Origin of the sequence: Paraburkholderia caffeinitolerans (assembly GCF_902859945.1) — a bacterium.
Taxonomy (GTDB): Bacteria; Pseudomonadota; Gammaproteobacteria; order Burkholderiales; family Burkholderiaceae; genus Paraburkholderia; species Paraburkholderia caffeinitolerans.
This window is the reverse complement of the sequence record NZ_CADIKL010000009.1, coordinates 170,673-228,343: the sequence shown is the minus strand read 5'-3', so window position 1 is coordinate 228,343 and position 57,671 is coordinate 170,673. Positions and strand designations below refer to the sequence as shown.

Annotated in this window: 46 protein-coding genes, 1 tRNA gene, 1 other RNA gene and 1 riboswitch (1 of these 49 only partly in view); of the genes, 24 read left to right on the top strand and 24 right to left on the bottom strand. The window is 65.2% G+C overall.

Features of this window, described 5'->3' with window-relative positions; all coding sequences use genetic code 11:
- The 13 genes from HV773_RS12005 to gyrA all read right to left on the bottom strand — a co-directional run.
- Positions 1-126, bottom strand: the 5' portion of a protein-coding gene (locus HV773_RS12005; protein WP_129562522.1) for a UDP-glucose dehydrogenase family protein. 1,284 nt of this gene lie to the left of the window's left edge; the window shows 126 of its 1,410 coding nt (coding positions 1-126); its start codon is at positions 124-126; the stop codon falls past the left edge of the window.
- Between the two features lie 55 nt (positions 127-181).
- Positions 182-1,357 carry a lipopolysaccharide assembly protein LapB gene (gene lapB, locus HV773_RS12000; RefSeq protein ID WP_129562523.1) on the bottom strand — a complete coding sequence of 392 codons (1,176 nt, stop codon included), beginning with the start codon at positions 1,355-1,357 and terminating at the stop codon, positions 182-184.
- Positions 1,358-1,463: 106 nt separating this feature from the next.
- A complete protein-coding gene (locus HV773_RS11995; protein ID WP_129562524.1) occupies positions 1,464-1,757 on the bottom strand; it encodes a lipopolysaccharide assembly protein LapA domain-containing protein in 294 nt (97 codons plus the stop codon).
- 261 nt (positions 1,758-2,018) lie between these two features.
- Complete coding sequence (locus HV773_RS11990; RefSeq protein WP_035522478.1) at positions 2,019-2,342, bottom strand: integration host factor subunit beta; 324 nt, start codon at positions 2,340-2,342, stop codon at positions 2,019-2,021.
- A 25-nt stretch (positions 2,343-2,367) separates the two neighbouring features.
- Positions 2,368-4,098, bottom strand: coding sequence for a 30S ribosomal protein S1 (rpsA, locus tag HV773_RS11985; protein ID WP_129562525.1), 1,731 nt, complete (start codon positions 4,096-4,098; stop codon positions 2,368-2,370).
- Between the two features lie 172 nt (positions 4,099-4,270).
- Positions 4,271-4,990: a (d)CMP kinase gene (cmk, locus tag HV773_RS11980; protein ID WP_129562526.1), complete on the bottom strand. Its 720-nt coding sequence runs from the start codon at positions 4,988-4,990 to the stop codon at positions 4,271-4,273.
- A gap of 28 nt (positions 4,991-5,018) precedes the next feature.
- Entirely contained in the window at positions 5,019-6,329 is a 1,311-nt protein-coding gene (gene aroA / locus HV773_RS11975) for a 3-phosphoshikimate 1-carboxyvinyltransferase (RefSeq protein ID WP_175195272.1), read from the bottom strand.
- 66 nt (positions 6,330-6,395) lie between these two features.
- Positions 6,396-7,373 (bottom strand): prephenate dehydrogenase, encoded by a 978-nt coding sequence (locus HV773_RS11970; RefSeq protein WP_175195270.1) that lies wholly within the window; start codon positions 7,371-7,373, stop codon positions 6,396-6,398.
- 37 nt (positions 7,374-7,410) lie between these two features.
- Positions 7,411-8,517 carry a histidinol-phosphate transaminase gene (gene hisC, locus HV773_RS11965; RefSeq protein WP_129562527.1) on the bottom strand — a complete coding sequence of 369 codons (1,107 nt, stop codon included), beginning with the start codon at positions 8,515-8,517 and terminating at the stop codon, positions 7,411-7,413.
- Positions 8,518-8,650: 133 nt separating this feature from the next.
- Positions 8,651-9,733, bottom strand: a complete 1,083-nt coding sequence (gene pheA, locus HV773_RS11960; protein WP_129562528.1) for a prephenate dehydratase — start codon at positions 9,731-9,733, stop codon at positions 8,651-8,653.
- A gap of 72 nt (positions 9,734-9,805) precedes the next feature.
- A complete protein-coding gene (gene serC / locus HV773_RS11955) occupies positions 9,806-10,888 on the bottom strand; it encodes a 3-phosphoserine/phosphohydroxythreonine transaminase (RefSeq protein WP_129562529.1) in 1,083 nt (360 codons plus the stop codon).
- 152 nt (positions 10,889-11,040) lie between these two features.
- Positions 11,041-11,649 (bottom strand): DUF2059 domain-containing protein, encoded by a 609-nt coding sequence (locus HV773_RS11950; RefSeq protein WP_129563375.1) that lies wholly within the window; start codon positions 11,647-11,649, stop codon positions 11,041-11,043.
- Positions 11,650-11,854: 205 nt separating this feature from the next.
- Positions 11,855-14,458: a DNA gyrase subunit A gene (gyrA, locus tag HV773_RS11945; protein ID WP_129562530.1), complete on the bottom strand. Its 2,604-nt coding sequence runs from the start codon at positions 14,456-14,458 to the stop codon at positions 11,855-11,857.
- Positions 14,459-15,046: 588 nt separating this feature from the next.
- Here gyrA and ompA point away from each other — a divergent pair.
- The 4 genes from ompA to ssrA all read left to right on the top strand — a co-directional run bounded on the left by ompA (position 15,047) and on the right by ssrA (position 17,772).
- Positions 15,047-15,697 (top strand): outer membrane protein OmpA, encoded by a 651-nt coding sequence (gene ompA, locus HV773_RS11940; RefSeq protein ID WP_129562531.1) that lies wholly within the window; start codon positions 15,047-15,049, stop codon positions 15,695-15,697.
- Positions 15,698-15,882: 185 nt separating this feature from the next.
- Positions 15,883-16,581, top strand: coding sequence for a bifunctional 2-polyprenyl-6-hydroxyphenol methylase/3-demethylubiquinol 3-O-methyltransferase UbiG (ubiG, locus tag HV773_RS11935; RefSeq protein ID WP_129562532.1), 699 nt, complete (start codon positions 15,883-15,885; stop codon positions 16,579-16,581).
- A gap of 22 nt (positions 16,582-16,603) precedes the next feature.
- Positions 16,604-17,335, top strand: a complete 732-nt coding sequence (locus tag HV773_RS11930; protein ID WP_129562533.1) for an HAD-IA family hydrolase — start codon at positions 16,604-16,606, stop codon at positions 17,333-17,335.
- Positions 17,336-17,402: 67 nt separating this feature from the next.
- Positions 17,403-17,772, top strand: a transfer-messenger RNA (tmRNA) gene (ssrA, locus tag HV773_RS11925).
- 133 nt (positions 17,773-17,905) lie between these two features.
- On the opposite strand, the gene HV773_RS11920 is transcribed toward ssrA, so the two are convergent.
- Positions 17,906-18,172 (bottom strand): hypothetical protein, encoded by a 267-nt coding sequence (locus HV773_RS11920; protein WP_129562534.1) that lies wholly within the window; start codon positions 18,170-18,172, stop codon positions 17,906-17,908.
- Positions 18,173-18,297: 125 nt separating this feature from the next.
- Positions 18,298-19,377, bottom strand: a complete 1,080-nt coding sequence (locus HV773_RS11915; RefSeq protein WP_129562535.1) for a substrate-binding domain-containing protein — start codon at positions 19,375-19,377, stop codon at positions 18,298-18,300.
- A gap of 131 nt (positions 19,378-19,508) precedes the next feature.
- On the opposite strand from HV773_RS11915, the gene HV773_RS11910 reads away from it, so the two are divergent.
- Genes HV773_RS11910 through HV773_RS11895 form a run of 4 tightly spaced genes read left to right on the top strand, consistent with a single transcriptional unit; the run spans position 19,509 to position 24,801 of the window.
- On the top strand, positions 19,509-20,024 hold the full coding sequence (locus HV773_RS11910; RefSeq protein ID WP_129562536.1) for an NAD(P)H-dependent oxidoreductase subunit E: 516 nt from the start codon (positions 19,509-19,511) through the stop codon (positions 20,022-20,024).
- The gene (locus HV773_RS11905) at positions 20,021-21,586 is read left to right on the top strand and encodes a formate dehydrogenase beta subunit (protein ID WP_129562537.1); all 1,566 of its coding nucleotides are present in this window, start codon (positions 20,021-20,023) and stop codon (positions 21,584-21,586) included. The genes HV773_RS11910 and HV773_RS11905 overlap by 4 nt, the downstream gene beginning before the upstream one ends.
- Before the next feature lie 16 nt (positions 21,587-21,602).
- Positions 21,603-24,539 (top strand): formate dehydrogenase subunit alpha, encoded by a 2,937-nt coding sequence (fdhF, locus tag HV773_RS11900; RefSeq protein WP_129562538.1) that lies wholly within the window; start codon positions 21,603-21,605, stop codon positions 24,537-24,539.
- Between the two features lie 4 nt (positions 24,540-24,543).
- The gene (locus HV773_RS11895; protein WP_129562539.1) at positions 24,544-24,801 is read left to right on the top strand and encodes a formate dehydrogenase subunit delta; all 258 of its coding nucleotides are present in this window, start codon (positions 24,544-24,546) and stop codon (positions 24,799-24,801) included.
- Positions 24,802-24,900: 99 nt separating this feature from the next.
- On the opposite strand, the gene HV773_RS11890 is transcribed toward HV773_RS11895, so the two are convergent.
- From HV773_RS11890 to HV773_RS11880, 3 genes are all read right to left on the bottom strand, one after another.
- On the bottom strand, positions 24,901-26,643 hold the full coding sequence (locus HV773_RS11890; protein ID WP_129562540.1) for an FAD-dependent monooxygenase: 1,743 nt from the start codon (positions 26,641-26,643) through the stop codon (positions 24,901-24,903).
- A 145-nt stretch (positions 26,644-26,788) separates the two neighbouring features.
- Positions 26,789-27,877, bottom strand: a complete 1,089-nt coding sequence (locus HV773_RS11885) for a cation diffusion facilitator family transporter (RefSeq protein WP_129562541.1) — start codon at positions 27,875-27,877, stop codon at positions 26,789-26,791.
- A complete protein-coding gene (locus tag HV773_RS11880) occupies positions 27,859-28,179 on the bottom strand; it encodes an ArsR/SmtB family transcription factor (RefSeq protein ID WP_129562542.1) in 321 nt (106 codons plus the stop codon). The genes HV773_RS11885 and HV773_RS11880 overlap by 19 nt, the downstream gene beginning before the upstream one ends.
- A gap of 160 nt (positions 28,180-28,339) precedes the next feature.
- Between HV773_RS11880 and HV773_RS11875 the strand changes: the two genes are divergently transcribed.
- From HV773_RS11875 to HV773_RS11865, 3 genes are all read left to right on the top strand, one after another.
- On the top strand, positions 28,340-30,292 hold the full coding sequence (locus tag HV773_RS11875; protein ID WP_129562543.1) for a tetratricopeptide repeat protein: 1,953 nt from the start codon (positions 28,340-28,342) through the stop codon (positions 30,290-30,292).
- A gap of 29 nt (positions 30,293-30,321) precedes the next feature.
- A complete protein-coding gene (locus tag HV773_RS11870) occupies positions 30,322-30,864 on the top strand; it encodes a GNAT family N-acetyltransferase (RefSeq protein WP_129562544.1) in 543 nt (180 codons plus the stop codon).
- 227 nt (positions 30,865-31,091) lie between these two features.
- The gene (locus HV773_RS11865) at positions 31,092-32,297 is read left to right on the top strand and encodes a hypothetical protein (protein WP_129562545.1); all 1,206 of its coding nucleotides are present in this window, start codon (positions 31,092-31,094) and stop codon (positions 32,295-32,297) included.
- A gap of 147 nt (positions 32,298-32,444) precedes the next feature.
- On the opposite strand, the gene HV773_RS11860 is transcribed toward HV773_RS11865, so the two are convergent.
- The 3 genes from HV773_RS11860 to HV773_RS11850 all read right to left on the bottom strand — a co-directional run bounded on the left by HV773_RS11860 (position 32,445) and on the right by HV773_RS11850 (position 36,563).
- Positions 32,445-33,167, bottom strand: coding sequence for a DUF2968 domain-containing protein (locus tag HV773_RS11860; RefSeq protein WP_129562546.1), 723 nt, complete (start codon positions 33,165-33,167; stop codon positions 32,445-32,447).
- A 222-nt stretch (positions 33,168-33,389) separates the two neighbouring features.
- Positions 33,390-34,658, bottom strand: coding sequence for a gamma-glutamyl-gamma-aminobutyrate hydrolase family protein (locus HV773_RS11855; protein WP_129562547.1), 1,269 nt, complete (start codon positions 34,656-34,658; stop codon positions 33,390-33,392).
- Positions 34,659-34,796: 138 nt separating this feature from the next.
- A complete protein-coding gene (locus HV773_RS11850; protein ID WP_129562548.1) occupies positions 34,797-36,563 on the bottom strand; it encodes a cation:proton antiporter in 1,767 nt (588 codons plus the stop codon).
- A gap of 178 nt (positions 36,564-36,741) precedes the next feature.
- Here HV773_RS11850 and HV773_RS11845 point away from each other — a divergent pair, with 178 nt between their 5' ends.
- The 8 genes from HV773_RS11845 to HV773_RS11810 all read left to right on the top strand — a co-directional run bounded on the left by HV773_RS11845 (position 36,742) and on the right by HV773_RS11810 (position 47,680).
- Positions 36,742-38,145, top strand: coding sequence for an amidase (locus tag HV773_RS11845; protein ID WP_377729051.1), 1,404 nt, complete (start codon positions 36,742-36,744; stop codon positions 38,143-38,145).
- 199 nt (positions 38,146-38,344) lie between these two features.
- A complete protein-coding gene (locus tag HV773_RS11840; RefSeq protein WP_129562550.1) occupies positions 38,345-38,875 on the top strand; it encodes a disulfide bond formation protein B in 531 nt (176 codons plus the stop codon).
- A gap of 301 nt (positions 38,876-39,176) precedes the next feature.
- The gene (xdhA, locus tag HV773_RS11835) at positions 39,177-40,751 is read left to right on the top strand and encodes a xanthine dehydrogenase small subunit (protein WP_129562551.1); all 1,575 of its coding nucleotides are present in this window, start codon (positions 39,177-39,179) and stop codon (positions 40,749-40,751) included.
- Positions 40,748-43,144, top strand: coding sequence for a xanthine dehydrogenase molybdopterin binding subunit (gene xdhB, locus HV773_RS11830; protein ID WP_129562552.1), 2,397 nt, complete (start codon positions 40,748-40,750; stop codon positions 43,142-43,144). The genes xdhA and xdhB overlap by 4 nt, the downstream gene beginning before the upstream one ends.
- A 12-nt stretch (positions 43,145-43,156) precedes the next feature.
- A complete protein-coding gene (xdhC, locus tag HV773_RS11825) occupies positions 43,157-44,266 on the top strand; it encodes a xanthine dehydrogenase accessory protein XdhC (protein WP_129562553.1) in 1,110 nt (369 codons plus the stop codon).
- Positions 44,267-44,300: 34 nt separating this feature from the next.
- Positions 44,301-45,344, top strand: coding sequence for an adenosine deaminase (locus HV773_RS11820; RefSeq protein ID WP_129562554.1), 1,044 nt, complete (start codon positions 44,301-44,303; stop codon positions 45,342-45,344).
- A gap of 150 nt (positions 45,345-45,494) precedes the next feature.
- The gene (guaD, locus tag HV773_RS11815; RefSeq protein WP_129562555.1) at positions 45,495-46,802 is read left to right on the top strand and encodes a guanine deaminase; all 1,308 of its coding nucleotides are present in this window, start codon (positions 45,495-45,497) and stop codon (positions 46,800-46,802) included.
- A 65-nt stretch (positions 46,803-46,867) separates the two neighbouring features.
- Positions 46,868-47,016: riboswitch (yybP-ykoY riboswitch) on the top strand.
- Positions 47,017-47,107: 91 nt separating this feature from the next.
- Positions 47,108-47,680, top strand: coding sequence for a TMEM165/GDT1 family protein (locus HV773_RS11810; RefSeq protein ID WP_179950551.1), 573 nt, complete (start codon positions 47,108-47,110; stop codon positions 47,678-47,680).
- A 40-nt stretch (positions 47,681-47,720) separates the two neighbouring features.
- Here HV773_RS11810 and HV773_RS11805 read toward each other — a convergent pair whose 3' ends face one another.
- Positions 47,721-48,416 carry a DUF4136 domain-containing protein gene (locus HV773_RS11805; protein WP_129562557.1) on the bottom strand — a complete coding sequence of 232 codons (696 nt, stop codon included), beginning with the start codon at positions 48,414-48,416 and terminating at the stop codon, positions 47,721-47,723.
- A gap of 260 nt (positions 48,417-48,676) precedes the next feature.
- Here HV773_RS11805 and pepN point away from each other — a divergent pair, with 260 nt between their 5' ends.
- The 3 genes from pepN (at position 48,677) to HV773_RS11790 (ending at position 52,785) form a co-directional block, all read left to right on the top strand.
- Positions 48,677-51,367: an aminopeptidase N gene (gene pepN, locus HV773_RS11800; protein ID WP_129562558.1), complete on the top strand. Its 2,691-nt coding sequence runs from the start codon at positions 48,677-48,679 to the stop codon at positions 51,365-51,367.
- A gap of 258 nt (positions 51,368-51,625) precedes the next feature.
- Entirely contained in the window at positions 51,626-52,642 is a 1,017-nt protein-coding gene (locus HV773_RS11795) for a class 1 fructose-bisphosphatase (RefSeq protein WP_129562559.1), read from the top strand.
- 67 nt (positions 52,643-52,709) lie between these two features.
- Positions 52,710-52,785 (top strand) — tRNA-Thr (locus tag HV773_RS11790).
- Positions 52,786-52,858: 73 nt separating this feature from the next.
- Here the strand turns inward: HV773_RS11790 and HV773_RS11785 are convergent.
- Positions 52,859-54,676, bottom strand: coding sequence for a tetratricopeptide repeat protein (locus tag HV773_RS11785; RefSeq protein ID WP_175195268.1), 1,818 nt, complete (start codon positions 54,674-54,676; stop codon positions 52,859-52,861).
- A 65-nt stretch (positions 54,677-54,741) separates the two neighbouring features.
- Positions 54,742-55,686 carry a LysR family transcriptional regulator gene (locus tag HV773_RS11780; protein ID WP_227875312.1) on the bottom strand — a complete coding sequence of 315 codons (945 nt, stop codon included), beginning with the start codon at positions 55,684-55,686 and terminating at the stop codon, positions 54,742-54,744.
- 140 nt (positions 55,687-55,826) lie between these two features.
- Between HV773_RS11780 and HV773_RS11775 the strand changes: the two genes are divergently transcribed.
- Positions 55,827-56,960 carry an aldo/keto reductase gene (locus HV773_RS11775; RefSeq protein ID WP_129562562.1) on the top strand — a complete coding sequence of 378 codons (1,134 nt, stop codon included), beginning with the start codon at positions 55,827-55,829 and terminating at the stop codon, positions 56,958-56,960.
- Positions 56,961-57,468: 508 nt separating this feature from the next.
- Complete coding sequence (locus tag HV773_RS11770) at positions 57,469-57,618, top strand: hypothetical protein (RefSeq protein ID WP_027795377.1); 150 nt, start codon at positions 57,469-57,471, stop codon at positions 57,616-57,618.
- The last annotated feature ends 53 nt before the right edge of the window (positions 57,619-57,671 follow it).

Genomic DNA, 57,671 nt, shown 5'->3' with positions numbered 1-57,671 from the left:
GCCGCCGTTCAGGATATCGATCTTGCGCGGATCGACGTCGAGGCAGAACACGTCGTGACCGATTTCGGCAAGGCACGCCCCGGTGACGAGGCCGACATAGCCGGTACCGATAATGGTGATTTTCATACGCGCTCCGGTGACAAATTCGGAAATGGATGTTGCTTATGCGTCGATGCGCGCATCAACCTGATGCAGGGATGGGCTCGACGCGGCGCGGCGCATAGGTTTCCCAGCCGCTGCAGCCGGGGCACTGCCAGTAGAAAAGGCGCGCCCGGAAGCCACAATTCTGGCACGTGTAACGCGGCAGATTCTTGGTGCGCTGCTGGATCAGCTTGCTCATGAGTTCGAGTTCGCTGCGCCGCGGCTCTTCGGCGTTAGCCTGCTGCGCTTCGAGCAGACGCGTCATGCCGGCGAGATTCGGCGACTTCTGCATCTGCGTGCGGGCGAGCGTATGAGCCGCGCCGGGGCCGCTCAGCTCGGCCACGTATTTATAGGCGACATCGAGCAGATCGTTCGAGGAATAGCGGTCAACCCATTCGGTAAGCAGTTGCGCCCCTTCCTGCGCGCGGCCCAGCGCCTCGTAGCCCTTCATGATTTTCTCGGCCACCAGCGGCAGATAGGCGGGATTCTGGGCCTCGACACGCTTCCACTGCGCGAGCGCGGCCTGCCAGTCGCCGCTCGCGGCGTCCACGTCGCCGCCGAGAATCGTCGCGCGCACGCTCTGCTCGTTGGCTTTGAGCGCAAGCACAAGCTGACGCCGCGCTTCGTCCGGGTTCTTGCGCTGGAGCGCCTCCTGCGAAAGCTCGCAGTGGAACTGGGCGATTTCGAGGCCGAGCGGCGCCGCCCCCATGGTTTCGAGCAAACGCGCTGTCTCGATCGAGCGATTCCAGTCCTTCTCGATCTCGTAGATCGTGAGCAGCGCACGCTGCGCGCCCTGTGCGTAGTCGCCCGACTTGAGCATGCTGAAGGTCTCTTCGGCGCGATCGAGCATGCCGGCTTTCAGGAAGTCCTGGCCAAGCTCATAGAGCGCGTGATCACGCTCGTTCACGGGCAGGTCCGAGCGCGACAGCAGATTCTGGTGCACGCGAATCGCTCGATCGGTTTCACCGCGTCGGCGAAACAGGTTGCCGAGCGCGAAGTGCAGTTCGACGGTTTCCGGATCGAGCTTGGCAACTTCGATGAACGCGTCGATGGCCTTGTCGGGCTGCTCGTTGAGCAGGAAATTCAGGCCCTTGAAATACGAACGCGGCAGATTGGCGCTTTCGGAGAGCAGCGCCTTCAGGTCATAGCGCGACGCCATCCAGCCGAGCGCAAACGCGACGGGAATGACGAGCAGCCACCAAAAATCGAGATCCATGCGAGCGATGGTAAAAGCGGTAATCAGGCCGCGCGCTGCGGACGCCCCTCAGGCGCCTGTAAAGCGCTTAGGTGGCATCGACGGCGCACGGCACGGTAATTCAAAATCAGATAAGCGGCGGCAGCGGCGGTTCCGCGGGCGTTGCGGGCGCTTCCTTCGCGGTACGCAGGTCGCGCTTCAGGCGCCCGTTCTCCATGCGCAGCCGGAACATCGCGGGCAACGCCGAAAGCAGGCCGGCCAGCAGCCCCACAACGAAGAACGCCAGCCCGATCAGAATCAGCGGAGCCTGCCACGAATAGCCGGCCAGGACGTGCAGCGTCGCAGGATCCGTGTTCTCCAGTGCGAGCACGAGCAATAACACGAACACCAGTACACGGATCACCCAGGCGATAAATCTCATGAAGGATTCTCTTGGCAGTTGCGGGAATGCGCCGGCGCCGCCCCGCTGCTGCGCCGCAGCACCGGCCGCGCCGAAGTGTCCCGTATTGTAATGGAACGGCCCGCGAGCCGGCACGTGCGCAAAGCCGCAAGCCGCACCCAAAAAACGCGGACGAAAAAAAAGCGCCGGGTTTCGAAAAACCCTGCGCTTTTTTCGGTCCATGCACTGGCCATCTGGCATTGACCGCCAACGGCTGCAACCGCTGCGAATACCCTGCGGCGCTTACAGATCGTCGTCCGGCTCGTCTGCCTTCAGCGGCTCGCCCGAATGACGGTCGACGCGCTCGCGCAACTCCTTGCCAGGCTTGAAATGCGGCACGAACTTCTCAGGCACCAGCACCTTTTCACCCGACTTGGGATTGCGTCCGACGCGCGACGGCCGGCGATTCAAGCCGAAACTGCCAAAGCCACGAATTTCGATGCGATGGCCCTTGGCAAGCGCCTCGGACATCGCATCGAGCATCGTCTTGACCGCGAAATCCGCATCCTTGAGAACAAGTTGCGGAAATCGCGTAGCCAGCTGCGCGACCAATTCAGATTTGGTCATACTTCAGCTTGCCCCCGTTTGAGGCTTACTGGTTCTGGCCGTCGAGCTTGGCCTTGAGCAGCGCGCCGAGGTTGGTCGTGCCGGTGGCAGCCGAACCCGTGTCCGACGACATGCTGCGCAGGGCTTCCTGCGTCTCGGCCGAATCCTTCGCCTTGATCGACAGGTTGATGCCACGCGACTTGCGATCGATGTTGATGATCATCGCGTTGACCTTGTCGCCTTCCTTCAGCACGTTGCGAGCATCTTCCACGCGATCTTGCGCGATTTCCGAAGCACGCAGGTAGCCTTCGACGTCCGCCGTCAGCGTGATGACCGCACCCTTCGCGTCCACCGACTTCACGACGCCGTCGACCGTTGCGCCCTTGTCGTTGATCGCGACGAAGTTGCTGAACGGGTCGCCTTCGAGCTGCTTGATGCCGAGGGAGATACGCTCCTTCTCGACGTCGATGCCCAGAACCACGGCCTCGACTTCGTCGCCCTTCTTGTACTTGCGGACAGCTTCTTCGCCGGTTTCCGACCACGACAGGTCCGAAAGGTGAACCAGACCGTCGATGCCGCCAGGCAGGCCGATGAACACGCCGAAGTCGGTGATCGACTTGATCGCGCCTTGCAGCTTGTCGCCCTTCTTGAAGTTGCGGCTAAAGTCATCCCACGGGTTGGCCTTGCACTGCTTCATGCCGAGGCTGATACGGCGGCGGTCTTCGTCGATCTCGAGGACCATGACTTCGACTTCGTCGCCCAGCTGGACAACCTTCGACGGAGCAACGTTCTTGTTGGTCCAGTCCATTTCCGACACGTGAACCAGGCCTTCGATGCCCGATTCGACTTCGACGAACGCGCCGTAGTCGGTGATGTTCGTGACCTTGCCGAACAGGCGCGTGCCCGACGGGTAACGGCGCGAGATGCCTTCCCACGGATCGTCGCCCAGTTGCTTGATACCGAGCGAAACGCGGTTCTTTTCCTGGTCGAACTTGAGGATCTTGGCCGTGACTTCCTGGCCAACCGACAGCACTTCCGACGGATGACGCACGCGACGCCATGCGATGTCGGTGATGTGCAGCAGGCCGTCGATGCCGCCGAGGTCCACGAACGCGCCGTAGTCGGTGATGTTCTTGACCACGCCGTTGACAATCGCGCCTTCCTTCAGCGTCTCGAGCAGCTTTGCGCGCTCTTCGCCTTGGGTAGCTTCGATCACTGCACGGCGCGACAGCACGACGTTGTTACGCTTGCGGTCGAGCTTGATGACGCGGAATTCGAGCGTCTTGCCTTCGTACGGCGTCGTGTCCTTGACCGGACGCGTGTCGACGAGCGAACCCGGCAGGAACGCGCGGATGCCGTTGACCATGACGGTCATGCCGCCCTTGACCTTGCCCGTGATCGTGCCGGTCACGAGTTCGTTGTTGTCGAGGGCCTTTTCCAGCGACAGCCACGAAGCGAGACGCTTCGCCTTGTCGCGCGACAGGATGGTGTCGCCGTAGCCGTTTTCCAGCGCGTCGATCGCGACGGAAACGAAATCGCCCGCCTGCACTTCCACTTCACCCGCGTCGTTCAGGAACTCTTCGAGCGGAATATAGGCTTCGGATTTGAGACCAGCGTTCACGACCACGAAGTTGTGGTCAACACGCACGACTTCGGCGGAGATCACTTCGCCGGCGCGCATGTCTTGACGGGTCAGCGACTCTTCGAACAGAGCCGCGAAAGATTCGGTATTCGGGGTGGAGGTTTGCAGGTCGGACATAAAAATCTGGATTTGCATGGTTTTCGCTGCACGCCAGCCAGTTTTGGCCGGTCGGGCGTTGAGGCCGGAACGCTCACGATCGCGGCACGGACGCAAAAGCCATACGGGGTTAAAGGGTTTAACAAACGCCCCGCTTCACAGCAGGGCACCACTACGCACTACAACTGCTCTTTACTGACTGCGCTCGCTTCTACGACTTGCCGTGGCCATCGGGATGGCGCACGGAGCGCAGCTGGCTCGACTCCTGGTACCACTGCACGACCTGTTCGACCGCCTGGTCGATGGACAGCGCCGAGGTATCCAGCAGCTTCGCATCCGCTGCGGGCTTGAGCGGTGCGGCCGCGCGATTGCTGTCGCGCGCGTCGCGTTCACGCAAATCCCGGAGCAAGTCATCCATATTAGCAGAAAAACCTTTTTGGATCAATTGCTTATACCGGCGAGCCGCGCGGGCCTCCACGCTGGCCGTCAAGAACACCTTCAGGTCGGCGTCCGGGAAGATCACCGTGCCCATGTCGCGGCCATCGGCGACGAGGCCCGGGAGCTTGCGGAACGCCCGCTGACGGGCCACCAGCGCGGTGCGCACGGACGGATGCGCGGCGATCACGGAGGCCCGGTTGCCGACTTCCTCGGCGCGGATTTCGTTCGAAACGTCAACGCCGTCGAGTTGCGCGAGGCCTTCGCGGAACGTGATGTGGAGATCGTCGATCAGCTTTGCAAGGCCGTCGGCATCATCGGCCGCAATCGCGTAACGCATGCTCGCGAGCGCGGCGAGCCGGTACAGCGCGCCGCTGTCGAGCAGGTGGAAGCCCATATGCGCGGCAACCAGCGTGGCCACCGTGCCCTTGCCGGAGGCAGTCGGGCCGTCGATCGCGATCAGGGGCGTCGGATAAAAGGGACGAGTCGGTTTCATGCGGCGAAAGGATTCGGCTGCGGTGGAATCAAGGTTGCGCGAGCGCCAGGAAGCGCTCGAAATAATCGGGGAACGTCTTGCCGACGCACTTCGGGTCGTTGATGCGCACCGGCACGCCGCCGAGGCTCACGAGCGAGAAGCACATGGCCATGCGGTGATCGTCGTAGGTGTCGATCGCGGCGTTCGGCGTAAGCTTTTCGGGCGGGCGCACGATCAGGTAGTCGGGCCCCTCTTCCACGTCGGCGCCCACCTTGCGCAACTCTGTGGCCATCGCCGCGATGCGGTCGGTTTCCTTCACGCGCCAGCTCGCGATGTTGCGCAGCGTGGTCGCGCCATCGGCAAAGAGCGCCGCCACGGCGATGGTCATTGCCGCATCGGGAATCAGATTGAAATCCATGTCGATGGGATCGAGCTTGCCGTGATCGTTGCCGATGCCGCGCACCTCGATCCAGTCGTCGGCCACCGTCACGTTCGCGCCCATGCGCATGAGCGCGGCGGCAAAGTCGACGTCGCCCTGAATGCTCGCGCGGCCCACGCCCTCCACGCGCAGCGGACCGCCGCCGATGGCGCCCGCCGCGAGAAAGTACGACGCCGACGAGGCATCGCCCTCGACCATGATCTTGCCCGGCGACCGGTAACGCACGCCAGTTCCGGCGGGCACCTCGAAACGCTGCCAGCCGTGGCGCTCGACCTTCACGCCGAAGCGCTCCATCAGCTTGATGGTGATGTCGATGTAGGGCTTCGAGATCAGCTCGCCGTCCACTTCCACAACGGTCACGCCGCCCTCGGCGCGCACGAGCGGCAGCGTCATGAGCAGCGCGGTGAGGAACTGGCTCGACACGCCGCCGCGCACACGGATGGGCGCATCGACGCTAATTTGCGCCGGGCGGATGCGCAGCGGCGGGTAACCGTCGTTCTCTTCGTAATCGATCTTCGCGCCGATCTGGCGCAGGCCGTCGACGAGGTCACCGATGGGCCGCTCGTGCATGCGCGGCACGCCGTGGATGCGATAGTCGCCGCCATTCACGGCGAGCGCCGCCGTGAGCGGACGCACCGCCGTGCCCGCGTTGCCGAGGAACAGGTCCGCCTGTTTCGCCGTGAACGCGCCGCGCGTGCCCTGCACCACGCAGGTGTCGCCTTCGCGCGTGAGCTTCACGCCGAGCTTCGCGAGCGCGTCGAGCATCACACGGGTGTCGTCGGAGTCGAGCAGGTTCGTGATCGTCGTTTCGCCTTCGGCGAGCGCCGCGAGCAGCAGCACGCGGTTCGAGATGCTCTTCGAGCCAGGCAGGCGAACCGTGCCGGATGCACGGGTGAACGGTCCGAGATCGAGGTGTTCCATGAGCGTGTCCTGATAGTGCGATAACGGCGGGCTTCAGAATGATGCCCCGCGCCGCATGACTGTTGCCTACTTGCCGGGGGCCGCGTCGGTAGCACCGGGCGCGATCTGGGAGTCCCCCGCCGCTGCGCCGCCTGCGCCATTCGCGCGCTTGCCGCCGCGTTCCTGCCATGCCTCGCGCGCCGCGCGCGAGCGCGCGAACACCGTTTCGAGCGCCGCGCCGTCGCCGGCATCGATGGCCATGCGTAGCTTCGCCAGCACATCAGTGTAGGCGTCGAGCTCGGCGAGCAGCGCCGCGCGGTTCGCGAGGCAGACGTCGCGCCACATTTCGGGGCTCGACGCGGCAATACGCGTGAAGTCGCGGAACCCGCCCGCGGCGAACGAGAATTTCAATTCGGCGTCGGGCGTGGCCAGAATCTGGTCGACGAGCGCGAACGAAAGCACGTGCGGCAGATGGCTCACCGAGGCGAAAACGCGATCGTGCTGCACAGCCGGCATCTGACCGATGACTGCACCCGTGGCGCGCCACATCGCGGCGATGCGCTCGACCGCCTCGGGCGCGTTTTCCTCGAGCGGACACAGCACGACGTTGCGGCCCACGTACAGGTCCGGCAACGCTGCTTCGACGCCGCTCGATTCGCGGCCCGCGATCGGATGCCCCGGCACGAACTGGCCGATGCGTCCACCCAGCGCCGCGCGCGCGGCGGCAATCACGTCGCCCTTGGTGCTGCCAGCGTCGGTAACGATGGTGTGCGGCTGCAAATGCGGCGCGATGCGTTCGAGCAGCGCCTGCGTCTGTGCGACGGGCGCCGCGATCAGCACGAGGTCCGCGCCGTCGAGCGTGGAGGCCAGCGCCGCTTCGTCGTCAAGCGTCACGGCCGCGTCGATCACGCCCAGTTCCAGCGCCCGCGCGACCGAATGAGCGCGTCGGCCCACGCCAATCACCTGGCCAGTAGCGCCACCGCGCTCGCGCAAAGCGCGCGCGAGCGATCCACCGATCAGGCCGACGCCGAAAATCACCAGTTTGTTGAAGGAAAACGCGCTCACGCCATCACCGGAATAAAGAAAAATTGCGCGCCCATGCTCATGCGAGCGCACGTTCGAGCGCCGCGAGGAATGCCGCGTTCTCCTCGGGCAGGCCGATGGTCACGCGCAACCACTGCGGCAGGCCATAGCCGCCTACCGGGCGTACGATCACGCCCTGCTTGAGCAGCGCGAGATTGACGCGATCTCCGGCCTGGTCGTCCGTGCCCATACGCACGAGCACAAAGTTGCCGTCCGAGGGCACGTACTCGAGACACATGCGCTCGAACGCGGCAGTCAGCGTGCGATAGCCCTCGGCGTTCAACGCAGCGCTCTTCTCGAGGAAAGCGGTATCGCCGAGCGCCGCAACCGCTGCGGCCTGCGCAAGCGTGTTCACATTGAACGGCTGACGCAGCCGGTTGAGCAGATCGGTCAGTTCGGGCTGCGCGATCGCGAAGCCGATGCGCAGGCCCGCGAGCCCGTATGCCTTCGAGAACGTGCGCGAGACCAGCAGGTTCGGATAGCGGCGCACCCACGCGATCGAGTCGTAGCGCTTGTCCGCCGCGAGATACTCGGTATAGGCCTCGTCGAGCACCACGGCAATGTGGCGCGGCACCCTGGCAATGAACGCTTCAAGCGCGGCGCCGTCGATGAAGGTGCCCGTTGGATTGTTCGGGTTCGCCACGAAAATCAGACGCGTATCGTCGGCAATGGCCGCGAGCATCGCATCCAGATCGTGGCCGTACCGCACGGCCGGCGTCACGAGATGGCGCGCGCCGAGCCCCTGAGTCGCGAGCGCATAGACCGCGAACGAATACTGCGAATAGACGATCGACTGGCCACGCTCGACAAACGCGTGCGCCGCCATTTCGAGGATGTCGTTGCTGCCGTTGCCCAGCGTGATCCACTCGGGCGGCACGTCGTAGCGCGCGGCAAGCGCGGCCTTCAGTTCGAACGCGTTCGAATCCGGGTATCGGCCCAGCTCGCTTGCAGCCTGCGCAATCGCTCGCTGCGCCGACTCGGGCATGCCGAGCGGATTCTCGTTCGACGCGAGCTTCACAATGCGCGCCTCGTCGAGACCGAACTCGCGGGCAACTTCGGAAATCGGCTTGCCGGCGACATACGGCGCGATCGCGCGCACATACGAAGGGCCGAATTGCGTGGTCATGCGTATTTCTCCAGTATCGGCGAAGGTTCGTGCGAAGCAATGGCTCCGCCCCGTGCACGATCAAGCGGGACGCTGCCGGCTTCGGCCGCCGCGCCGCTGAGGTGCGTGGCCGGAACCGGGCGCAAAGCCGAACTTAGCGCGAACGCGGATACGAGCCGAGAATCTTCAGGAATGCAGCTTTCTTGCCCAGCTCTTCGAGCGCGGCAGCCACAGCCGGCTCGTCGCGATGGCCTTCGAAGTCGATGTAGAAGTAGTACTCCCACGTGCCGACGCGCGCCGGGCGCGACTCGAAGCGCGTCATCGACACACCGTGGCGCGCGAGCGGCTCGAGCAGCTTGTAGACGGCGCCCGGCTCGTTCTTCACCGAGACGATCATCGAAGTCTGATCGTGGCCCGACACGCCCGCCGGCTGCTTGCCGATCATCACGAAGCGCGTGCGGTTATGCGGATCGTCCTGAATCAGCGCATTGGCGATCGAAAGGCCGTAGTGCGTGGCCGCGCGCTCGCCGGCGATGGCCGCGATGGTCGGATCTTGCGCTGCAAGGCGCGCGGCCTCGGCGTTGCTCGACACAGCCTGGCGCTCCAGTTGCGGCGCGTTGACGGTGAGCCAGCGCTGGCACTGCGCAAGCGCCTGCGGGTGCGCACACACGCGCGTCACGCCGTCGAGCTTGCCGCTTTGCGTCATCAGGTTGTGCTGGATCGGCAGCGCGATTTCACCGCCGATCACGAGCTGCGTCTGCAGGAGCAGATCGAGCGTGCGCGACACCGCGCCTTCGGTCGAATTCTCGACCGGCGCGACGCCGAATTCCGCAGCGCCCGACTCGACCGAGCGAAACACCTCGTCGATGGACGGACACGGCATGCCGTCGATCGACTGACCGAAGTATGCGAACGTCGCCTGCTCGGAATAGGTGCCGACCGGGCCGAGATACGCAACCGAGATGGTCTTTTCGAGCGAGCGGCTCGCGGCCATGATCTCGCGCCAGATCGCGCTGATGTGATCGTTGCCGAGCGGACCGTCGCTCAGGTTCTGCAGGCGCTCGATCACCTGGAGCTCGCGCTCCGGGCGGAATACGGGTGCGTTGAAGTGCTTCTTGACCTCGCCCACTTCGAGCGCCACCGCCGCGCGCTGGTTCAGGAGCGCTATGAGCTGGGCATCGATCGCGTCGATACGCTCGCGCAGCGGCTTGAGTTGTGTGTTGAGTTCGTCGTCCATGCGTGAAACCGGCAATCTGAAAGAAGATGCGAGGAGATACGCGCAGCGCGTTGCTGCGGGGCGTTGGCCCCGTCAGGCGTGCTTTGCCTCGAAGTCCTTCATGTACTCGACCAGTGCCTTCACTGCTTCGAGCGGCACCGCGTTGTAAATCGACGCCCGCATGCCGCCGACGGACTTGTGGCCCTTCAGCTGCAGAAGCCCGCGCGCCTTCGCGCCGGCCAGGAAATCATCGTTACGTGTTTCATCGGCGAGGAAGAACGGGACGTTCATCCGCGAGCGCGCGCGACGCTCCACCTTGTTGATGTAGAAGCTGCTCGCGTCGATCGTGTCGTAGAGCAACTGCGCTTTTTCGATATTGCGCGCCTCGATGGCCGTGAGGCCGCCCTGACGCTTGAGCCACTTGAACACGAGGCCCGCGATGTAAATCGCGTAAGTGGGAGGCGTGTTGAACATGGAGTTGTTCGCGGCAACGGTCTTCCACTCGAACGCCGACGGGCAAATAGGCATCGCGCGGTCGAGCAGGTCTTCGCGCACGATCACGACCGTCACACCGGCCATGCCGATGTTCTTCTGCGCGCCGCCATAGAGCACGCCGTATTTGGCGAGGTCCATCGGGCGCGAGAGGATGTGCGACGAGGCGTCGGCCACGAGCGGGATGTCGCCCAGATCGGGAATCTCGAACGTCTCCACGCCGTCGATTGTCTCGTTCGTGCACAGATGCACGTAGGCGGGATCGTCGGAGAGCTTCCACTCGCCCTTCGCCGGCGCGTGCGTGAAGCCCGCTTCGGTGCGGCCCGTCGCGGCGATGTGCGCCGCGCCATACTTGAGCGCTTCCTTCTGCGACTTCTGCGACCACGAGCCCGTGATCACGAAGTCGGCGCGCGGCTTCACGCCGAACAGGTTCAGTGGAACGATCGCGTTCTCGCCAATGCCGCCGCCCTGCAAAAACAGGATCTGGTGGCTCGCCGGCACCTGCATCAGTTCGCGCAGATCAAGCAGCGCCTCGCTGTGGATCTGCATGAATTCCGGGCCGCGATGGCTCATTTCCATCACGCTCATGCCGCTGCCGTGCCAATCGAGCATTTCGTCGGCAGCCTGCCGGAGCACCTCTTCGGGCAATGCAGCCGGACCGGCGGAGAAGTTGAAGACGCGCATCGTAAGGGGATCCCCGAGGCAGGCGCCACGGCCCCAAGCCGGTGCGCCGAAAAAATAATGGCCGCTTGTGCTTATCGCACAAACGGCCATTATCGCATTGTCGCCGGGAACCCGCCAACGCGGGCCTCCCGGGCAAGTGCGACAGGCGATGCTTACTTGGCCGGCTTGACCGAAGCGACTTCCTTGTCGGCCTGGTCGCGCGTAGCCTTGATCGACTGCGGCATGTACTTCTGCATCAGACCGTTGACGACGTCGCGGCCCACCTGGTCTTGAACCTGGATGAACTTGCGGCCGGTCGGGCTGCGGTAGAACGTGGTCAGGTCCTTGATTTCCTGCGTGCTGTAGTACTTGGCATAAGCGTCGTACTGAGCCTGCATTGCGTCCTGCTTGAACGAGTCCGTAGCGAAAACCTGGCCTGCCGAGTCAACCAGCTTCGGCACTGCGTTCTTCTGCAGCGAGGGGACGGAAGCTTGCTTCTGCTTGTCCGTCATCGTCTTGTTTTCCGACAGCGCGTCCGACAGGATCGCCGGGACGAGCTGCTTAGCCTGCATTTGCGCGCTGTTGCCGATTGCGCCGACGAGCTTCTGCGCATCGATCGCGTCCAGCAGGTCCTTGATCGCGGCTTGCTTGGCCGAATCGATCGGTGCTGCGGCAGCAGCCGGCGCCGCCGGGGCGGGCGCCTGGTTCTGAAGCGCCTGCGCCATGGCGAACGTCGGCACGAGAGCGGCCAGCAACATCACCTGCTTGAATCGTTTTTGCATCATTACTCCCTCTGAGAAAATAATCGAACTGCCTGCCGCGCGAACCGCGGGGCGCTCCGGGGCGCGCGTTGCGCGCCCTCCGCCCGATCCAGCGATCCAGCCGGCACCATTCAGCACCGTTGGCCACTCAAAACACCTACGGCATCCTGATACGAAGCGGCCCGCTCACGCGGGCCGCCTGGCCACATCAACCTGCACGCAAAACTTACTCTTCGCTTTCGTCCTCGCCTTCAGCGATATCGCCTTCGGCATCGGCCTCCGCGACTTGCTGCAGGCCGGAAAGCTTCGTGCCTTCGTCAAGGCTGATGAGTGTAACACCTTGCGTCGCACGGCCCATTTCACGGATCTCCGAGACACGCGTGCGGATCAACACACCCGTGGTCGTGATCAGCATGATCTGGGCTTCGGAGTCCACGAGCGTTGCCGCCACGACCTTGCCATTGCGCTCCGACGTCTGGATCGCGATCATGCCCTTCGTGCCGCGGCCGTGGCGCGTGTATTCGGCGATCGGCGTGCGCTTGCCATAGCCGTTCTCGGTGGCGGTGAGCACCGACTGCTGCTCGTCTTCGGCCACGAGGAGCGCGATGACCTGCTGGGTATCCTCGAGCTGCATGCCGCGCACGCCGCGCGCTTCGCGGCCCATCGGGCGCACGTCGTTTTCGTCGAAGCGCACTGCCTTGCCGGCGTCCGAGAACAGCATCACGTCGTGCGCGCCGTCGGTAATGGCCGCGCCGATCAGGTAGTCGCCCTCGTCCAGACCGACCGCAATAATACCCTTGCGCAGCGGGCGGCTGAATGCCTCGAGCGGCGTCTTCTTGACCGTACCAAGTGCGGTCGCCATAAAGACAAACTTGTCCGCCGAGAACTCCTTCACCGGCAGCACAACCGTAATCTTCTCGCCGTCCTGGAGCGGGAACATGTTGACGATCGGACGGCCGCGCGAGTTGCGCGAGCCCTGCGGCACTTCATACACCTTGACCCAGTACACGCGGCCGCGATTCGAGAAGCACAGGATGTGGTCGTGCGTATTGGCGATGAAGAGCGTGTCGATCCAGTCGTCTTCCTTCATCGAGGTGGCCTGCTTGCCGCGACCTCCGCGCTTTTGGGCGCGATATTCGGACAACGGCTGCGATTTCACGTAACCCGCGTGCGACATGGTCACCACCATGTCCTGCGGCGTGATCAGATCCTCGGTGTTCAGCTCGGTCGCATTCATCTCGATCTTCGAGCGACGGGCATCGCCGAATTCGCTCTTGATCGCGGTGAGTTCGTCGGAGATCATCGTCGTTACGCGCTCGGGGCGCGCAAGGATGTCGAGCAGGTCGGCGATTTGCGCCATCACTTCGCGGTACTCGCCAATGATCTTGTCCTGCTCCAGACCCGTCAGGCGCTGCAGACGCATTTGCAGGATTTCCTGCGCCTGCGTATCGGACAGACGATAGAGGCCATCGGTCTGCATGCCGTACTGAGGGTTCAGCCCCTCCGGACGATATGCGTCGCGGCCGCCCGCCGAGGCGTTCTCCTGCTCCGCACGCGTGAGCATCTCGCGCACGAGCGACGAGTCCCACGGACGGTTCATCAACTCCTGCTTCGCGATCGGCGGCGTGGGCGCGGCCTTGATGATGGCGATGAAGTCGTCGATATTCGCGAGCGCGACCGCGAGGCCTTCGAGCACATGGCCGCGTTCGCGCGCCTTGCGCAGTTCGTATACCGTGCGCCGCGTGAGCACTTCGCGGCGGTGCGACAGGAAATGCTCAAGCATTTCCTTCAGGTTCAGCAGCTTCGGCTGGTTGTCCACCAGCGCGACCATGTTCATGCCGAACGTGTCTTGAAGCTGCGTAGCCTTATACAGATTGTTGAGGATGACCTCGGGCACTTCGCCGCGCTTGAGCTCGATCACCACGCGCATGCCGCTCTTGTCCGACTCGTCGCGGATGTCGGAAATGCCTTCGAGCTTCTTCTCGTTGACGAGTTCGGCAATGCGCTCGAGCAGCGAACGCTTGTTCACCTGATACGGCAGCTCGTCGACGATGATCGCCATGCGCTGGCCGCGGTCGATCTCTTCAAAGTGGGTAGCCGCGCGCATCACGACGCGCCCGCGCCCGGTGCGATAGCCGTCGCGCACGCCGGCGACGCCGTAGATGATGCCGGCGGTCGGGAAATCGGGCGCCGGAATGATTTCGATCAACTCATCAATCGTGGTCTGCGGATTCCTCAGCAGATGCTGGCAAGCATCGACCACTTCGTTGAGATTGTGCGGCGGAATATTCGTGGCCATGCCGACCGCGATGCCCGACGAACCGTTGATGAGCAGGTTCGGAATGCGCGCGGGCAGAATCTGCGGTTCGCTTTCGCTGCCGTCGTAGTTCGGCCCGAAGTCGACGGTTTCCTTGTCGATGTCGGCGAGCAGCTCGTGGCCGATCTTCGCCATGCGGATTTCGGTGTAACGCATGGCCGCGGCGTTGTCGCCGTCGATCGAGCCGAAATTCCCCTGGCCGTCGACCAGCATGTAGCGCAGCGAGAAGTTCTGCGCCATCCGGACGATGGTGTCGTAAACAGCCGTGTCGCCGTGCGGGTGGTATTTACCGATCACGTCGCCGACGATACGCGCCGATTTCTTGTAAGCGCGGTTCCAGTCGTTGTTCAACTCGTGCATCGCGTACAGCACGCGCCGGTGCACGGGCTTCAGGCCATCGCGCACATCCGGCAGTGCCCGCCCGACGATCACGCTCATCGCGTAGTCGAGATACGAGCGGCGCATTTCCTCCTCAAGGGAGATAGGCAGAGTCTCTTTGGCGAATTGATCCATTATCGATGTCGTTATCGGGCGCACGGGGCTGCCGGCAAGCCTGCCTGCCGAACCAACCGCGCAACGCGCCCTGCTGTCGCATGGACGCCGCAGATGCAGCGCAATCTTATGATTCTATCATGCGCGAGCCCCCCGCCCGCCGCCCAGGGGGGCTATCTACGTATACCTATTAGTGGGGCGAGCCCGAGCGGCTCAGAACGGCGCACAGCGGCTCAAACGCGCCGCCTCGCGCTGGCAAATATCGTGCGCGGGCGATATTCGCGCCATATTCGTGTGACAAAGCGCAGCACCCGGAACCGGACACCTTGCGCTCCGCCACCAACCAGGCACACTACCAGGAGATCGAACGGGAACTTTTTGTTGCGGGTGTACCACATTCGACCAGCCCTTATGAAAGGGGCAGATTTTTTTTATCGTCGGACGGGAACGATATGGCAAAATGCCAACGCACAAAGTTAGACACCGCTCGAAGTCTACACAAGACGTGTCTCACAACTCGCCAATGTTATACTTCGAGCAATGTATGACTAGTCTTCGTCATATGGCTCGCAGTAAACCTGCGGTAATCTCAATTTCGAGAGGAGAAATATGAATAAACTTTCAAAGCTCGCGTTCATTGCAGCTACCGCAGTTATGGCTGCATCCGCCCAAGCACAATCGGTGCCGGCGTCGCGACAAGCCGTCAATGACAACTGGGTGAATGGTACCGGCGAATACGTGTGGATGAACGGCACGAACGAGCTTTGCTGGCGCGATGCATTCTGGACGCCGGCCACCGCCAACGCAAAGTGCGATGGCGCACTGGTCGCCCAGGCACCGCAGCCGCCGGTCACGCCGCCGCCGGCAATCACGAGCCAGAAGATCACGTATCAAGCTGACGCCCTGTTCGACTTCGACAAGGCTATCCTGAAGCCGGCTGGCAAGGAAAAGCTGGACGATCTGGCAAGCAAGACCCAGGCGCTGAACCTCGAAGTCATCGTTGCAACGGGTTACACCGACCGCATCGGCTCGGCTGCCTACAACGACCGTCTGTCGCTGCGCCGTGCGCAAGCTGTCAAGTCGTACCTGGTCAGCAAGGGCGTTCCGGCCGACCGTATCTACACGGAAGGCAAGGGCAAGCGCAACCCGGTTACGACTGGTTGCAACCAGAAGAACCACAAGCAACTCGTCGCCTGCCTCGCACCGGATCGCCGCGTGGAAGTCGAAGTTGTTGGCACGCAGAAGCAACCGCAACAGTAATTTGCGAGCTGCAACAGCAAGCCTCAAAGCCCCGCTTCGGCGGGGCTTTTTTATTTCGCCTGCTTTTCACCGGGTATGAGCGCCCTCTCCGGCATTGCAGCCCATTTTGCCGCTGCAGGCCCCCGCCTATATACTCGGGGCTTACTTATTCTCCCCCGCCCTGGCGCACCAGAGGCCTCTCCGACATGACCAATGCCGATCCCCACGAGTTGCAGAAGTTCAGCGATCTTGCTCATCGCTGGTGGGACCCAAACGCAGAATTCAAGCCGCTGCACGAGTTGAACCCCATCCGCCTTGGCTGGATCGACAGCCATGCGCATCTGTCTGCCAAGCGCGTGCTCGATATCGGCTGTGGCGGCGGCATCCTGTCGGAGTCGATGGCCGGTCTCGGCGCGAATGTAAAGGGCATCGACCTCTCCAGCGAAGCGCTGGGCGTGGCGGACCTCCACAGCCTTGAAAGCGGCATCACGGTGGAATACGAGGAAATCGCAGCGGAGGCAATCGCGGCACGCGAGCCCGCTTCGTTCGACGTGGTCACCTGCATGGAGATGCTCGAGCACGTGCCGGAGCCCCTGAGCGTGGTCAAGGCCTGCGCGACGCTCGTGAAGCCCGGCGGCTGGGTGTTCTTCTCCACGCTCAATCGCAATGTGAAGGCGTATCTGCTTGCCGTGATCGGCGCGGAATACATCGCGCAGATGCTGCCCAAGGGCACGCACGATTACGCGCGCTTCATTCGCCCTTCGGAGCTTGCGGGCTTCGTGCGCGAAGCCGGGCTGCGCGCGGCCGAGATCAAGGGCATCACCTACAACCCGCTCACGCGTCGCTTTGCGCTGTCGAACGACTCCAGCGTCAACTATATGATTGCCTGTCAGCGCGACGCCTGAAGCCCCCGCGCCTTCTTCCGATATGACTCAGACTCAGCTTGAAAGTACGCCCGCGCCGGACTCCCGTGCGACGCTGGACACCTGCGACGCCGTGCTTTTCGACTTCGACGGCACGCTCGCCGACACAGCGCCCGACCTCGCCGCCGCCGTCAACCAGATGCGTCACGCGCGAGGCCTGGCGAGCGCGCCCTACGAGAAGCTGCGGCCGCTCGCCTCGGCGGGTGCGCGCGGCCTGATCGGCGGGGCGTTCGGCATCGGCCCCGACGACCGGGAGTTCGCAGCCATGCGCGAAGAGTTCCTCGCTAATTACGCCGCCAATCTGCGCGTGGAGACAGCGCTCTTCCCCGGCATCGACGCGGTGCTCGACGACCTCGACGCGCGAGGTGTGCGCTGGGGCATCGTCACCAACAAGGTCGCGCGGCTCACCGACCCGCTCGTCAAACTGATGCATCTCGACAAGCGCGCGGCCTGCGTCGTGAGCGGCGACACCACGCCCTACTCGAAGCCTCACCCCGCTCCGCTGCTGCATGCGGCGCAGGCGCTAAGGGTTGACGCCAAACGCGTGGTCTATGTGGGCGACGACCTGCGCGACGTGCAGGCTGGCCACGCGGCCGGCATGGCGACGATCGCAGCAGCCTATGGCTACTGCGGCAACGTCGAGCCACCGGCGCAATGGAATGCCGATCACGTGGCCGACACCGCGGCGTCACTGTTTTCCCTGCTTCGGTCCGTGGGTCGGGGAAAAGCGAATTGATGCGCACGCCCTTGATTCGGGGGCGGTTAGCCTCAACTGCTGAACTATGTGATAATTGACGTTCCCCGGGGCCGACCTGGTTTCGACAGGGGTTATGAAGTAGGCAGGGCATGCCGAGGACCCGTCACCTCGTTAATCAATGGGAAAAACGTAACTGCAAACGACGATACGTTCGCACTGGCAGCCTAAGGGCCGCCGTCCTCTGCCTAGCTCACTGACGGGCTAGCGTCGCAAGACCGGTAGCAATACCGCCAGAGGTCATATACGTCAGTTAAGCTCTGTCGGCGTCACGACGCCAGAGTCGAAAATCTAGTGAATCGCCGTAGCGCAGCGTGTTCGTCCGCGTCGCTGCGGTTAAATCAAATGACAGAACTACGCATGTAGAACTGTTTATGGACTGCTTCTGGACGCGGGTTCGATTCCCGCCGGCTCCACCAGATATCAAACAAAAACTCGCGACAGCCCAAAAGCTTCGCGAGTTTTTGTTTTTCCAGCGCCCAATTTAACTGCGCCGCAATGGCTGCAGCAGACAAAGTCGCGGCGCATTCGCGCCGCCAGCCACCCCGCCGCTCAATTATCCTGAGGGCACTGCAGGTTACAGCCGCTCGGATCCCCCATATCGCCCTTTTTGCGCGCCGCCGACGGCTTGCCGTGCTGATATTTGTCTGAAGGCGCCGATGCCGCGAACGGCATTTGCGGATGCTCGTTGAGCTTGAATCCGTCAGAGAGGATACCGCCCGGCACGCCCGGCGAATTCTGCGCGAAGGCGAGATCGGCGGTTGCAAATAGCGCTCCCGCGGCGGCGGCAGCGATACAAATATTAAGCAGGAATTTCATGGTCGATCAGTACGAGCAAAGCGCATCAAAAATAGCGCATTAAAAACAGTGGGCCAATAACGGCTCAAAGTATCACAAAAAGCGGCGCAATCTGCAGCGCCAATCGACCGCGATGTTGCTTTGTATTACAAAACCCTTCCCGACCAGCCCGCGCCAAGCGGCACAACCGAGCCGCATTCGCCCGGATCGTAGCCCTCCAGTTGCGCTACAGATTGGCGAAACGGCGCGCTGCGCAACAACTGCAGCACGCTCGCCAGCGGCTCACGCTCCAACTGCGCCCGCTCGCACGCGAAATAGTAGTCTTCGTCGGCAATCGGGATGAAATCGAGGCCGAAGTGGTGCGCCGCCGGCTCCACGCCGAAGCCCACGTCAGCCATGCCACTCGCGACGAACGCCGCGATCGCCGAATGCGTCAGCTCCGCTGACGCATAGCCGTTCACCCGTTCCGGGTCGACGCCCACTCGTGTGAGCAGCAGATCGATCAGGAGGCGCGTGCCGGAGCCCGGCTGCCGGTTCACGAAGCGGATGTCGCCACGAGACAGGTCGGCGAGGCCGGCAATTCCGCGCGGGTTGCCGCGCCCGACGAAGAGACCCTGTTTGCGGCGCGTGAGGTGAATCAGCACGTGGCGCTGTGGATCGAGCCAGTTGCGGTAGGCGTCGGCGCAGGCCTCGCGAAAATCGCTGCGCGGAAGATGAAAGCCCGCCAGATCGCATTCGCCGCGCGCGAGCGCCGTGATGGCGTCGGCACTGTCGCGATATTTGATCTCCACGGGCACCTGGTCGGCCACGAGCGCGGTGACCAGCGCCGCCACGGCGTAGCCATGCGAGGCGTGGATGCGCAGGTCCTGCACATCGGGCGCCAGCCAGCGGTTCAAGTCGCTCGCCACTTCGCTCGCGAGCGCCTGAAGGTTGCCGGACAGGCGCTCCGTGCAAAGGCGCTGCGAGCGCAGCACCGCCTCGCCCAGTTCCGAGAGAACGGAGCCACGCCCGCGCGCCTTGGCGATCAGCGCGCCACCCAGGCGCTCCTCCAGATCACGCAACAACCCCCACGCGTGACGATAGGACAAACCCTTACGTTGCGCGGCCTGCGCAATGCTGCCTTCTTCCGCAACGAGCGCGAGAAGCGGCACGACGTCCGTCAGACTGGCCTCCCGGCCCTGGACGTCGCGCACCACCAGTTGCGCCTGACATTCGACCTTGATCATTATGAAGTCTCGTTTCCTATTGCGCCGCCCTTCTTACGGGCCTATTGTTCGTCCATACAAGAAAACAACCCCAGCATAGATGCGCACTTTATGAATAGCAAGTGCATATATGCCTCCACAGGAGCTCTACAGTGGACGAGACAACCGCAAGCACGCCCGACGCACTCGTGCAGCGCCATGCCCAACCGGGCCGCACCCTGCTCGCGATCCTCCATGCGATCCAGGACGAAGCCGGCTTCGTGCCGTCCGCCACGGTCGCCCCGCTCGCGAAGGCGCTGAACCTCTCGCGCGCCGAAGTGCATGGCGTCATCACCTACTACCACCACTTCCGCACCGCGCCGCCCGCGCCCGTGGTCGTGCAACTGTGCCGTGCCGAGGCATGCCGCAGCATGGGCAGCGAAGCGCTCGCGCAGCACGCCGAGTCGCACACCGGCTGCCGCTTCAAGCAGCACGGCCACGCCGGCGAGCACGACCATGCGCACGCAGGTGAAGTCGAGCTGGAGTCGGTCTATTGTCTCGGCCAGTGCGCGCTGTCGCCCGCCATGATGATCAACGGCACGCTGCATGCACGCGTGACCCCGCAGAAGTTCGACGCGTTGCTGGCAAAAGCGGTGGCCGCCGTCGCCCACACCGAGGAGGCCGTATGACGCGCATTTATGTTCCCTGCGATTCGTCGGCGCTCGCGCTCGGCGCCGATGAGATCGCCGCCGCCATCCAGCGCGAAGCCGCTGCGCGCGGCGTGGCCATCGAGCTCGTGCGCAACGGCTCGCGCGGCCTGCTGTATCTCGAACCGCTCGTCGAGGTCGAAACGCCCGATGGGCGCGTCGGCTATGCGAACGTTGAAGAAGACGATGTCGCAAGCCTGTTCGACGCGGGCTTCCTGCAAGGCGCGCAACATGCGCGCTCGGTCGGCCTCGTCGAGCAGATTCCGTATCTGCGCAAGCAGCAGCGCCTCACGTTCGCGCGCATCGGCATCACGGACCCGCTCTCGACCGACGATTACGTCGCGCATGGCGGGCTCGAAGGCCTGCGCCAGGCGCTCACGATGAGCGGCGCCGACGCCTGCGCAGCACTGATCGAATCGGGTCTGCGCGGCCGTGGCGGCGCGGCCTTCCCCGCCGGCATCAAGTGGCGCACCGTCGCCCAGGCCCAGGCGGACCAAAAGTACATCGTCTGCAATGCCGACGAAGGCGACTCGGGCACGTTCTCCGACCGTCTCGTGATGGAAAGCGACCCGTACGTGCTGATCGAAGGCATGACGATCGCCGGGATCACGGTGGGCGCTACGGTCGGCCATATCTATGTGCGCAGCGAGTATCCGCACTCGATCGCCGCGCTTGAAGAAGCGATCGCCCGCGCACGCGCCAAAGGCTGGCTCGGCGACGACGTGCTCGACAGCGGCAAGCGCTTCGACCTGTTCGTCGCAAAGGGCGCAGGCGCCTACGTGTGCGGCGAGGAAACTGCGCTGCTCGAATCGCTCGAAGGCAAGCGCGGCATCGTGCGCGCGAAGCCGCCGCTGCCCGCGCTCTCGGGCCTCTACGGCAAGCCGACGGTCATCAACAACGTCATTACGCTCGCCACGGTGCCGATTATCTTCGCGAAGGGCGCGGCGTACTACAAGGACTTTGGCATGGGCCGCTCGCGCGGCACCCTGCCGTTCCAGCTCGCGGGCAACATTGCGCGCGGCGGGCTCGTGGAGCTCGCATTCGGCGTAACGCTGCGCGAGCTGATGGTTGACTACGGCGGCGGCACCGCCAGCGGCCGCCCCGCGCGCGCCGTGCAGGTGGGCGGCCCGCTCGGCACCTATCTGCCCGAGAGCCAGTGGGACATTCCCATGGACTACGAAGCGTATGCGGCAGTGGGCGCGGTGGTCGGTCACGGCGGGCTCGTCGTGCACGACGACACCGCGAACCTCGCCGGCCTCGCCCAGTACGCGATGGAGTTCTGCACGCTCGAATCGTGCGGCAAGTGCACGCCGTGCCGCATCGGCTCGACGCGCGGCGTCGAGGTGATCGCGAAGATCCGCAACGGCGACACCTCCGAAAAGCAGGTCACGCTGCTGCGCGATCTGTGCGACACGATGGTGTCCGGCTCGCTTTGCGCGATGGGTGGCATGACGCCCTACCCCGTGATTTCCGCGCTCAACTTTTTCCCCGAAGATTTCGGTCTTGAACCTGTCCAGCCAGCCGCCAGCGCGGCGGCCGCCTGAACGAGGAGCCCCCACCATGTCCGACACGCTCATGCCCCAAACCGGCGGTTGCGGCTCCGGCAACTGCGCCTGTAAATCGGCAGCGATGAAGCAGCGCTCGCCCTTCGACGACACCGATTTCGGCACGCCGCTCGTCCACGCCGATGTGGACGTCACGCTCGAAATCGACGGCCAGTCCGTGACGGTGCCCGCGGGCACTTCCGTCATGCGCGCCGCGGTCGAAGCGGGCGTCAACGTGCCCAAGCTGTGCGCCACCGACTCGCTCGAGCCGTTCGGCTCGTGCCGCCTGTGCCTTGTCGAGATTGAAGGCCGGCGCGGCTATCCCGCTTCGTGCACCACGCCGGTCGAGGCCGGCATGAAGGTGCGCACGCAAAGCAATCAGTTGCAGAAGCTGCGCAGCAATGTGATGGAGCTTTACATCTCCGATCACCCGCTCGACTGCCTCACCTGCCCCGCTAACGGCAACTGCGAACTGCAGGACATGGCGGGCGTCACGGGCCTGCGCGAAGTGCGCTACGGCTTTGACGGTGCGAACCACCTTAAGGACAAGAAGGACGAGTCGAATCCGTACTTCACCTACGATCCGTCGAAGTGCATTGTCTGCAACCGCTGCGTGCGCGCGTGCGAGGAAACCCAGGGCACGTTCGCGCTGACGATTTCCGGACGCGGTTTCGAATCGCGCGTCGCCGCGGGCGCGAGCGAATCGTTCATGGATTCGGAGTGCGTTTCGTGCGGCGCTTGCGTGGCCGCCTGCCCGACCGCGACGCTGCAGGAGAAGTCGATCGTCATGCTCGGCCAGGCCGAGCACTCGGTCGTGACGACCTGTGCGTATTGTGGCGTGGGCTGCTCGCTCAAGGCCGAAATGAAGGGCAATGAAGTGGTGCGCATGGTGCCGCACAAGAACGGCCAGGCGAACGAAGGGCACGCCTGCGTGAAGGGCCGCTTCGCGTGGGGCTACGCGACCCACAAGGACCGCATCAAGAAGCCGATGATTCGCGCGAAGATCACCGATCCGTGGCGCGAAGTGAGCTGGGACGAAGCGATCAAATACGCCGCGACCGAGTTCCGCCGTATTCAGGACAAGTACGGGCGCGACTCGATCGGCGGCATCACGTCGTCGCGCTGCACGAATGAAGAAACCTATCTCGTGCAGAAGCTCGTGCGCGCCGCGTTCGGCAACAACAACGTCGACACCTGTGCGCGCGTGTGCCACTCGCCCACCGGCTACGGCCTGAAGACCACGCTTGGCGAGTCGGCGGGCACGCAGACCTTCTCCTCGGTCGATTACTCTGACGTGATCATGGTGATCGGCGCGAACCCGACCGACGGTCACCCGGTGTTCGGCTCGCGCCTGAAGCGCCGCGTGCGCAAGGGCGCAAAGCTGATCGTCGTCGATCCGCGCCAGATCGACATTGTCGACACCGCGCACGTGAAGGCCGAGCATCACCTGCAACTGCGCCCCGGCACCAACGTCGCGATGGTGAACTCGCTCGCGCACGTGATCGTCACCGAAGGCCTTGTGGACGAGGCATTCGTGGCCGAGCGCTGCGAGACGCGCGCGTTCGAGCAGTGGCGCGATTTCGTCGCGCTGCCGGAAAACTCGCCCGAAGCGATGGCCGAAGTGACGGGCGTGCCTGCAGAGCTAGTGCGCGCCGCCGCGCGCCTCTACGCACGCAAAGGCAACTCGGCGATCTATTACGGCCTCGGCGTGACGGAACACGCACAGGGCTCGACCATGGTGATGGGCATCGCGAACCTCGCGATGGCCACCGGCAACATCGGCCGCGAAGGCGTGGGCGTGAATCCGCTGCGCGGCCAGAACAACGTGCAGGGTTCGTGCGACATGGGCTCGTTCCCGCACGAGCTGCCGGGCTACCGCCACGTGAGCGACACGGTTGTGCGCAACGAGTTCGAGAGCGCCTGGAACGTCGCGCTGCAAAGCGAGCCGGGCCTGCGCATTCCGAACATGTTCGACGCAGCGATGGACGGCACGTTCATGGGCCTCTACTGCCAGGGCGAGGACATCGTCCAGTCGGATCCGAACACGCAACACGTGGCTGCTGCACTGTCGTCGATGGAATGCATCGTCGTGCAGGACATCTTCCTGAACGAAACGGCGAAATACGCGCACGTACTGCTGCCGGGCTCGTCGTTCCTCGAAAAGGACGGCACCTTCACCAACGCCGAGCGCCGCATCTCGCGCGTGCGCAAGGTGATGCCGCCGGTTGCCGGCTACGCGGACTGGGAAGTGACGATTCTGCTCTCCCGCGCGCTCGGTTACGAGATGGACTACACGCATCCGTCGCAGATCATGGACGAGATCGCGCGTCTCACGCCCACTTTCCACGGCGTCTCGTACAAGAAGCTCGACGAGATGGGCAGCATCCAGTGGCCCTGCAATGAAGAAGCGCCCGAAGGCACGCCGATCATGCACATCGAGGAGTTCGTGCGCGGCAAGGGCAAGTTCGTGATCACGAAGTTCATCGCCTCGCCGGAAAAGGTCACGCGGCGCTTCCCGCTCCTGCTCACGACGGGCCGCATCCTCTCGCAGTACAACGTGGGCGCGCAGACGCGCCGCACCGAGAACTCGCGCTGGCACGAGGAAGACCGGCTGGAGATTCACCCGGTCGATGCGGAAGATCGCGGCATCAACGACGGCGACTGGGTGGGCATCGAATCGCGCGCGGGACATACGGTGCTTCGTGCAAAGGTGAGCACGCGCATGCAGCCGGGCGTGGTCTACACGACGTTCCACTTCCCCGAATCGGGCGCGAACGTGATCACCACGGACGCCTCGGACTGGGCCACGAACTGCCCCGAGTACAAGGTGACCGCCGTGCAGGTGAACCACGTGCAGCAGCCTTCGGAATGGCAGCGCGAGTACTCGCGCTTCAACGAGACGCAGCTCGAGTTGCTGAGCAAGCGCGAACCGCTCACCACTTCAGGGAAATAACGCGATGAAAGCAGACAACCTGATCGAGATGGCGAACCAGATCGGCAGCTTCTTCGACTCGCTGCCCGATCGCGAGGAAGCGCTCACGGGCATCGCCGAGCACATCCGCAAGTTCTGGGAGCCGCGCATGCGCCGCACGCTGCTAGCGGCGCTCGACGCCCCGGCGTCAAACGGCGATGCCCAGCAGGCGGGCTTCACCGAGATCGTGTTCGCCGCGCTCACGCAGCATCGCGACTCGCTCACGCCCGCAGCGGCGGCTTGATCGCAAAACGCTGCATGAGGTTGAGGCGGGGCGAAGCGCGCACACCATGCACCTTCGCCCCGCCTCACATGAGCCCTGCCTTTTCTCGACGCAATCGGATCACTGCGCCGCGGGCCGCGGCGCGGGCGCAGGCGTGAACCACGTCTCGCAATGGCGCAGCAAGCCATGCAGGTCCGATCCGGTACGACCGCGCGCGCAGATATAGCCATCGGGTCTCACGAAATAGAATGCTGGTCGCGTGCGCCCGTAGGCATCGCTGAGCGAGGGCGCGCCCTCGCCCGCCAAGGGTGCCTCGCTGTCCGGCAGATCCGCCACCCACCAAACCCGCACCGCCTGCGGCAACACCCGTTCAACCGCCTCGGCAAACGGCCTGAGCGCGGCAACTGCGTTTGCTGTGCCGGCCGCGCCGAGCAAGCTCGCGACGCTCGTCGGCCCGTCCGGCTGCGTGTGCCCGGCGGCTTCCACGACGCGCACCGCGTCATCGCCCACCAGCAGGAACAGCGAGAAGCTCGCCGGATCGTGCAGATCGAAGATGCGGCCTTTGCCTGGCGCCTTGCCAAGCGGCCCGTCGACCACGCGCACGAGGGCGTCTGGCGCGCGCTCGCCCGCGCGCGGCCCACCGTCGAGCACGCGTTCGAGCGTGAGCGCGCTACGCCGGTACTGGATCGACAATTCGCTCAGCGCCTCGCGCGCCGCGTCGCGCAGCGGACCGAGCGCGACCAGCGCCGGCATCACGCGCTCGCGCAATAGCTTGAGCGGTCCGTGATCGGCTTCGACAAGCTGCGTCATGAAGCTCGTCTGCCGCAACACGATGCGCTCGATCGGATAACGCTCGGCGTGGTACGTATCGAGCAGTCGATCGGGTGCGCCGCCCAACGCGCGCGCGAGCTTCCAGCCCAGATTGAACGCCTCCTGAATGCCCGTGTTCATGCCCTGCGCGCCCGCGGGGCTGTGCACGTGCGCGGCGTCTCCCGCGAGAAAGACGCGCTCCGCGCGCAGGAAGCGCACGATGCGGCTATTCACGTGAAAGTACGACGCCCAGGTCATGTCGGCGACCGAGACGGGATGGTGCATGCGGCGCTCGACGATCGAGCGGCATTCTTCGAGCGTCGGCACGGGCGGTGCGCCTTCGGGCAGGGCCGGCAGCATCGCCTTGTGATCGGCCATCAGACGATAGCGCCCGCGCCCATACGGAAAAATCGCGGCAAGCCCATCGCCCGACGCGAACACGTGGAACTCGTCCTCGGGCCACGGCGTGCTCGCGGCGATATCGGCAAGCAGAAACGACTGCTCGATCGTCTCGCCATCGAACTTCATGCCCAGATGGTGGCGCACCGTGCTGTGCGCGCCGTCGGCGGCGATCATCCAGGCGCAGCGCAACGCTTCGGTGCGTCCGTTGGCAAGGCGCACATCAGCACTCACGCTCGCGGAGCCTTGACTGAATTCGATCAGCTCGACGCCGCGCTCGACCTCCACGCCAAGCGTCGCGAGTTGCGCCGCGAGAATCCGCTCGGTTTCGCTCTGGTCGATGAACAGCAAATACGGATAGCGCGTGAACAACGGATCGAAGTCGAGACGCGCGCGGCGCTGACCGTTCGAATAGAGGTTGGCGACGTGCGCGCGATGGCCGCGCTCGAGAAAGGGCTCGACGATACGATGCTGCTCGAAGAGTTCGAGCGTTCGCGCCTGAATGCCAATCGCGCGCGTGTGACGCCCAGGCTCTCGCGCGCGATCGATCAAGCGGACCGGAATGCGCGCACGGGCAAGACTCAGGGCGGCGGCGAGACCGGTGGGTCCCGCGCCGACGATGAGCACGGACGGCTGAGAAGAAGCCACGGTCATGCAGACCTCCATGCGATCGACATGAAACGTAGTGTACGCCCGCTCCTGGCCCCGTTGAGCGCCCCGGTGCGGCTATGAGTGCTGTGGGTGGCTGTGGGTGGCTCTGGGTGGCTCTGGGCGACACCCGGTAACGCCCAGGCGTGCTTCAGGGATGAAGATGCGGCGCGGCGTCGAGCGAGCAGCGATGCGCGCTCGTGCCCAGATCCACCTGCAACGTCACATGCCTCATGCGAAAGCGCGCGCCAAGCGCGCTCACGATGGCATCGAGCGCAGCATCGCCGGGATGGCCGGCGGGCATCACGAGATGCGCGGAAAGCGCGTTACCCGTAGTAGAAAGCGCCCAGACGTGCAGATCGTGCACATCGGTCACGCCCTGCTGCTGTGCAAGAAAGCCGCGGATACGCTCGATATCGACGCCTTCGGGCACCGCCGCGAGCGCAAGCCGCACCGACTCGCGCAACAGCCCCCAAGTGCCGCGTACGATCACGAGCACGACAACGATGCTCATCGCCGGATCGACCCAGCTCCAGCCCGTCGCCAGAATCACGAGGCCGCTCACGGCGACCGCCGCCGAGACGCCCGCGTCAGCAGCCATGTGCAGGAAGGCGCCGCGAATGTTGAGATCGTCCTTCTGACCGCGCATGAAGAGCCACGCCGAGAAGCCGTTGACCACCATGCCGAGCGTGGCGACGATGAACACGTCGAGGCCGGCCACAGGCGCGGGATAGAGCAGACGCCCGATCGCCTCGGCAAGAATCGCGCCGCAGGCGACGAGCAGCAGCGCCGCGTTTGCGAGTGAAGCAAGAATCGACGAACTGCCGAAGCCGAACGTATAGCGCGCCGAAGGCCGGCGCGTGGCGAGCCATGCGGCGCCCCAGGCGAGCAGCAGGCCGAGTACGTCGGAGAAGTTGTGGCCGGCGTCGGCGAGCAGCGCGGTGGAATGCGCGATCACGCCATACACCGTCTGCGCCACCACGATGACGACGTTCAGCGCGACGGCCAGTGCGAACGCACGGCCATGGCCCGCGGCCGGCGCGTGATGGTGATGGTGGTGGCCATGCGCACCGTGATCGTGGTGATCGTGGTGATCGTGGTGATCGTCATGGACGCTATGGTCGTGAGCATGGTCGTGCTCGTGAACATGGTCATGACCGTGAGCGCCATGCGCATGAAGTGGCGCGGCGCCCTCGCCTGCATGCCCGGAGTCCGCGCGCGTCACGTGAGTTCCTGCCATTTGGGGACCGGCTCGGCCACGTGCTCCAGCATCCCCGCAAGCATCGCGCTGATATGCGCGTCCGCGGCGGCGTAAAACACCTGTTTGCCTTCGCGCTCGGCCCGCACGATGCGCGCAGCGCGCAGCAGGCGCAGATGGTGGCTCACCAGCGACGACGACAAACCCAGCGCGTCGGCAATCGCACCCACTGCGCGACGGCTCTGCACGCACGCCAGCACGATGCGCAGGCGCGTGGGATCGCCAAGCAGGCGGAACAGGTCGGCGAGCGGCGCGACGCGCTCGTCCTCGGGATACGGCAACATGGCGACAGCCCAAACATATGAACAGTTGTTCAAATGTTAGTTGCGGTACGGCAACAGGTCAAGCCGTGTTGGAAGGCCGCGCACGCGAGGTTCGGGGAGCCCCCATCCGAGTGTGGGAAAATGCCGCCTTCGCCATCCCCCACGTATTTGCCTTTCAGTCATGGAACAGGTTTTTGTCCGCGCATACGCCGCACATCGCGACGGCCGGCTGGACGACGCCGAGCGCGGCTACCGCGCGACGCTCGCCGCCGATCCCGTGCACGTCGATGCGCTGCACATGCTCGGCGTGCTGCGGCATCAGCAGGGCCAGCACGCCGAAGCCGCGGACCTCGTGCGCCGCGCGGTCTCGCTGCGGCCCGACGACGCCGCGCTCCAGCTGAATCTCGGCAATGCACTGAAGGCGCTCGGCGAGCTGGAGGGCGCGATCGAGCGCTTTCGCAATGCGCTCACGCTCGCGCCCGCGTTCGCACTCGCGCACTACAACCTCGGCAACGCCTACGCGGCGGTCGGCCGCCACGAGGACGCGATGTACGCGTTCGGCCACGCGGTGCGCCTGCAGCCCGGCGACGCCTCGTCGCACAACAATCTCGGCAACGCCCTGCACGCGCTAGGCCGCCATGCGGAAGCCGCCGAAGCGTTCCGCCGCGCACTCAAGATCCGTCCGGGCCACGCCGGCGCGCACAACAATCTCGGCATGGCGCTCAACGCGCTCGGCGACTGCGCGGGCGCGGTGGAACAGTTCCAGAAGGCGCTGCGCTTCCAGCCGCGTTTCGTCGCCGCGCATTTCAACCTGGCTAACACGCTCGACGCCACCGGCTATCACGCGCAAGCCGTCGCGGGCTTCGAAACCGCCCTCGCGCTGCAACCGCAATTCCCGCCCGCGCTGTTCGGGCTCGGCAACGCGCTGGCGGCGCTTGGGCGGCACGAAGAAGCGCTTAGCCCCTACGAGCGCGCGATCGGCCTCGATCCGAAGTTCGCGCTCGCGTGGCTCGCGCTAGGTTCGGCGCAGCACGCGCTCGGCCGCCATGCCGCCGCGCTGCGCGCATTCGACGAAGCGCTGCGCGTGCGACCCGATCTCGCGGCCGCGCATCTGAACCGCGCGCTGATATTGCTGACCCTGGGCGACTTCCCGCGCGGCCTCGCCGCCTACGAGTGGCGACTCGATCCGGCCGCACGCGAAAGCGCGAGTGGCGTTATGGGCGTTGCTGATGGTGTCAACGCCACCGGCATCACGATGGCCGCCGCGGCGCCAGCGCATCGCGACGCCGCCGCAGCCACACTCGCTGCCGTGCCCCGCTGGCGCGGCGAGCCGCTTGCGGGCCGCACGCTGCTCATCCACGCAGAGCAAGGTTTCGGCGATACGCTCCAGTTCGTGCGTTTCGTTCCGAACATCGTGGCGCTCGCGCACAGCGGCGCGCGCATTGTGCTCGAAGTTCAGGCGCCGCTCGTGCCGCTCATCGCGCCGGCCGCCCACGTCGCACATATCACGCTGATCGAGCAGGGTGCGCCGCGCCCGGCAGTCGACCTGCACTGCCCCCTGCTCTCGCTGCCGCTTGCGCTCGGCACGACGTACGAAACGGTGCCCGCGCCCATGCCCTACCTCGCGGCCCCGCCCGCCTATCGGCGCAAATGGCGCGGCTCGCTCGGCGGACAAGCCAAGCGCAAAATAGGCTTGGCCTGGTCGGGCCGCATCATGAAGCTCGAAAACCGTTCGATGCCGCTCGCCGCGCTTGAGCCGCTGTTCGCGCTCGAAGGCATCGACTGGATCGTGCTCCAGCCGAACCTGAGCGAGGCGGAGCACGCGGCGCTCGATGCACATCCACGTGCGCGCACCATTCACCGGCTGGATGGCAGGCTGGACGATTTCGCGGACACCGCTGCCGTCATCGAACGCCTCGACGCCGTGGTCTCCATCGACACGTCCATCGCCCACCTCGCGGGCGCGCTGGGCGCTAAGCTCTGGCTGATGCTGCCGTTCGCCGCCGATTGGCGCTGGTTCGCCGACACCGACGCGAGTCCGTGGTATCCACGCGCACGCCTCGTGCGCCAGCCGCGGCCCGGCTCATGGGACGAAGTGGTCGCGCGCGTCGCCGCTGCGCTGCGCGAGGCCTGACGCCTGATCGCGGTTACCCGAGGCCCCGTATGCCCACCGCTCCCGCCCTCACACTGCGTCCCGCCACGACCGCCGACGCTCCGCTGCTCGCCGCCATGCATGCCGCGAGCTGGCAGTCCACGTATTGCGATCTGCTGCCCGCCGCATTCCTCGAACAGGAAGTCGATACCGAACGCGCCGCATACTGGCGCGCGCGCATGGTGGCCCCCGGAGAGGACCGCCGCCTCGTGCTGATCGCCGAACTAGGGGATCAACCGGAAAGCCGCACGCCGGTCGGGTTCGTCTGCGCCGAGCGTCAACCCGGTTCGCCATGGGGCGCGTTGCTCGACAATCTGCATGCCCTGCCAGGACATCAAGGTATTGGCGTGGGTAAGCGGCTCATGCAAGCGGCCCAGGCTTGGGCGCGCGCCCAGGGCGAATCCCGGCTCTATCTCTACGTGCTCGAAGGCAATGAGTCCGCCATCGCGTTCTATGAGCGACAAGGCTGGCAATATTCGGGCGCGGAGCCCGACCATATGGGCGGCATCGACATTACCGCGCTGCGCTACGTCTATCGGCTCGATACCGCCTAACCAAAAAAATGAGATAGCGGATTAGCGTGGCCCGGAACACGTATCGACGACAGTTTTCGCCCAGTTTTCAGACGTTTCCGATAGATCGCTCAAAGCCTCGCTTGCATCATTCGAGTCCAAACGATTGACCCGTACAGACGTACAAAGCACGACAGCGCTGACAAACCGCGCGTCTTTCGGGTTCCACCGTGTTCTGGTGCCCATCCCGCCAAGGCAGCGAGAAATCCATGTCAACTTATCCGTTAGTTCAGGTGGAAGGCGCACTCGCGATGCCGCGCATGCGTCCACTCAACCGCGTCCCACCGCCGTTCGGTCGCGAATGGGCGCTCATGCCTCCGCACTTCAGCCTGCGCACCGAGCTCCAGGCGTTCTATGCGGCCATCCTGCGCACGATGTGCCTGAGCGCGGAGGCGTTTCGCAAAGTCTGTCGCTGGGACCTGCAGCGCCGCTTCACGCCTGAGCCGCCGCGGCCCGCTGCGGCGCCCGTGGGCAGCCCGCTCAACGCCGCACAGGCCCAGCAGGCTGCCGCCGATACCTTGCAGCGCACGGCGGCCGGCGCACGGCCAGCCCGACGCGTCGAGCGCATTCCGCCGCCCTCACACAAGCTGGCAGCCAGCGCAATTGCCATTGGCGGCGCAGTGCTGCTCACCTGGATCGTGGCAAGCCATACGCAATTCGGCGACGGCAAAGACAAAGCGGCTCTGCATACACCGGCGAACCCTGCTTCGGACAACGACGGGAGCGCATCGGCACGCCTTTCCGACGAACGCGCGCGACACGACCTCGCAACGCCCGCCGCCACCCGTGCCAATCAGGACGCACCGGCAAGCGCACCCGCCGCGACTCCACGAAACACGGCCACGCAAACGGCAGCGGCGGCGGCCAACGCCGCGCGCCGTCAAGGCCCTGCATCGGCGCCCATCATCGTCACGCCCAATGCAGCGCCCGCAGCGGCAACCGCCCGTGGCCCGGCAACCGCCACGGTCTCAGGTACGGCAAAGGCCGAGCGGCCGGATTTCGCGGCCCGAACGAACCCGGGCGCGCCGCTGCACGGCACACTGACCTCCAGAGCCACGCGCACGAACAGCACGGCAGCCAACGCCACAAAGAACCGCCAGACCGTCGAAACCGCAACGCGCTCCGCACATGGTGAAAGCCGTCGCCATCCGGCACACGACTTCACACCGCATCGCAACGCGCCGCTCTTGACCACCCAGCGCACCCAAGGCGCGTATTCGGAAGCCTCCGACTACTCGCCTGTCCAGCCCGGCGGCATGTCAAGCAGCGACTACCCATCGCTCTCGACTTACGCAGGCACGCGCGCAGCGCCGCGCCCGGCAAACAGCGCAACCGTGAGCGTCGACAATACGGAATGGGTGAATCACGTTTCACAACGCCGCGTGACCGAAGTGCCTGATCACTTCGCGAAGTAGACTCCGAAGTCAGTCCCGAAGTAGACAAAGCAACACAGCAAAAAGCCCGGCTTCGAGCCGGGCTTTTTGCATGTTCTGCTTCCGTGCCAGCCCTGGCATGCCGTACCGCTGCATTGCAACGGCACGACACGATCCGGGCTAGTTTCCCTAACGCCGGGAGCCGGGCAAACCTGCCTCCGTCGCGCGCTGCAATTGGTCCACCTGATTCTGGAGATCGCGCAACTGGGCCTGCGCCTGGATCTTCTCAGCATTGAGCGCCCGCGTATTGCCCTGCATCTGGCGCTGGTAGTCGTCGACGCGGGCCTGTTGCGTGCGCGCGACGTCGAGGTCCGCCTGCAGCCTGCGTGCGCGGTCCTCGTTGAGCGCGATTACGCGATCGACGAACGCCTTCTGCGCCTGAATCTGGGTCCGGCGAATCTCGACCTCGGCAAGACGCTGGGTCTGCTGCACGAAATTCGCATAGATGGCTTCCGCGCGCGCGTCTTCCTGCGAGCGAATCACCCGCCAAAAATGCTTGTCCTGGAACAACACGACGTAATAGGTCATCTCTGGCGCATAGAAAAACAGACTCGCGCCGTAGCTCGCGTTGTATGTCGTGCGCAACTCGACGAGCTGCGAATCGTGGATGAGTTGCATGAGCGTGCCGACATCGCCCTGTGTGGCCCCCGCGGTCGCCTGATCGTCCACGATGCCCGCGAGCGGCGGCGTGTTCGCCGGCTGCGGCGTCAAGCTGCCGAGCGAAGGCCGGTTGCCCGCCACAGGAGCGACATCGCTGGCGGGTGCGCCGGCCCATGCGGCTGCGCCGTGCTGCAAGAGCGTAAAAACCGCGGCGCCCAGCAAGGCGCGACGCAGCGGGGTTGATTGCTTCATGACTGCCTGTCCATTCAGGATTCCGAGTAACCGCTTATTATCGCCGCCAGAAAATCTCATAAACGTCGATTAATTTCGGATAACCGACGGAACGACCAATTAATTGTCCGAAATCACCTACTCGTTCATCGGAATATTGGACGCACGCGCGACGGTGACGGTAAACGTCAAAAGGGGGACTCTCGCCCCCCTTCTCGTCCACCGTCCGTCACCGTCTTTCTGTCAGAAGCGCGTCTCGCGTGCCGCGCGAAGAAACGTGTCGAGCAATGGGGTGCAGTCGAGCAGCTCCGGGCCGCCCGCGCGGTGAAACTCAGGGTGCCATTGCACGCCCACGACAAACGGCGAGCGCCGGTAGCGCACTGCTTCGATCAGGCCATCACCGGCCGAAACGGCTTCGACTGTCAGATCACGGCCGAGGCTCCTGACCGCCTGATGGTGGATCGAGTTGACGATGGCCTCGCGCCTGCCCGGGAACATGCTGGCCAGCGACGAGCCCTCGGGAAAGGTGATCGCGTGACGGTGCTGATCGTAGTGCTCGCTCACGTGCACGCCCGCCGTGGGAACGTCGGTGGCGATGTCCTGATAAAGCGAGCCGCCGAACGCGACGTTGATCAACTGACAACCGCGACAGACGCCCAGCACCGGCTTGCCCGACTCGATGAATTCGTGCAGCAGTTCCAGTTCGTACATGTCCCGCACGCGGTCGCCCGGCCATTCGGGACGCGGCGCGGTCTCCGCGTAGGTTTGCGGCGAGACGTCGGCGCCGCCTTGCAGCAGGAGGCCGTCGAGATGCTTCGCATAGTCTCGCAGGCGGATATTGCTCGGATGCAGCATGCCCTGATGACCGACCGTCGGAATCATGAAGACGATCACGTCGCGCGACATGACCCAATGCGCGATCGACTCTTCGAGATATTGCAGCGTCTTGCCGCGCAGGCCCGAGGCGCCGGGTTCCGGGTGAAAGATGCGAGCCGACACGCCGATGCGCAACGTCCGCTGGGTGATGCGCTGACCGGCGCGGTCGAACAGTTGCCGTGCGCGCGCGGCGACGATACGGCCGAACACCGACCACGCCGAATCGCTCGGCCGCAAATAGCGCGGCGGATCGGTCGGAATCGAGCCCGGCGGCGGCGGATGCTGCGCGCTGAAGTCGGGCGCCTGGCCGAATCCCGCTGGCGCGGCGCCCGGTCGTGGACTGGCCGCGGCCTGCGCGGCGCCATCCTTCGCTGCGGTCGCGGCAGGCGCGGGCGCCTCTTTGCCCGCTTCGCCCACCACCTCGATCGGAATACGCGGCGCGCCGGGTACATCCGGCGTCACCGCGGATGCGCTCGCGGGCGTGTCGGTCGACGCGCGCTGCGCGGCATCGCCAGACGGTGTTGCACCGGAAGGGCTGGAAGCGCCGGAGGAGCCTGGAGCGGCGGGCGCGTCGGCATTGGCAGGACGGTCAGCGCCGTCAGGAACCTCGGTTTGATCGGATTTGTTTTCGCTCATGACGTAGGGTCAGGCGCGCCGGTCGCGCGAACGAATGAACAGGGTTCCGATTATGCGTCGCACGGCCTGTCGCCGCCACCTCCGTGCACAATCGCGCACATTCTGTTGCAGTCTGTTGCAATCAGGCGCGCCCCAGCCTTACGGATCCGGCTGCTCGTCGAAAGTTTCGCGCAGCGCGATCTGCATGCTCGCGTGAATCCTCACGCACCAGCGCCACAGCAGCATCGTGAGCGCCGCCGCGCACACCAGCACGCCAATCAGGAAGCCCGTGGGCGGCAGGATCGTCCCCGACAGCGCGGCGACCAGCACGAATACGCCGATCATCGAGACCGCCGGCACGAGTTCGGCAATCGCATGCCGCAGCGCCCGCGTGAAGCGTCCCGCCTTTTCGGGCTGTACGCTCACTTCGGCCAGCAGGAGCGCAAGCGTCTTGGTCTTGCGCCACACCGCCACCAGAAACGGAATCGCGAGCAACAGCGCCGCGCTCCACAGCACCACGCGCTGGATACGCTCGTCCGGCACCCAGTTCGCGAGCAGCGGCAGCGCGTAGCGCGCGCCATACGATGCGCCGATGAAAATCGCCGACACCAGCGCGAGATTCACCGCGACCTGCACGATGATGCGTTTCGTGAGCGAGAACAGCGTCGGGCCTTGCGTTCCCGTCGGGCGTGGCATCAGGCAGCGCAGCCACTGGCTATACATGCCGAAGACATTCGACACCGAGGACGGCATCGCACGCGCGAGCCGCTGCGAGAGCGGATCGGCGAAGCGGATCAGATATGGCGTAGTGAGCGTCGTGATCGCCGAGACGGTCACCGCGATCGGATAGAGAAAACCGCTCGTCACCTTCAGCGTGAGGCCGAGCGAGGCGATGATGAACGAGAACTCGCCGATTTGCGAGACCGTCATGCCGACGCGCATCGCCGTGCGGCCGTCGTGGCCGGCGAGGAAGGTGCCGAGCCCGCACGACACGAGCTTGCCGAACACCACCGCGAACGAGATCACCGCGATCGGCCATGCGTAGTCGACCAGCACGAGCGGATTGAGCATCAGGCCGATCGTCACGAAGAAGATGGCCGAGAACGCATCGCGCAGCGGCGCGACCAGATGCTCGATGCGCGGCAGATGGCGCGACTCGGCCATGATCGCGCCGATCAGGAACGCGCCGAGCGCGATCGAGTAATCGAGCTTCACGACCAGCAGGCAAAAGCCGAAGCAAAAGCCGAGCACCGAGACGAGCAGCATCTCGTCGCTACCCACGCGCGCCACGTAGCCGAGCACGCGGGGCACGACGAGGATGCCGGCGAGCAGCGAGACCGTCATGAACAGCAGCAGCTTGCCGAGCGTGACGAATGCGATGCCGGGCGAGAGCTCGCCCGTCTGCGCAATGCCGCCGAGCAGCACGAGCATGGCGATGCCGAGGATGTCCTCGACGATCAGGATGCCGAACACGAGCTGCGCGAACCGCTCGCGCTTCACGCCGAGGTCGGCGAGCGCCTTGACGATGATGGTGGTCGACGAAATGGCGAGGATCGCGCCGAGAAACAGCGAGTCCATCGGGGCCCAGCCGAACGCGCGGCCGATCTCGTAGCCGATCCACAGCATCACCACGATTTCGGAAAGCGCCGCGACGATGGCGGTCGCGCCCACCTGGAACAGCTTGCGCAGACTGAATTCGAGCCCGAGCGAGAACATCAGGAACACCACGCCCAGTTCGCCCATCGTCTGGATGGTCTGCTCGTCGTGAATCAACTGGAACGGCGGCGTGTATGGCCCGATGATCACGCCCGCCGCGATATAGCCGAGCACCACCGGCTGCTTCAGGCGATGAAACAGCACGGTGACGATCCCCGCGATCGCCATCACGACTGCCAGATCCTGAATGAAGCCGATTCCCTGATGCATGCGCGAATATCCTTACAAAATCCTGTCTAAAAAAGCATGTTACCCGATGAGCGCGACGCGCCGAATCGGCCCTTGGGAAAAATTCACGTTCTACAATGATGTGTCCCTTGCCGCAGCGCCTGGCCGCGATGTCCAGCGCCATCCGTCCGCGGTGCCTCCGTCCACTGTGTTGCCATCGATGCTCCCCGCCGCCATGACTGCCACCCCATCCCCCTTCGCGCCGTTCCCGCCGCTCGCCCAACTGGCCGCCGACCTCGCCGCGGGCCGCACCACGAGCCGCGCGCTCGCCGAGGCCGCGCTCGAGCGCATTGCCGCGCCGGACGGCCAGGGCGCCGCCGTGTTCACACAGGTCGACGCGGGTCGCGTGCGCGCCGCCGCCGATGCGCACGACCAGCTGCGCGCGTCGGGCACCGTGCTGTCGCCGCTCGCGGGCATTCCCGTCTCGGTGAAGGACCTCTTCGACGTGCAAGGCGAAGTCACGCGCGCCGGCTCCACGGTGCTCGCGAACGCGGCGCCCGCGAGCGCCGATGCCGTAGCCGTCGCGCGCCTGCGCCGCGCGGGCGCGGTGCTCGTCGGCCGCACCAACATGAGCGAATTCGCGTTCTCGGGACTCGGCCTGAACCCGCACTACGGCACGCCGCTCTCGCCTTACCGGCGCGGCGTGACCGGCGACGAGCGCGTCGCGGGCGGTTCCTCCTCGGGCGCGGCGGCCTCGGTTGCCGATGGCATGGCCGCCATCGCGCTCGGCACCGACACGGGCGGCTCGATCCGCATTCCAGCGGCGTTCTGCGGCCTCACCGGCTTCAAGCCCACGGCGGCGCGCATCCCGAAAACGGGCGGCCTGCCGCTCTCGCCCACGCTCGACTCGTTCGGCCCGATCGGCAATACAGTGGCGTGCTGTGCGCTCGTGGACCGCATCCTCGCCGGGCTGCCCCCGCACGTGAGCGCGGCGCGGCATCTCGATGGCGTGCGCATCGGCGTGCTCACGAACTATGTGACGGACGACATCGAGCCCCACGTGGCGCAAGCGCTCGACACGGCGCTCAAGCACCTCGACGCAGCAGGCGCAATCGTGAACGAAGTGCGTTTTTCGGCGTTCGAGCGCATGGCCGGAATCAACCGCTTCGGCTTCTCGCCGATCGAGGCCTACGCATGGCACCGTCCACTGCTAGCCCAGCACCGCGACCAGTACGACCCGCGCGTGCTCGTGCGCATCCTCAAGGGCGAGCCCGCGAGCGCCGCCGACTATCTCGATCTGATCGCCGCGCGCGCCGCCATGATGGACGAGGCGCAAACGACGCTCTGGTCGCGCTTCGACGCCGTGATCGCCCCGACCGTGCCGATCGCCCCGCCCGCGCTCGCCCCGCTCGTCGCCGACGACGAAGCGTTCACGCGCACCAATGCACTGGTGTTGCGCAACCCTAGCGCCTTCAACTTCCTCGACGCCTGCGCGCTATCGCTGCCGATCCACCATCCCGATGAAGCGCCGGTGGGACTGATGCTGGCCGGCGCGCCCTACGCCGATGACGCGATCCTGGCGATCGGCCGCGGCGTGGAAGCGGTGCTCGCGCCGCTGCGGTAACGAAAATGGGGGGCGACGGCAGCTCGGCCGCAGTTCGGCCGCGAGCGGCCACTGCCTGCGCGCGGTCAAAAGCGCTCGCTCGCGCGGCCCCCCCTTCGCGCTAGAATCCCGGGACGCCGTTGCAGCCACACCGGTCAGGATTTGCTTAACACCGGCTGCGCGATTCAACCCGAATAAACGAGCCGAATAAACGAGCCACATGAACCAAGATAACGCGCTGCTGCGCCGCGAGCGCGGCCTGCTGGTCCTCCTCGGCCTGATCTGTCTCGCGCTGCTGGGCGGCGCACTGTATTTCCAGTACGCCGAGCATCAGGACCCGTGCCCGCTGTGCATCCTCACGCGCTACTTCTTCATCCTGATTGCGATCTTCGCGTTCCTCGGCGCGCGCTTCGCCAGTTGGCGCGCTGTGCGTACACTCGAAGCTCTGGTCGCGCTTTCGGCGGCCGGCGGCATCGTCGCCTCCGCGAAACTCGCCTGGGTGCAGGCGGTCCCGAACTTCAGTTGCGGCTTCGACACGCTTCAGCCCATCGTCGACGCCCTGCCGCCCGCGCACTGGCTGCCCGGCGTGTTCAAGGTCCAGGGCCTGTGCGAAACCACCTACCCGCCTATTCTCGGCCTCACGCTGCCGCTCTGGTCGGTGCTCGCATTCGCGGTCATGTTCCTGGCGGTGGCCGCGAGCCTGTGGCGCAACCGTCGCCGCGAGGTGGCGTGGCCCGGCATTCGCCGTTAAACGCTGAGCACTAAGCCTCCGCGCGCCCCGCACCTGGCCGCATGACCACGGGCGCCTATGGCGCCCTCTCTCCCCAAGCCGCCTCCCCCGTCTGCCCTCCCCGAAGGGTCGGATCGCGCGCCTCTCTCATTGCCGCTGTCACATAACCCCCATCTTCCAGAAAGGATACTTTCCGGCCCCTGTCGGTGCTAAATTCGGGATTGGATGGCGATCTACGTGCGCGAGGCCGGACTGACAGTCAAGGCGCCCCGGTTCCCTGCGTAACGCGCGCCTGATCCGCAATGTCTCCCGGGTTTTTCAGATGACAACGCAAACCATCCGCTTCGTCCATCGTGGCGCCGTGCACGAAGTGCATGACGCGCCCATCACGCGCACCGTGCTGCAGCACCTGCGCGAGGATTTGCATGCCTGCGGCACCAAGGAAGGTTGCGCGGAAGGCGATTGCGGCGCCTGCACGGTGGTGATCGGCGAACTCGACGAAGAAGGCCGTCTCGCACTCAAGGCGGTCAACGCGTGCATCCAGTTTCTCCCCACACTCGACGGCCGCGCGCTCTTCACGGTCGAAGACCTGCGCGCGCCCGACGGCGCGCTGCACCCCGTCCAGCAAGCCATGGTCGACTGCCACGGCTCGCAGTGCGGCTTCTGCACGCCCGGCTTCGTCATGTCGATGTGGGCGCTCTACGAGCGTCAGGGCGCCGATGCTGGCCTGCCCGCGCGCGACGAAATCGATCAGGCGCTCTCCGGCAATCTGTGCCGCTGCACCGGCTACCGGCCAATCATCGAAGCGGCGCAGCGCATGTTCGACACGGCAAGCTATCCGCGCGTCGCGCTCGCCCGCGAGCCGCTCGAAGCAGCGCTGCGCTCGATCGCGCGCAGCGACACCTTCGACTATCGCGGCCCCGACGCACGCGGCGCCGCGCACGGCCACGCCACGTTCTTCGCGCCGCGCACGCTCGAAGCATTCGCCACACTGCGCGCCGAGCATCCGCAGGCGCGCGTGCTCGCGGGCGGCACCGACGTCGGCCTGTGGGTCACCAAGCAGATGCGCGAGCTGGGCGACGTACTCTATACCGGTCAGGTCGCCGAGCTGAAGCGCGTCGAGCTTGACGCTCAGACGCTCACGATCGGCGCGGCCGTCCCGCTCGAAGAGGCCTACGCGGCGCTCGCCGTCGACTATCCCGAACTCGCGGAACTGTGGGCGCGCTTTGCCTCGCTACCCATCCGCAACGCGGGCACGCTGGGCGGCAATGTGGCGAACGGCTCGCCCATCGGCGACTCGATGCCGGCGCTGCTCGCGCTCAACGCCGAGGTGATCCTGCGCCGCGCTTCGCGCGTGCGCACGCTGCCGCTCGCGGCGTTTTACACCGGCTATCAGAAGAACGTGCTCGAAGCGGGCGAGTTTGTCGAAGCGATCCGCGTGCGCCGCCCCGCGCCGACGCTGCGGTTTCGCACCTACAAGGTGTCGAAGCGCTACGACCAGGACATCTCGGCGGTTTGCGCGGCATATGCGCTCGAGATCGACGAGGACGGCATGATCGCGAACGCGCGCATCGCGTATGGCGGCATGGCCGCGATACCGCAACGCGCCGCACACGCCGAAGCAGCGCTCGAGGGCGCACAGTGGAACGAAGCGGCCGCGCAGCGCGCCATGGCCGTACTCGACGCCGACTACCAGCCGCTCACCGATATGCGCGCGAGCGCCGCGTATCGCCTCAAAGTCGCGCGCAATCTGCTCTGGCGCTGCTGGCTCGAAACGCGCGACGATGCGCCGCTCGCGCTGTGCGACGTGAACGCCTTCGTGTTTGCCTCCGAGGCGGAAGTCGTCGACGAAACCGGCGTGGGCCCGGGCGCAACGCTTGCGGGAGACGCATCATGAACCGCCAGTCCGATCCGCTTATCGTACAAACCGCCGCACAGTCGATGCAAGCGGCGCCAGGCGCGCCATTGCCGCACGAGTCCGCCGACCTGCACGTGAGCGGCGAGGCACGCTACACCGACGACATCCCCGAGTTGCACGGCACGCTCCACGCCGCGCTCGGCCTCTCGCGCCACGCGCATGCGCGCATCGTGGCGCTCGATCTCGCGCGCGTGCGCGCCATGCCAGGTGTGGTCGCGGTCCTGAGCGCCGCCGACATTCCCGGCGAGAACAACTGCGGCCCGGTCCTGCACGACGACCCGGTGCTGGCGCACGATGAGGTGCAGTATCTCGGCCAGCCCGTATTCGCCGTGATCGCGACGAGCCACACACTCGCCCGCCGCGCGGCCGCGCTCGCCGCCAGCGACGACGTGGTGCGCTACGAGCCGCTCGAAGCGGTGCTCGACATCGCCGAAGCGAAAACGCGCGAGCAGTACGTGCTGCCGCCGCTGCGCCTCACGCGCGGCGAGCCGGCAGCGCGCATCGCGGCCGCGCCCCACCGCATCGCCGGCACGTTTGCCGTGGGCGGCCAGGAGCAGTTCTATCTCGAAGGCCAGGTCGCCTACGCGCTGCCCGAGGAACAAGACGGCATGCTCGTCCACAGCTCGACGCAGCACCCGAGCGAGATGCAGCAGTTGATCGCGCACCTGCTCGGCTGGCCCGCGCACCGCGTGATGTGCGAATGCCGGCGCATGGGGGGCGGCTTCGGCGGCAAGGAATCGCAGTCGGCCCTCTTCGCCTGCGTGGCGGCGCTGGCCGCGCACAAACTGCGCCGCCCCGTGAAGCTGCGCGCCGACCGTGACGACGACTTCCTCATCACCGGCAAGCGCCACGACGCGCTCTACGAATACGAAGCCGGCTACGACGACGCAGGACGCCTGCTCGGCGCGCGCGTGGAAATCGCGCTGCGCGCGGGCTATTCCGCCGATCTCTCGGGCGCGGTCGCCACGCGCGCAGTCTGCCATTTCGACAACGCCTACTATCTTTCGGACGTCGAAATCGTCGCGCTCTGCTGCAAGACCAACACGCAGTCGAACACGGCGTTCCGTGGTTTCGGCGGGCCGCAGGGCGCGCTCGTGATGGAAGTGATGCTCGACAGCATCGCCCATGCGCTGGGCCACGATCCTCTCGACGTGCGCCGCGCGAACTACTACGGCATCGGCGAGCGGGACGTCACGCCCTATGGGCAGCGCGTCGAGGACAACGTGCTCGCGCCGCTCACCGAGCAGTTGCTCGCGTCGAGCCAGTACGCCGCGCGCCGCGCCGCGCTCGCCGCATTCAACCGCGCGAGCCCCGTGCTCAAGCGCGGCATCGCGTTCACGCCGCTGAAGTTCGGCATCTCGTTCAACGTCCCGCACCTGAACCAGGCGGGCGCGCTCGTGCATGTCTATCGCGATGGTTCAGTGCTTGTGAACCACGGCGGCACCGAAATGGGCCAGGGGCTCAACACGAAGGTCGCGCAGGTAGTCGCGGGCGTATTCGGACTGCCACTCGCGCACGTGCGCGTGAGCGCGACCGACACGTCGAAAGTGGCGAACACGTCCGCCACTGCCGCCTCGACCGGCAGCGACCTGAACGGCAAGGCCGCCGAGGACGCGGCGCTCGCAATCCGCGCGCGCCTCACGGCGCTCGCCGTCACGGAGTACGGTGGCACGCCCGGAGACGTCTCGTTCGAAGGCGGCCTCGTGCGCGTGAAAGACAAGGCGATTGCCTTCGCGGATTTCATGGAAGCCGCGTATCTGAAGCGCGTGCAACTGTGGTCCGACGGCTTTTACGCGACGCCCAAGGTGCATTGGGACGCGCGCACGCTCACTGGCCATCCGTTCTATTACTTCGCCTATGGCGCAGCGGTGTCGGAAGTGGTCGTCGACACGCTCACGGGCGAATGGAAGCTCGTGCGCGCCGACCTGCTGCACGACGCGGGCCAATCGATCAATCCGGCCATCGACATCGGCCAGGTGGAAGGCGGGTTCATCCAGGGCATGGGCTGGCTCACGAGCGAAGAACTCTGGTGGAACCGCGACGGCAAGCTCATGACGCACGCGCCCTCCACCTACAAGATTCCGGCGATCAGCGATACGCCCGCGGCCTTTCACGTCCAGCTCTATCGCAACGAGAACGCCGAGCCCACCGTGTTCCGTTCGAAGGCCGTGGGCGAACCGCCCTTGCTGCTGCCGTTCTCCGTGCTGCTTGCGATCCGCGAGGCAATCGGCGCTGCCGTGCCCGAGGCCCGCGAAGCCGCGCCGCTCAACGCGCCCGCCACGCCCGAGGCGATCCTCGACGCGCTCGACGCCCTGCGCGAGCGCGCGGCCAGCGCGCCGGCCGCCGCCCCAACAGAAGATGTAGTCAAGTAGGAGAACCGCCCGATGCAAGCTTGGGTCACCGATCTTCAACACCTGCTCGCGCACGGCGACGCCGCCGTGCTCGTGACCGTCGCGCGCGCCGAAGGCTCGGTGCCGCGCGAAGCCGGCACGAAGATGATCGTCACGCGCGAAGCGGCCCGCCATACGATCGGCGGCGGTCATCTCGAATGGAAGGCCATCGAGACCGCGCGCCAGGTGCTGCGCGACGGCATGCGCACGCCGCATACGCGCCGCCTCGAGCGATTCGCGCTTGGGCCGAGCCTCGGCCAGTGCTGCGGCGGCGCAGTCGTGCTCGCGTTCGAGCGCCTCGACGTCTCCGACCTCGGCTGGCTCGCCACGCTCGCGCGCCGGCTCGCGGCGGGCGCCTCGACCGTTCGTAGCGTATCATTCCGCTCCTCGCGGAATGGAGCGCCCTCCGGCGCTGAAACCGACCTCGCCGATGCGGCGGCTACCGTCATGCTTTCGGAGCCCGAGCCCGGCGTGGAATCGCCCGATTGCCTGTTGTGGGACACGGGCGCACCGGATCATGGCGACGGCACGATGCTGCTCACCGAAACCATCGCGCCCAACGAGCGGCCCGTCGTGCTGTTCGGCGCGGGCCATGTGGGGTCGGCGCTCGTGCGCGTGCTCGGCACGCTGCCCTGCCGGGTGCGCTGGGTGGACGAGCGCGACGCCGCGTTTCCCTCGCCGGAAGCGTTCGCGGCGCTCAATGCGCCCAACGTCACGATCGACGCCAACGACGCGCCCGACGAAGCCATCGACGCCGCCCCGCCGGGCACGAGCTTCATCGTGATGACGCACGATCATTCGCGCGACCTCGATCTCGCCGAGCGCATCCTGCGTCGCGGCGACTTCCTGTTCTTCGGCATGATCGGCTCGCACACGAAGCGCAAGCAGTTCGAGCACCGGCTCGCCGCGCGCGGCATCGATCCGTTGCAGATCGCGCGCATGCACTGCCCGCTCGGCGTGGACGGCATCGTCGACAAATCGCCCGAAGTCATCGCGATCTCGGCCGCCGCGCAATTGCTGCAGGCGATCGAAGCGTCGATGGCGGGCGCCGGTGCACCTGGGCATGCAGCCATTGCGGCTCCCGGAACGGTCCATTCCGCGTGATGTCAATCACTGAACGCAACCGATCGATCCAATCATGACCATCACGCCCACCATCAGCCCGCTCGTACTAAAAGCTGCGCGTGCACCGAAGGCCGAGCTGCACATCCATATCGAAGGCTCGCTCGAGCCGGAGCTGATCTTCGCGCTCGCGCAGCGAAACCACGTCGAGCTCGCCTACGCGTCGATCGAAGCGCTGCGCGCGGCCTACGCGTTCACCGACCTGCAGTCGTTCCTCGACATCTATTACGCAGGCGCGAGCGTGCTGCTCACCGAGCAGGACTTCTACGACATGACGATGGCCTACTGCGAGCGCGCGCTCGCGGACAACGTCGTGCACACCGAAATATTCTTCGATCCGCAAACGCACACCGAGCGCGGCGTACCGATCGAAACCGTGGTCGCGGGCATCGACCGCGCGCTCGCCGACGCTGAAAAACGCGGCCTCACGAGCAAGCTGATCCTCTGCTTCCTGCGCCACCTGAGCGAAGCCGACGCGCTCGCCACCTTCGACGCCGCACTGCCGCTGTTCGCGCGCTATCCGCGCATGATCGGCGTGGGCCTCGATTCGTCGGAACGCGGCCATCCGCCCTCGAAATTCGAGCGCGTGTTCGCGAAGGCGCGCGCGCAAGGGCTGAAGCTCGTCGCGCATGCGGGCGAGGAAGGCCCGCCCGCCTATATCTACGAGGCGCTCGATCTGCTCAAGGTCGACCGCGTCGATCACGGCGTGCGCAGCATCGAAGACAAGGCGCTCGTCACGCGCCTCGCCGATACGCGCGTCGCGCTCACCGTCTGTCCGCTCTCGAACCTGAAGCTCTGCGTGTTCGACGACATGACGAAGCACACGCTCAAGAAACTACTCGACGAAGGCGTCGCGGTGACCGTCAACTCCGACGATCCCGCCTACTTCGGCGGCTACGTGAACGAGAACTTCAGCGCCATCATCACGGCGCTGCAGCTCGACGACCAAGAGGTGTACACGATCCTGCGCAACAGCTTCGAGGCGTCTTTCGTGACGCCCGAGGAACGCGCCGCGTTGATCGCGAAGCTCGATCGGTACTGGAGCGGCGCCGTGGCCTGATCCCGCGCAGCTCCCCCAATTTAAGGCTTCATCCTTGATGAGGACCGGCGCGCCAGCGCCGGCCCCAGGGCTTTTGCGCGCCGCGTTTTCAGGAGCGGTGCGCATCCATACGGCTTATGAACACCTGAATTTTTCGGAGACGAAGTTCCCATGACTCAATCGGCTTATCGCGCAAAACTGTTGACGTTCACCGGCGACCCCGCGCAGTCGCCCGACGCTGCCGTCTTTCACGAAGACGGCGTGGTGATCGTCGAAAACGGCCGCGTGGTCGCATCCGGCGCCTGGTCCGAGCTGAGCGCTCGCGTGGCCGAAGGCGCGACGGTGCACAACCTGCGCGACAAGCTGATCGTGCCGGGCTTCATCGACACGCACATCCACTACCCGCAGACCGACATGATCGCCTCGCCGGCGCCGGGCCTGCTGCCGTGGCTCGAGACCTACACGTTCCCGACCGAGCGCGGTTTCGCCAATGAGAACGTGGCGTTCGAAACCGCGCGCTTTTTCGTCGACGAACTGCTCTCGTGCGGCACGACCACGGCGCTGGTCTACTGCTCGGTGCATAAGCAATCGGCCGATGCGCTCTTCACGGCGAGCGAGTCCAAGAACATGCGCATGATCGCAGGCAAAGTGCTGATGGACCGCAACTGCCCCGAGTTCCTGCGCGACACGCCGCAGACCGGCTACGACGACAGCGCCGAACTCATCTCGCGCTGGCACAACAACGGCCGCCAGATGTACGCGCTCACGCCGCGCTTCGCGCCCACCTCGACCGAAGCGCAGCTCGAAGCGTGCGAAGCGCTCGCGAAGGCGCACAGCGACATCTTCATTCAGAGCCACGTTGCCGAGAATCTCGACGAAGTGAAGTGGGTGAAGGAGCTGTTCCCGCGCCAGCGCAGCTATCTCGACATCTACGATCATTACGGGCTCCTGCGCCGCCGCGCCGTGTACGGCCACTGCATCTGGCTCGACGACGAAGACCGCCGCCGCATGGCGCAAACCGGCACGGTTGCGGCGCACTGCCCGACCTCGAACCTGTTCCTCGGCAGCGGCCTGTTCGACTTCGACAAGGCGCAGGCAACGGAAATGCCCGTCACGCTCGCAACGGACGTGGGCGGCGGCACGTCGTTCTCGATGCTGCAAACCATGAACGAAGCGCACAAGGTCGCGCGCATGGGTGGTCACCACCTGACGGCCACGCGCATGTTCTGGCTCGCCACGGCGGGCGCGGCAGCCGCGCTCGATCTCGCCGACAAGATCGGCACGCTCGCGCCGCAAAGCGAAGCCGACTTCGTCGTGCTCGACCCGCAGGCGACGCCGCTGCTCAAGCGCCGCACCGCGCGAGCCGAATCGCTCGAAGAACTGCTGTTCGCGTTCGCGCTGCTCGGCGACGACCGGGCCGTGTTCGAAACCTACGCAGCCGGTGCGCGCGTGCACAGCCGCGATACGGCAAAGCGTTAAAGCCCGCTGCTGCCAGTCCGACAGCCTTAGCGACGCCGGGCGTCGGAAAACCCCGATGCTATAATTTATCGAACATTGGGGAGTAGCCGCCCCGTGCCGTGCCGTGCGGCCAGCCTTCGGGTTTTGCCGCGCGCCGCGCACGCGCAGCGGGGGCGTCCGTCAACAGACTTGGCCCGCGCGGCCATGGCGGACGCAGCCTTTATCGCCCAGGCCTGGCGAGACCGATGACTCATGCCCGCCGCAACAGGGCCCGGCGGGCCGTGAGTCGTCGCTCGCACTCATCTCGGCCCGAGGATCACCAAAACGTGAATCACGCCTTTCTCGTCTCGGCTGGCGCAGTCGCGCTCGCCGAAATCGGCGACAAGACGCAACTGCTTTCGCTCGTGCTCGCGGCGCGCTATCGCAAGCCCATGCCAATCATTCTCGGCGTGCTGGTCGCCACGCTCGTCAATCATTCGGGCGCGGGCGCGCTCGGCGCATGGCTCGGCTCACTCGTCACGCCTTCGGTGATGCGCTGGGCGCTCGCCGCTTCCTTCGTCGCCATGGGTTTGTGGATACTCGTGCCCGACAAGCTCGACGAAGGCGAAGCCAACGTCAATCGCACGCGCCTCGGCGTATTTGGCGCCACCGTCGTCACCTTCTTTCTCGCCGAAATGGGCGACAAGACGCAGATCGCAACAATCGCGCTTGCCGCGCGCTTTCACGACTTCTTCGGTGTGGTGGCCGGCACGACGCTCGGCATGATGATCGCCAACGTGCCCGCGATCCTGCTGGGCGACCGCTTCGCCCACAAGCTGCCGACGGGACTGGTGCACGGTATCGCCGCCGTGCTGTTCGTGGTGCTGGGCGTGCTCGCCATCATGGGCGTGGGAGTTTGATCGTCAGTGGCGATTGAGTCGCCACTGACACGTGCTCCGCCTATTTCGCCGGGGCGGCCGCTGCCGGCGCGCTCGCCGGCGCGGTTCCTGACGGCGCCGCGGGGACCTCGGCCAGCGCCCCCGTGTTCTTGTCGACGGGCAGTTTCACCTGCTGCACCGAGCCGTTCTGCAGCGGGAAGTTCGAGAGCGCGCTGTGCACCAGAAACGGCATGATGTGCACGAGCGAAGGATCGTCGCCCGAGGTGCGCGCGGTGACGTTATAGACCTCCTTCCCGCCCGCCTGCTCCGTGATGCGGATGCCAAGCGCATGCGAGTACACCGGATAGCTCTGGTTCACGTAGGCCGGGCCCCACGGACCCCAAGGCCCCCACGGATTGAACGGTCCCCAGTACGGGCCAGGCCACGGGTTGTAGAACACGGGCTGCGCCACGGTGACCGTGTCCATGCGGCTGCCGTAGGCGAGGCCCACGAGATAGCGCGCCTGCCGCTCGGGCACCTGGCGGAATGCGTACGAAGCGAGCCCATCGGCGACGAGATTCTCGTAAGTCGATTGCTCGATGCTGTGCTGCTGGTCGGGATTGCGCGTGAACGCGTAAGTGCGCGTGGCGTCGCTGCCGCCTCCCCACGCGGAGAACGCGGTCACCTGGCTGGTTACGTAGGTCGTGCAGCCGGACAGCGTCGCGGCAAGCGCCGCCAGCAACAGCAGCGCGCGGCGGGTCCATCGGTCGGGCATCATGGTCTTCTCGTTGCAGTCGTGGCAGTGGCGACAGGTCGTCGTCGCGCGGCAAGCTCGCGGTGATCGACACCGCAGGCCCCGATCATACTGACTCGCGCCCCAGCGGGAAAGTTCGGGCCAGCGGCGCGGAGCACGGCTGCGGGCCACATCGGACAAGCAGCGCGCGCCTTTGTACAATGGGACGAGCGGCCGCGTCATCGTACAAAAGACGCGGCCTCCCTATACCGCTATCCGCCCCCGACGCTTCCCCGCACGAGACCATGTCCGATACCGCCACGCCCACCGTGATCCGCCGCGAAGACTACGCACCGCCCGCCTTCCTGATCGACGCCGTCGACCTCGAATTCGACCTCGCGCCCGAACATACCGTCGTCAAGAGCACGCTGCGCGTGCGCCGCAATCCCGCTGCCAAGCCAGCGCCGCACCTCGAATTGATGGGCGAACAGCTCGAATTCATCGGCGCGCAAATCGACGGCAACAGCTACGAGAATGTGCGTGCGCACGAACATGGCCTGACGATCGAGAACGTACCCGACGCGTTCACGCTCGCGCTCACGGGCGCCTGCAATCCGGAAGCCAACACCACGCTCTCGGGGCTCTACGTATCGAGCGGCAACTTCTTCACGCAGTGCGAAGCCGAAGGCTTTCGCCGCATCACGTGGTTCCTCGACCGCCCCGACGTCATGTCGACCTACACCGTCACGCTGCGCGCCGACAAGACCGCGTGCCCAGTGCTGCTCTCGAACGGCAATCTCATCGAAGCAGGCGATCTACCCGACGGCCGCCATTATGCGAAATGGGAAGACCCGTTCCGCAAGCCGAGCTATCTGTTCGCGCTGGTGGCCGGCAAGCTCGTCGCGCTCGAAGAGCGCATCACCACCAGCTCGGGCAAGGAGAAGCTGCTGCAGGTGTGGGTCGAGCCGAACGATCTCGACAAGACGCGCCACGCGATGGACTCGCTGATCCACTCGATCCGCTGGGACGAGCGGCGCTTCGGCCTCGAACTCGATCTCGACCGCTTCATGATCGTCGCCGTGAGCGACTTCAACATGGGCGCGATGGAGAACAAGGGGCTCAACATCTTCAATACGAAGTACGTGCTGGCGAATCCAGAAACGGCCACCGACGTCGACTTCGCCAACATCGAGGCCGTGGTCGGCCACGAGTACTTCCACAACTGGACCGGCAACCGCGTGACCTGCCGCGACTGGTTCCAGTTGAGTCTCAAGGAAGGCCTCACGGTGTTCCGCGATCAGGAATTTTCGGCAGCGATGTCGGGCGGCGACGAGAACGAGGCCGCGCGCGCGACCAAGCGCATCGAGGACGTGCGCGTGCTGCGCCAGATGCAGTTCGCCGAGGACGCGGGCCCGATGGCGCATCCGGTGCGCCCCGAAAGCTACGTCGAGATCAACAACTTCTACACGATGACCGTCTACGAGAAAGGCGCGGAAGTCGTGCGGATGTATCAAACGCTATTCGGCCGCGACGGCTTTCGCAAAGGCATGGACCTGTACTTCCAGCGCCACGACGGCCAGGCAGTCACTTGCGACGACTTCCGCCGCGCCATGGCCGACGCCAATGGCCGCGACCTCGCGCAATTCGAGCGCTGGTACAGCCAGGCGGGCACGCCGCGCGTCACAGTCACGACGCATTACGACGCAGCCGCGAAGCGCTGTAGCGTGACGCTCTCGCAAGGCTATGCGAACGGCTCGCCCGCAGCTCGCGACACGCAGAAGGGAGCGCTCCTGATCCCGTTCGCGATCGGCCTGATCGGCCCCGACGGCGCGGACCTGCCGCTCAGGCTCGAAGGCGAATCCAGTTCGTCGGGAACGACGCGCGTGCTCGAACTCACTGAGACGCAGCAGACTTTCACCTTCGTCGATGTCGCCCACAAACCCCTGCCCTCGCTGCTGCGCAACTTCTCGGCGCCGGTGATCGTGGAGTACGACTACAGCAACGACGAACTCGCGTTCCTGCTCGCGCACGACAGCGACCCGTTCAACCGCTGGGAAGCCGGCCAGCGCCTCGCCACGCGCGAACTGCTCGCACTGGCCGCGCGCGCCGCCACGCGTCAGCCGCTCGCGATCAACGACGCGCTCATCAACGCGTTTGGCCGCGTGCTCAACGACGCCTCGCTCTCGCCGTCGTTCCGCGAACTTGCGCTGATGCTACCTTCGGAAACCTATCTCGCGGAGCAGATGGCGGAGTCGAATCCCGCCGCCGTGCACACCGCGCGCCAATTCGTGCGCAAGGGCCTGGCCGCAGCGCTCAAGAGCGAATGGCTCGTGGCCTACGACGCCAACCTCACGCCGGGCGCCTACGAGCCCACGCCGGAAGCCGCCGGCCACCGGGGCCTGAAGAATCTCGCGCTGTCCTACCTCTCGGAACTCGACGCCCCCGCCGACGCCGTGCGGCTCGCCACCGCGCAATACAGCGCCGCGAACAACATGACCGACCGCGCCGCCGCGCTTTCGGCACTGATGAACGCGGCGTCGGGCGCGGGCGGCGACCAGGCGAAACAGGCGCTCGAAGACTTCTACGTGCGCTTCGAGAAAGAACCGCTCGTCATCGACAAGTGGTTCTCCTTGCAGGCTACGCAGCGCGGCACGGCCCAGCGCCCGACGATCGAGACCGTGCGCGCGCTGATGCGCCACCCGGCCTTCAATCTGAAGAATCCGAACCGCGCCCGCTCGCTGATCTTCAGCTTCTGCGCGGCGAATCCCGCACAGTTCCACGCGGCGGACGGCTCGGGCTACGCGTTCTGGGCCGAGCAGGTACTCGCGCTCGACGCCATCAACCCGCAGGTTGCCGCGCGCCTCGCACGCAATCTCGAACTGTGGCGCCGCTTCACCCCGGCGCTGCGCGACGCGATGCGCGCCGCGCTCGAACAGGTCGCCGCGCAGGCGAAGTCGCGCGACGTCCGCGAAATCGTGGAAAAGGCGCTGGCGTAAGCCTTGTGCGCGGCGCCGTTGCTCAGCGCCGCCGCACACTGCGTCGTTCGCACACGCTTCATGCACGCTGCCGGCCCTCGCGGCCGGCATTTTTGTGCCTATTTTTTCTGCATTATTTTCACGGTCGAATTCCCGGCGGAATTTCCGTCAGACGTACGTCCCGGCCCCATCGCGCTTATTTTCGGGATTGACCAAGCGGGCCGCGCCCCGTCCAGCAGGTAGAATTGCGCTATTCCCAAGCGCATCTGGAGTCCTGCAATGGCTTTGCACCGTCGTACCACACTCACGAAATACCTGATCGAGCAGCAGCGCGAGCACCGCAACCTGCCGGCCGATCTGCGTCTGCTGATCGAAGTTGTCGCGCGCGCGTGCAAAGCGATCAGCTACAACGTCAGCAAGGGCGCGCTCGGCGACGCGCTCGGCACCGCCGGCAGCGAAAACGTTCAGGGCGAAGTGCAGAAGAACCTCGACATCCTGTCGAACGAAATCCTGCTCGACGCCAACGAATGGGGCGGCAACCTCGCCGCCATGGCGTCCGAGGAAATGGAAACCTTCTTCCCGATCCCGGCCAATTATCCGAAGGGCGAGTATCTGCTCGTGTTCGACCCGCTCGACGGCTCGTCGAACATCGACGTGAACGTCTCGATCGGCACGATCTTCTCGGTACTGCGCTGCCCGGACGGCAAGCAGGCCACCGAAGAATCGTTCCTGCAACCCGGCGTGCAGCAAGTCGCGGCGGGCTACGCGGTCTACGGCCCGCAAACCGTGCTCGTGCTCACGACCGGCAACGGCGTGAACTGCTTCACGCTCGACCGCGAACTCGGTTCGTGGGTGCTCACGCAGAGCAACATGCGTATTCCCGAGGACACACGCGAGTACGCGATCAACGCATCGAACGCGCGCCACTGGTACGAGCCGGTGCAGCAGTACGTTGGCGAACTGAACGCGGGCAAGGACGGCCCGCGCGGTGAGAACTTCAACATGCGCTGGATCGCCTCGATGGTCGCCGACGTGCACCGTATTCTGAGCCGCGGCGGCATCTTCATGTATCCGGCCGACCGCCGCGATCCCTCGAAGCCCGGCAAGCTGCGCCTGATGTACGAAGCGAACCCGATGTCGTTCATCGTCGAGCAGGCGGGCGGCATGGCGACCAACGGCGAACAGCGCATTCTCGACATCCAGCCGAAGAGCCTGCACGAGCGCGTGGCCGTGTTCCTCGGCTCGAAAAACGAGGTGGAGCGCGTGACCCGATACCATCAGGAAGCGAAGAAGTAAAAAAGATGAGGGAAGGGACTTGCATAGCCTGAGAATCTTTCCTATAATCTTCCTTCTCTGATGTGCGGCCGGAATAGCTCAGACGGTAGAGCAGCGCATTCGTAATGCGAAGGTCGGGGGTTCGATTCCTCTTTCCGGCACCAAAAGATTCAAGCAAAAAAGCCCAGCCTTAACCGGTTGGGCTTTTTGCTTTGCGCCACCGCCTTTTCCACGGCACTACGGCAGCAGCACTCCATTCAACGCCTCCCCCACCTCCTCGATCACCTCATCCCAGCGCCCCAGTGCGCGCTGCCTGAAAAGCCGCGCCGATGGATACCACGGCGTATCGCTGCGGCCCGTCATCCAGCGCCAGTCAGTGCAGGTCGGCAGCAAGATCCACACTGGCACGCCCGCCGCGCCCGCGAGGTGCGCAACCGACGTATCCACGGTAATCACGAGGTCGAGCGATTGGACGATCGCCAGCGTGTCGGTGAAGTTCGCGATCTCCGGCCCGAGCGGCGTCATGTCGATGCCGGGCGGCAAGGCCTCGACGTCGCACTGCGCCGCGCCCTTTTGCAGCGCGAACCACGCCACTTCGCTGCGCGCCAGCATCGGATGCAACGCGCTCAGTGCAATGGAACGATAGCGATCGAATTCGTAATCAGGATTGCCGGCCCACACCAGACCCACGCGGTGCTTGCGCGAGTTCGAGCTTATCGAGCCAACGATCCGCTCGCGCCAACGGCCAACCACCGAGGACGGCGCGCCGAGGTACGGCATCGCAAGCGGCAACATGCTCGTTGCCAACCGCATATGATCAGGAAAACGAAACATGCGACACCAGTAGTCGTAAGGACCAGGCGGCAGCGTAGTCCAGACCCGGTTGACCCCGCTCGCGCATGCCGCCGCACCGGCCAGCGCTTCGCCTACCCAGACATCGACCGTCGCCCCCTGACGCTGCAACCAGTCGACGTAGCGCAGAGACTGGATCTGATCGCCGAGCCCCTGCTCGCCGACCAGCAGAAAGCGTCGTCCGGCTACAGGCTCGCCGCACCACTCCGGAAAGCCGGGCTGCGCGAGCGTGCTGTTCTCCGGCAAGCGTTCGTGCCAGCGGTAGTGCCGCCAACCGTCCTCGAACTCGCCATCGCGCAGCAGCGACACCGCAACGTTGAACTGCAGATGGGCGTCGTCGGGCTTCAGGCGGGCAGCCTCAAAGCTGTGCTGCCGCATCAGCGCATGATCGCCAAGCATGTTCGATGCGTAAGCGGCGTTGTGATGCAAGCCCGCGCTCCCGGCATCCACGGCGAGCCCCTGCACGGCCACTTCGCGGGCTTTTTCGTAGCGATGGAGTTCGTTCAGGCAGAATGCGAGCGCGTCGAGCGCACGAGGATCCGCCGCGAAGGTCGTGCGCATGAGCGCGATCTGGGCATCCGCTTCTTCGATGCGTCCAAGTTGCGACAGCACGTTGATCAATTCGACGCCATCGACAAGACGCGCCGCGCCCAGCGTCCATGCGCGGCGCAGATAATTCACGGCCTCCTCATAGCGGCCGTCTTCGAGACTGAGCCTGGCGATACGCTGGACGGCATGATGAAGCGCCGGATCGAACCCAAGCGCCTTTTCATAATGCGCGCACGCCTCGCCCCGACGCCCAGCCAGCTTCAGCACGTCGCCCAGGTTGCGATGCAGGCTGGCCGTGCCGCCGCTTAGTGCAATGGCACGGTGATAACAGGCCTCGGCCACAACATGCTCGCCCGCCAGCGCAGCGATCAACCCGCGATGCTCCCACAACTCGGCGTGTTCCGGCGCGACGTTCAAGGCGCGCTCGAGAAAGTCGCGAGCGAGCGAGCGCTCTGCACCACGAAAATGCGCGAGCGCGGTGCGATGCAATGCATGCACATGACACGGTTGCTCCGCGAGCACGTCCTGATAGGCCCGCAGCGCGTCGGCAGTTCGGCCGTTGTCGAAATGGTGATCGGCAAGCGCAAGCGCTGCATGCGTGCCCGAATCGTCGGCAGCGACATTAGCCGGCTCGGTGCGGTTTTGATAGGTCATGGTTTTGAAGATAGCGAAGGTCGCCTGACGGTCGAATCAGACGATGCCGAAAACCACGCCGTGTCTCAGGCAATCCCGCGTTTCTCGCGCAGAAAATCGATAAAGACGCGCAGCTTGGGCGGCAATTGCGCGCGCCCTGGCGTGTACAGGTAGAAGCCGGGAAACGACGGGCACCACTCCCGAAGCACAGGCACGAGGCGTCCGCTGGCTAATGGTGCGCGCACGTAATCCTCGATCACATGCAGCAAGCCCACGCCCTCCTCGGCGGCGCGAACCATCGTCCGTAAATCGTTGGTCACGAAACGCCCTTGCGTGAGCGTGTCGAACACGCGCTGCGGCTCGTCCGGCCGCACGAACTCCCACCGGTAGACGCCACCCGTCGCGAAACGGTAGTGCAGGCAGTCATGAGCAACGAGATCATCGGGGGTGGCTGGCGGCGCGTGGCGTCTGAAGTACGCTGGCGCCCCCACCACGGCGATGCGAATCGGCCCGCCGATAGGCACGGCCACCATGCCCGGCGCGAGCGATTCACCGAGCCGGATACCCGCATCGAAACCCTCGCCCACCAGATCCGCAAAAGCGTCGTCGAGCGCGAGTTCGAGGCGGATCTGCGGATGCCGCTCCATGAATTCCGCGAGATGCGGGAGCACAAGCAACTCGCTCGCGACGCGCGGCAGATTGATGCGCAACGTGCCAGCGGGCTGATCGCGCGAAGCGTCGAGCGCATCGAACGCCGACTCGATCTGCGCGAGCGCAGGCTGCACGCGCGCGAGAAACTGCGCGCCCGCTTCAGTCAGCGCCACGCGACGCGTCGTGCGGTTGAAGAGCCGCACGCCGAGCTGCGCCTCGAGCGCGCGCACGCTTTGCGAGAGCGCCGATGTCGACAACCCGCAAGCGAGCGCCGCACGCGTGAAGCTGCCGTGACGCGCGACAGCCGCGACCGCCAGCAGTGCGGGCAGGCGCGCCGCGAGAGCGGATGGACCTGGCGTTGCGGCGTTCATCGGATCCATCCCGCCTCCACTGCGAATATTGTGAAGCATGACTTCACAGTCGTTTCAGGTGAGCCCGATTTTTCCACAAAATCATTGGGTGCAAGATGACTCCGTACTCCCCCTCACCCGTGCGCTTTGCGCGAAACCGGACACTCGCCATGAAACTCGACACCTACACCCTGCTCGGCCGCTCAGGCCTGCGCGTCAGCCCAATCGCTCTCGGCACGATGACGTTCGGCACCGAATGGGGCTGGGGCGCAGACGAAGGCAGCGCGCGCCGCCTCTTCGATCTCTATGTCGACGCCGGCGGCAACTTCATCGACACCGCCGACCTCTATACCGAAGGCACGAGCGAAACCTGGGTCGGACGCTTCACCGCCGCGCGCGGTCTGCGCGAGCAGCTCGTGATCGCCACCAAGTATTCGTACAACGCACAAACGGGCAATCCCAACGCGGGCGGCAATCATCGCAAGAATCTGCTGCGCGCGCTCGAGGGCTCCCTCAAACGGCTCGGCACCGACTACATCGATCTCTATTACTTGCACACGTGGGACCGCATGACGCCCGTCGACGAAGTCATGCGCGCCATGGACGATGCCGTGCGCGCGGGCAAGATTCGCTACGTTGGGCTCTCCGACGTACCGGCCTGGTATGCGGGACGCGCACAGACCCTCGCGGACTGGCGCGGTTTCGAGCCGGTCGCGGCAATGCAGCTCGAGTACTCGCTGATCGAACGCAATGCGGAGCACGAGTTCGCCGATCTGGCGACGCAGCTTGGCATGGGGCTCGTGCCCTGGAGTCCGCTCGGCATGGGCGTGCTATCAGGCAAGTATCGACCTTCGCAATCGGGCGCGGACGGCGCGTCGGGCCTCGCGGCCGCAGCTAGCGCGGGCCGGCTGCAGACCGTGGGCCCGAAGCCGCCGCCCGGTTTCGACAAGCTCTCGCCGCGCAACTTCGCCATCGTCGGCGAACTGGAGCGAGTTGCGCATGAAGCCGGCCGGCCGATGGCGCAGGTGGCGTTGAACTGGCTTTATCAGAAGCGAGGCGTGTCCAGCATCATCGTCGGGGCGACGAAGGCCGCTCAGCTCGAGGAATCGCTTGGCGCGCTCGACTTCATGCTCGCGCCCGAACTGATCGCGCGCCTCGATGCGGCGTCCGAGCCGGCACACCCGTTCCCCTATTACATGTTCGCGGACGGTCATCAGGCACGCATTCACGGCCAGGTGAACGTGCGTGCCGAGCCGGCGAACCATGCCCACGTGCAGCAGGTTCCGGCGCCGGAACAACCGTGATGGCGAGTTTTGACAATAATCCGCCGCAAAAATACAAACATAAGAGCGGATCCATTCGCCAGAAACGAACGCTTACACCGTTTTAATTCTGCTTAAGGTTCGGGGGTCAAGCTCGGCCGATAATCGACCGATATAGACAGGTAACGGACTCGACCGGACATGCAGATACAAGGGCGGCAAGCAACGCCCATGAATGCTTGCCGCGCCCCCATGGCAGAACGCCGCCACGCTAGTGCGGCCGGGACCAGGCAAGCTCAGGGGATGATCACGGAAGGAGCAGCACGCCGCGAAAGCAACGACTGGACTGGACGCGCTCGTGAGCCGCAAGTTCAGACGGCATGCGAACGTCAATGGTGTGTATCCGAATGATTATATTCCTGAGCAGTTAATAAGTTGTCCCGATGTGCGAATAAAGCAACACGCACGCTGGAAATGCTCCTTTGCGTTGGCGGGCACTAGCGCGATTGAAGGGCGGAGCCAGATAATTGCCTTACATAGGAGAAAGATCATGGACGCCAAACCGCCAAGGATTCCGACCCCGGACCAAGTATTCAGCCCGGATCCGGAACCGGTGGCCGTCGAGTTTCTCGGCGATGAATTGCCCGCTCATGTGCGCGCATTTCTCGACGAGCAACGCAAGGCACACGAACAGAAGTGACGGGGCAGCGCACCGGCGCTAGACGTGCAAAACAAACGGCGAACCCGTGTGGG

What these genes read in the sequence shown, in the direction of transcription:
- HV773_RS11905 (WP_129562537.1), top strand. Translation starts at nt 20,021, where the DNA reads ATGACGCGCATTTATGTTCCCTGCGATTCGTCGGCGCTCGCGCTCGGC.
- fdhF (WP_129562538.1), top strand. Translation starts at nt 21,603, where the DNA reads ATGTCCGACACGCTCATGCCCCAAACCGGCGGTTGCGGCTCCGGCAAC.
- HV773_RS11930 (WP_129562533.1), top strand. Translation starts at nt 16,604, where the DNA reads ATGACTCAGACTCAGCTTGAAAGTACGCCCGCGCCGGACTCCCGTGCG.
- cmk (WP_129562526.1), bottom strand. Translation starts at nt 4,990, where the DNA reads ATGAAACCGACTCGTCCCTTTTATCCGACGCCCCTGATCGCGATCGAC.
- serC (WP_129562529.1), bottom strand. Translation starts at nt 10,888, where the DNA reads ATGCGCGTCTTCAACTTCTCCGCCGGTCCGGCTGCATTGCCCGAAGAG.
- gyrA (WP_129562530.1), bottom strand. Translation starts at nt 14,458, where the DNA reads ATGGATCAATTCGCCAAAGAGACTCTGCCTATCTCCCTTGAGGAGGAA.
- HV773_RS11915 (WP_129562535.1), bottom strand. Translation starts at nt 19,377, where the DNA reads ATGATCAAGGTCGAATGTCAGGCGCAACTGGTGGTGCGCGACGTCCAG.
- HV773_RS11855 (WP_129562547.1), bottom strand. Translation starts at nt 34,658, where the DNA reads ATGAGCGAAAACAAATCCGATCAAACCGAGGTTCCTGACGGCGCTGAC.
- HV773_RS11920 (WP_129562534.1), bottom strand. Translation starts at nt 18,172, where the DNA reads ATGAAATTCCTGCTTAATATTTGTATCGCTGCCGCCGCCGCGGGAGCG.
- guaD (WP_129562555.1), top strand. Translation starts at nt 45,495, where the DNA reads ATGACTCAATCGGCTTATCGCGCAAAACTGTTGACGTTCACCGGCGAC.
- HV773_RS11950 (WP_129563375.1), bottom strand. Translation starts at nt 11,649, where the DNA reads ATGCAAAAACGATTCAAGCAGGTGATGTTGCTGGCCGCTCTCGTGCCG.
- HV773_RS11845 (WP_377729051.1), top strand. Translation starts at nt 36,742, where the DNA reads ATGCTCCCCGCCGCCATGACTGCCACCCCATCCCCCTTCGCGCCGTTC.
- ubiG (WP_129562532.1), top strand. Translation starts at nt 15,883, where the DNA reads ATGACCAATGCCGATCCCCACGAGTTGCAGAAGTTCAGCGATCTTGCT.
- HV773_RS11840 (WP_129562550.1), top strand. Translation starts at nt 38,345, where the DNA reads ATGAACCAAGATAACGCGCTGCTGCGCCGCGAGCGCGGCCTGCTGGTC.
- HV773_RS11870 (WP_129562544.1), top strand. Translation starts at nt 30,322, where the DNA reads ATGCCCACCGCTCCCGCCCTCACACTGCGTCCCGCCACGACCGCCGAC.
- HV773_RS11785 (WP_175195268.1), bottom strand. Translation starts at nt 54,676, where the DNA reads ATGACCTATCAAAACCGCACCGAGCCGGCTAATGTCGCTGCCGACGAT.
- HV773_RS11995 (WP_129562524.1), bottom strand. Translation starts at nt 1,757, where the DNA reads ATGAGATTTATCGCCTGGGTGATCCGTGTACTGGTGTTCGTGTTATTG.
- pheA (WP_129562528.1), bottom strand. Translation starts at nt 9,733, where the DNA reads ATGGACGACGAACTCAACACACAACTCAAGCCGCTGCGCGAGCGTATC.
- HV773_RS11865 (WP_129562545.1), top strand. Translation starts at nt 31,092, where the DNA reads ATGTCAACTTATCCGTTAGTTCAGGTGGAAGGCGCACTCGCGATGCCG.
- HV773_RS11850 (WP_129562548.1), bottom strand. Translation starts at nt 36,563, where the DNA reads ATGCATCAGGGAATCGGCTTCATTCAGGATCTGGCAGTCGTGATGGCG.
- HV773_RS11770 (WP_027795377.1), top strand. Translation starts at nt 57,469, where the DNA reads ATGGACGCCAAACCGCCAAGGATTCCGACCCCGGACCAAGTATTCAGC.
- lapB (WP_129562523.1), bottom strand. Translation starts at nt 1,357, where the DNA reads ATGGATCTCGATTTTTGGTGGCTGCTCGTCATTCCCGTCGCGTTTGCG.
- HV773_RS11880 (WP_129562542.1), bottom strand. Translation starts at nt 28,179, where the DNA reads ATGTTGCCGTATCCCGAGGACGAGCGCGTCGCGCCGCTCGCCGACCTG.
- hisC (WP_129562527.1), bottom strand. Translation starts at nt 8,517, where the DNA reads ATGACCACGCAATTCGGCCCTTCGTATGTGCGCGCGATCGCGCCGTAT.
- HV773_RS11885 (WP_129562541.1), bottom strand. Translation starts at nt 27,877, where the DNA reads ATGGCAGGAACTCACGTGACGCGCGCGGACTCCGGGCATGCAGGCGAG.
- HV773_RS11775 (WP_129562562.1), top strand. Translation starts at nt 55,827, where the DNA reads ATGAAACTCGACACCTACACCCTGCTCGGCCGCTCAGGCCTGCGCGTC.
- aroA (WP_175195272.1), bottom strand. Translation starts at nt 6,329, where the DNA reads ATGGAACACCTCGATCTCGGACCGTTCACCCGTGCATCCGGCACGGTT.
- HV773_RS11990 (WP_035522478.1), bottom strand. Translation starts at nt 2,342, where the DNA reads ATGACCAAATCTGAATTGGTCGCGCAGCTGGCTACGCGATTTCCGCAA.
- HV773_RS11820 (WP_129562554.1), top strand. Translation starts at nt 44,301, where the DNA reads ATGACCATCACGCCCACCATCAGCCCGCTCGTACTAAAAGCTGCGCGT.
- xdhA (WP_129562551.1), top strand. Translation starts at nt 39,177, where the DNA reads ATGACAACGCAAACCATCCGCTTCGTCCATCGTGGCGCCGTGCACGAA.
- rpsA (WP_129562525.1), bottom strand. Translation starts at nt 4,098, where the DNA reads ATGCAAATCCAGATTTTTATGTCCGACCTGCAAACCTCCACCCCGAAT.
- HV773_RS11780 (WP_227875312.1), bottom strand. Translation starts at nt 55,686, where the DNA reads ATGGATCCGATGAACGCCGCAACGCCAGGTCCATCCGCTCTCGCGGCG.
- HV773_RS11805 (WP_129562557.1), bottom strand. Translation starts at nt 48,416, where the DNA reads ATGATGCCCGACCGATGGACCCGCCGCGCGCTGCTGTTGCTGGCGGCG.
- HV773_RS11890 (WP_129562540.1), bottom strand. Translation starts at nt 26,643, where the DNA reads ATGACCGTGGCTTCTTCTCAGCCGTCCGTGCTCATCGTCGGCGCGGGA.
- xdhB (WP_129562552.1), top strand. Translation starts at nt 40,748, where the DNA reads ATGAACCGCCAGTCCGATCCGCTTATCGTACAAACCGCCGCACAGTCG.
- HV773_RS11875 (WP_129562543.1), top strand. Translation starts at nt 28,340, where the DNA reads ATGGAACAGGTTTTTGTCCGCGCATACGCCGCACATCGCGACGGCCGG.
- HV773_RS11860 (WP_129562546.1), bottom strand. Translation starts at nt 33,167, where the DNA reads ATGAAGCAATCAACCCCGCTGCGTCGCGCCTTGCTGGGCGCCGCGGTT.
- ompA (WP_129562531.1), top strand. Translation starts at nt 15,047, where the DNA reads ATGAATAAACTTTCAAAGCTCGCGTTCATTGCAGCTACCGCAGTTATG.
- HV773_RS11795 (WP_129562559.1), top strand. Translation starts at nt 51,626, where the DNA reads ATGGCTTTGCACCGTCGTACCACACTCACGAAATACCTGATCGAGCAG.
- xdhC (WP_129562553.1), top strand. Translation starts at nt 43,157, where the DNA reads ATGCAAGCTTGGGTCACCGATCTTCAACACCTGCTCGCGCACGGCGAC.
- HV773_RS11895 (WP_129562539.1), top strand. Translation starts at nt 24,544, where the DNA reads ATGAAAGCAGACAACCTGATCGAGATGGCGAACCAGATCGGCAGCTTC.
- pepN (WP_129562558.1), top strand. Translation starts at nt 48,677, where the DNA reads ATGTCCGATACCGCCACGCCCACCGTGATCCGCCGCGAAGACTACGCA.